The organism is Thalassobacillus sp. B23F22_16 (assembly GCF_043496955.1).
In the GTDB taxonomy this organism is placed as follows: Bacteria; Bacillota; Bacilli; order Bacillales; family Halobacillaceae; genus Thalassobacillus; species Thalassobacillus devorans_A.
Genome location: NZ_JBIEKD010000006.1, coordinates 1 through 57,671 on the forward strand (window position 1 = coordinate 1; position 57,671 = coordinate 57,671).

General features: G+C 42.1%; 58 protein-coding genes, 1 other RNA gene and 3 other annotated features (1 of these 62 running past the window's edge). Of the genes, 5 read left to right on the forward strand and 54 right to left on the reverse strand.

Features of this window, described 5'->3' with window-relative positions; all coding sequences use genetic code 11:
- Window positions 1-136 precede the first annotated feature (136 nt).
- The 16 genes from greA to ACGTNI_RS06615 form a co-directional block, all read right to left on the reverse strand.
- Window positions 137-613, reverse strand: a complete 477-nt coding sequence (gene greA / locus ACGTNI_RS06540; protein WP_085508947.1) for a transcription elongation factor GreA — start codon at window positions 611-613, stop codon at window positions 137-139.
- A 184-nt stretch (window positions 614-797) separates the two neighbouring features.
- A complete protein-coding gene (gene udk / locus ACGTNI_RS06545) occupies window positions 798-1,433 on the reverse strand; it encodes a uridine kinase (RefSeq protein ID WP_394460948.1) in 636 nt (211 codons plus the stop codon).
- An 89-nt stretch (window positions 1,434-1,522) separates the two neighbouring features.
- Entirely contained in the window at window positions 1,523-2,152 is a 630-nt protein-coding gene (locus tag ACGTNI_RS06550) for an O-methyltransferase (RefSeq protein WP_394460950.1), read from the reverse strand.
- Window positions 2,153-2,408: 256 nt separating this feature from the next.
- Entirely contained in the window at window positions 2,409-3,545 is a 1,137-nt protein-coding gene (gene mltG, locus ACGTNI_RS06555) for an endolytic transglycosylase MltG (protein WP_394460952.1), read from the reverse strand.
- 309 nt (window positions 3,546-3,854) lie between these two features.
- Entirely contained in the window at window positions 3,855-4,136 is a 282-nt protein-coding gene (locus ACGTNI_RS06560) for a DUF1292 domain-containing protein (protein ID WP_062446925.1), read from the reverse strand.
- Between the two features lie 14 nt (window positions 4,137-4,150).
- Window positions 4,151-4,567: a Holliday junction resolvase RuvX gene (gene ruvX, locus ACGTNI_RS06565; protein ID WP_394460954.1), complete on the reverse strand. Its 417-nt coding sequence runs from the start codon at window positions 4,565-4,567 to the stop codon at window positions 4,151-4,153.
- Window positions 4,568-4,834: an IreB family regulatory phosphoprotein gene (locus ACGTNI_RS06570; protein ID WP_394460956.1), complete on the reverse strand. Its 267-nt coding sequence runs from the start codon at window positions 4,832-4,834 to the stop codon at window positions 4,568-4,570.
- A gap of 72 nt (window positions 4,835-4,906) precedes the next feature.
- Window positions 4,907-7,534: an alanine--tRNA ligase gene (gene alaS, locus ACGTNI_RS06575; RefSeq protein ID WP_394460958.1), complete on the reverse strand. Its 2,628-nt coding sequence runs from the start codon at window positions 7,532-7,534 to the stop codon at window positions 4,907-4,909.
- Between the two features lie 201 nt (window positions 7,535-7,735).
- Window positions 7,736-7,945, reverse strand: a binding site (T-box leader).
- Between the two features lie 50 nt (window positions 7,946-7,995).
- Window positions 7,996-9,057 (reverse strand): AI-2E family transporter, encoded by a 1,062-nt coding sequence (locus ACGTNI_RS06580; protein ID WP_394460960.1) that lies wholly within the window; start codon window positions 9,055-9,057, stop codon window positions 7,996-7,998.
- A 2-nt stretch (window positions 9,058-9,059) separates the two neighbouring features.
- Window positions 9,060-9,236, reverse strand: coding sequence for a YrzR-like zinc ribbon domain (locus ACGTNI_RS06585; protein ID WP_093045502.1), 177 nt, complete (start codon window positions 9,234-9,236; stop codon window positions 9,060-9,062).
- A 338-nt stretch (window positions 9,237-9,574) separates the two neighbouring features.
- Window positions 9,575-11,890 (reverse strand): SF1B family DNA helicase RecD2, encoded by a 2,316-nt coding sequence (gene recD2, locus ACGTNI_RS06590; protein WP_394460962.1) that lies wholly within the window; start codon window positions 11,888-11,890, stop codon window positions 9,575-9,577.
- Window positions 11,891-11,921: 31 nt separating this feature from the next.
- On the reverse strand, window positions 11,922-12,581 hold the full coding sequence (locus tag ACGTNI_RS06595) for a tetratricopeptide repeat protein (protein ID WP_394460964.1): 660 nt from the start codon (window positions 12,579-12,581) through the stop codon (window positions 11,922-11,924).
- An 84-nt stretch (window positions 12,582-12,665) separates the two neighbouring features.
- Complete coding sequence (gene mnmA / locus ACGTNI_RS06600) at window positions 12,666-13,778, reverse strand: tRNA 2-thiouridine(34) synthase MnmA (RefSeq protein ID WP_394460966.1); 1,113 nt, start codon at window positions 13,776-13,778, stop codon at window positions 12,666-12,668.
- A 28-nt stretch (window positions 13,779-13,806) separates the two neighbouring features.
- A complete protein-coding gene (locus tag ACGTNI_RS06605; RefSeq protein ID WP_394460968.1) occupies window positions 13,807-14,952 on the reverse strand; it encodes a cysteine desulfurase family protein in 1,146 nt (381 codons plus the stop codon).
- Between the two features lie 18 nt (window positions 14,953-14,970).
- Complete coding sequence (gene cymR, locus ACGTNI_RS06610; RefSeq protein WP_028783311.1) at window positions 14,971-15,390, reverse strand: cysteine metabolism transcriptional regulator CymR; 420 nt, start codon at window positions 15,388-15,390, stop codon at window positions 14,971-14,973.
- Window positions 15,323-16,027, reverse strand: coding sequence for a YczE/YyaS/YitT family protein (locus ACGTNI_RS06615; RefSeq protein ID WP_394460970.1), 705 nt, complete (start codon window positions 16,025-16,027; stop codon window positions 15,323-15,325). Before ACGTNI_RS06615 ends, cymR begins: the two co-directional genes overlap by 68 nt.
- A 216-nt stretch (window positions 16,028-16,243) precedes the next feature.
- Here ACGTNI_RS06615 and ACGTNI_RS06620 point away from each other — a divergent pair, with 216 nt between their 5' ends.
- Both ACGTNI_RS06620 and ACGTNI_RS06625 read left to right on the forward strand, forming a co-directional pair.
- Window positions 16,244-17,521 carry a replication-associated recombination protein A gene (locus ACGTNI_RS06620; protein ID WP_394460972.1) on the forward strand — a complete coding sequence of 426 codons (1,278 nt, stop codon included), beginning with the start codon at window positions 16,244-16,246 and terminating at the stop codon, window positions 17,519-17,521.
- Window positions 17,522-17,632: 111 nt separating this feature from the next.
- Window positions 17,633-18,301: an RsfA family transcriptional regulator gene (locus ACGTNI_RS06625; RefSeq protein WP_394460974.1), complete on the forward strand. Its 669-nt coding sequence runs from the start codon at window positions 17,633-17,635 to the stop codon at window positions 18,299-18,301.
- A 61-nt stretch (window positions 18,302-18,362) separates the two neighbouring features.
- Here ACGTNI_RS06625 and ACGTNI_RS06630 read toward each other — a convergent pair whose 3' ends face one another.
- The 4 genes from ACGTNI_RS06630 to hisS form a co-directional block, all read right to left on the reverse strand.
- The gene (locus tag ACGTNI_RS06630; protein WP_394460976.1) at window positions 18,363-19,118 is read right to left on the reverse strand and encodes a tRNA threonylcarbamoyladenosine dehydratase; all 756 of its coding nucleotides are present in this window, start codon (window positions 19,116-19,118) and stop codon (window positions 18,363-18,365) included.
- Window positions 19,119-19,266: 148 nt separating this feature from the next.
- Window positions 19,267-19,450, reverse strand: a non-coding RNA gene (gene ssrS / locus ACGTNI_RS06635) — 6S RNA.
- 99 nt (window positions 19,451-19,549) lie between these two features.
- Complete coding sequence (gene aspS, locus ACGTNI_RS06640; RefSeq protein ID WP_394460978.1) at window positions 19,550-21,328, reverse strand: aspartate--tRNA ligase; 1,779 nt, start codon at window positions 21,326-21,328, stop codon at window positions 19,550-19,552.
- A gap of 2 nt (window positions 21,329-21,330) precedes the next feature.
- Complete coding sequence (gene hisS, locus ACGTNI_RS06645) at window positions 21,331-22,605, reverse strand: histidine--tRNA ligase (protein ID WP_394460980.1); 1,275 nt, start codon at window positions 22,603-22,605, stop codon at window positions 21,331-21,333.
- Window positions 22,606-22,719: 114 nt separating this feature from the next.
- Window positions 22,720-22,946: a binding site (T-box leader), on the reverse strand.
- Between the two features lie 178 nt (window positions 22,947-23,124).
- On the opposite strand from hisS, the gene ACGTNI_RS06650 reads away from it, so the two are divergent.
- A complete protein-coding gene (locus ACGTNI_RS06650; RefSeq protein ID WP_394460982.1) occupies window positions 23,125-24,399 on the forward strand; it encodes an N-acetylmuramoyl-L-alanine amidase family protein in 1,275 nt (424 codons plus the stop codon).
- Window positions 24,400-24,547: 148 nt separating this feature from the next.
- Here ACGTNI_RS06650 and dtd read toward each other — a convergent pair whose 3' ends face one another.
- The 7 genes from dtd to ACGTNI_RS06685 all read right to left on the reverse strand — a co-directional run bounded on the left by dtd (window position 24,548) and on the right by ACGTNI_RS06685 (window position 33,542).
- Window positions 24,548-24,994 carry a D-aminoacyl-tRNA deacylase gene (gene dtd, locus ACGTNI_RS06655; protein WP_394460985.1) on the reverse strand — a complete coding sequence of 149 codons (447 nt, stop codon included), beginning with the start codon at window positions 24,992-24,994 and terminating at the stop codon, window positions 24,548-24,550.
- A gap of 14 nt (window positions 24,995-25,008) precedes the next feature.
- On the reverse strand, window positions 25,009-27,210 hold the full coding sequence (locus tag ACGTNI_RS06660) for a RelA/SpoT family protein (RefSeq protein ID WP_394460987.1): 2,202 nt from the start codon (window positions 27,208-27,210) through the stop codon (window positions 25,009-25,011).
- Window positions 27,211-27,349: 139 nt separating this feature from the next.
- Window positions 27,350-27,862: an adenine phosphoribosyltransferase gene (locus ACGTNI_RS06665; protein ID WP_085508967.1), complete on the reverse strand. Its 513-nt coding sequence runs from the start codon at window positions 27,860-27,862 to the stop codon at window positions 27,350-27,352.
- A complete protein-coding gene (gene recJ / locus ACGTNI_RS06670; protein ID WP_394460989.1) occupies window positions 27,852-30,194 on the reverse strand; it encodes a single-stranded-DNA-specific exonuclease RecJ in 2,343 nt (780 codons plus the stop codon). The genes ACGTNI_RS06665 and recJ overlap by 11 nt, the downstream gene beginning before the upstream one ends.
- Before the next feature lie 69 nt (window positions 30,195-30,263).
- Window positions 30,264-30,599, reverse strand: coding sequence for a LapA family protein (locus ACGTNI_RS06675; RefSeq protein WP_394460991.1), 336 nt, complete (start codon window positions 30,597-30,599; stop codon window positions 30,264-30,266).
- Window positions 30,600-30,728: 129 nt separating this feature from the next.
- Window positions 30,729-33,005 (reverse strand): protein translocase subunit SecDF, encoded by a 2,277-nt coding sequence (secDF, locus tag ACGTNI_RS06680; RefSeq protein WP_394460993.1) that lies wholly within the window; start codon window positions 33,003-33,005, stop codon window positions 30,729-30,731.
- 228 nt (window positions 33,006-33,233) lie between these two features.
- Window positions 33,234-33,542: a post-transcriptional regulator gene (locus ACGTNI_RS06685; protein ID WP_085508971.1), complete on the reverse strand. Its 309-nt coding sequence runs from the start codon at window positions 33,540-33,542 to the stop codon at window positions 33,234-33,236.
- 122 nt (window positions 33,543-33,664) lie between these two features.
- On the opposite strand from ACGTNI_RS06685, the gene spoVB reads away from it, so the two are divergent.
- A complete protein-coding gene (gene spoVB / locus ACGTNI_RS06690; RefSeq protein ID WP_085508972.1) occupies window positions 33,665-35,218 on the forward strand; it encodes a stage V sporulation protein B in 1,554 nt (517 codons plus the stop codon).
- Window positions 35,219-35,276: 58 nt separating this feature from the next.
- Here spoVB and ACGTNI_RS06695 read toward each other — a convergent pair whose 3' ends face one another.
- Window positions 35,277-35,942: a DUF421 domain-containing protein gene (locus tag ACGTNI_RS06695; protein ID WP_254901846.1), complete on the reverse strand. Its 666-nt coding sequence runs from the start codon at window positions 35,940-35,942 to the stop codon at window positions 35,277-35,279.
- Between the two features lie 294 nt (window positions 35,943-36,236).
- Entirely contained in the window at window positions 36,237-37,529 is a 1,293-nt protein-coding gene (locus tag ACGTNI_RS06700) for an ArsB/NhaD family transporter (protein ID WP_085508973.1), read from the reverse strand.
- A 120-nt stretch (window positions 37,530-37,649) separates the two neighbouring features.
- On the opposite strand from ACGTNI_RS06700, the gene ACGTNI_RS06705 reads away from it, so the two are divergent.
- Window positions 37,650-38,042 (forward strand): TIGR04086 family membrane protein, encoded by a 393-nt coding sequence (locus ACGTNI_RS06705; RefSeq protein ID WP_085508974.1) that lies wholly within the window; start codon window positions 37,650-37,652, stop codon window positions 38,040-38,042.
- A 31-nt stretch (window positions 38,043-38,073) separates the two neighbouring features.
- Here the strand turns inward: ACGTNI_RS06705 and yajC are convergent, their stop codons facing one another.
- The 25 genes from yajC to mreD all read right to left on the reverse strand — a co-directional run.
- A complete protein-coding gene (yajC, locus tag ACGTNI_RS06710; protein ID WP_062446981.1) occupies window positions 38,074-38,337 on the reverse strand; it encodes a preprotein translocase subunit YajC in 264 nt (87 codons plus the stop codon).
- A gap of 15 nt (window positions 38,338-38,352) precedes the next feature.
- On the reverse strand, window positions 38,353-39,489 hold the full coding sequence (gene tgt, locus ACGTNI_RS06715; RefSeq protein WP_394460997.1) for a tRNA guanosine(34) transglycosylase Tgt: 1,137 nt from the start codon (window positions 39,487-39,489) through the stop codon (window positions 38,353-38,355).
- Between the two features lie 19 nt (window positions 39,490-39,508).
- Complete coding sequence (gene queA, locus ACGTNI_RS06720) at window positions 39,509-40,534, reverse strand: tRNA preQ1(34) S-adenosylmethionine ribosyltransferase-isomerase QueA (protein WP_394460999.1); 1,026 nt, start codon at window positions 40,532-40,534, stop codon at window positions 39,509-39,511.
- A 19-nt stretch (window positions 40,535-40,553) separates the two neighbouring features.
- Window positions 40,554-40,754: a DUF2905 domain-containing protein gene (locus tag ACGTNI_RS06725; protein ID WP_394461001.1), complete on the reverse strand. Its 201-nt coding sequence runs from the start codon at window positions 40,752-40,754 to the stop codon at window positions 40,554-40,556.
- Window positions 40,751-41,752: a Holliday junction branch migration DNA helicase RuvB gene (ruvB, locus tag ACGTNI_RS06730; RefSeq protein ID WP_394461003.1), complete on the reverse strand. Its 1,002-nt coding sequence runs from the start codon at window positions 41,750-41,752 to the stop codon at window positions 40,751-40,753. Before ruvB ends, ACGTNI_RS06725 begins: the two co-directional genes overlap by 4 nt.
- A gap of 18 nt (window positions 41,753-41,770) precedes the next feature.
- On the reverse strand, window positions 41,771-42,388 hold the full coding sequence (ruvA, locus tag ACGTNI_RS06735; RefSeq protein WP_394461005.1) for a Holliday junction branch migration protein RuvA: 618 nt from the start codon (window positions 42,386-42,388) through the stop codon (window positions 41,771-41,773).
- Between the two features lie 119 nt (window positions 42,389-42,507).
- A complete protein-coding gene (locus tag ACGTNI_RS06740) occupies window positions 42,508-43,068 on the reverse strand; it encodes a BofC C-terminal domain-containing protein (RefSeq protein WP_394461007.1) in 561 nt (186 codons plus the stop codon).
- Window positions 43,069-43,224: 156 nt separating this feature from the next.
- A complete protein-coding gene (locus tag ACGTNI_RS06745; protein ID WP_394461009.1) occupies window positions 43,225-43,977 on the reverse strand; it encodes a YebC/PmpR family DNA-binding transcriptional regulator in 753 nt (250 codons plus the stop codon).
- An 89-nt stretch (window positions 43,978-44,066) separates the two neighbouring features.
- Window positions 44,067-44,645, reverse strand: a complete 579-nt coding sequence (locus ACGTNI_RS06750) for a YhcN/YlaJ family sporulation lipoprotein (RefSeq protein WP_394461011.1) — start codon at window positions 44,643-44,645, stop codon at window positions 44,067-44,069.
- Between the two features lie 68 nt (window positions 44,646-44,713).
- Window positions 44,714-45,460 (reverse strand): NAD(+) synthase, encoded by a 747-nt coding sequence (gene nadE / locus ACGTNI_RS06755; RefSeq protein WP_394461012.1) that lies wholly within the window; start codon window positions 45,458-45,460, stop codon window positions 44,714-44,716.
- 30 nt (window positions 45,461-45,490) lie between these two features.
- On the reverse strand, window positions 45,491-46,444 hold the full coding sequence (locus ACGTNI_RS06760; RefSeq protein ID WP_394461013.1) for a phosphotransferase: 954 nt from the start codon (window positions 46,442-46,444) through the stop codon (window positions 45,491-45,493).
- A complete protein-coding gene (gene safA / locus ACGTNI_RS06765) occupies window positions 46,437-47,438 on the reverse strand; it encodes a SafA/ExsA family spore coat assembly protein (protein WP_394461014.1) in 1,002 nt (333 codons plus the stop codon). Before safA ends, ACGTNI_RS06760 begins: the two co-directional genes overlap by 8 nt.
- A 214-nt stretch (window positions 47,439-47,652) precedes the next feature.
- The gene (gene pheA / locus ACGTNI_RS06770; protein WP_394461016.1) at window positions 47,653-48,552 is read right to left on the reverse strand and encodes a prephenate dehydratase; all 900 of its coding nucleotides are present in this window, start codon (window positions 48,550-48,552) and stop codon (window positions 47,653-47,655) included.
- A gap of 20 nt (window positions 48,553-48,572) precedes the next feature.
- On the reverse strand, window positions 48,573-49,022 hold the full coding sequence (gene thrR / locus ACGTNI_RS06775) for a transcriptional regulator ThrR (RefSeq protein WP_062447012.1): 450 nt from the start codon (window positions 49,020-49,022) through the stop codon (window positions 48,573-48,575).
- Between the two features lie 53 nt (window positions 49,023-49,075).
- A complete protein-coding gene (gene obgE / locus ACGTNI_RS06780) occupies window positions 49,076-50,356 on the reverse strand; it encodes a GTPase ObgE (protein ID WP_394461018.1) in 1,281 nt (426 codons plus the stop codon).
- 5 nt (window positions 50,357-50,361) lie between these two features.
- Window positions 50,362-50,904 (reverse strand): Spo0B domain-containing protein, encoded by a 543-nt coding sequence (locus ACGTNI_RS06785; protein ID WP_394461020.1) that lies wholly within the window; start codon window positions 50,902-50,904, stop codon window positions 50,362-50,364.
- Between the two features lie 731 nt (window positions 50,905-51,635).
- Window positions 51,636-51,926, reverse strand: coding sequence for a 50S ribosomal protein L27 (rpmA, locus tag ACGTNI_RS06790; protein WP_062447020.1), 291 nt, complete (start codon window positions 51,924-51,926; stop codon window positions 51,636-51,638).
- A gap of 13 nt (window positions 51,927-51,939) precedes the next feature.
- Entirely contained in the window at window positions 51,940-52,269 is a 330-nt protein-coding gene (locus tag ACGTNI_RS06795) for a ribosomal-processing cysteine protease Prp (RefSeq protein WP_394461022.1), read from the reverse strand.
- Window positions 52,270-52,281: 12 nt separating this feature from the next.
- A complete protein-coding gene (gene rplU, locus ACGTNI_RS06800; protein ID WP_062447024.1) occupies window positions 52,282-52,593 on the reverse strand; it encodes a 50S ribosomal protein L21 in 312 nt (103 codons plus the stop codon).
- A gap of 13 nt (window positions 52,594-52,606) precedes the next feature.
- Window positions 52,607-52,678: a sequence feature (ribosomal protein L21 leader region), on the reverse strand.
- Window positions 52,679-52,714: 36 nt separating this feature from the next.
- Window positions 52,715-54,148 carry a ribonuclease E/G gene (locus ACGTNI_RS06805; protein WP_394461024.1) on the reverse strand — a complete coding sequence of 478 codons (1,434 nt, stop codon included), beginning with the start codon at window positions 54,146-54,148 and terminating at the stop codon, window positions 52,715-52,717.
- 11 nt (window positions 54,149-54,159) lie between these two features.
- Window positions 54,160-55,020 carry a M50 family metallopeptidase gene (locus tag ACGTNI_RS06810; RefSeq protein ID WP_394461026.1) on the reverse strand — a complete coding sequence of 287 codons (861 nt, stop codon included), beginning with the start codon at window positions 55,018-55,020 and terminating at the stop codon, window positions 54,160-54,162.
- Window positions 55,007-55,777, reverse strand: a complete 771-nt coding sequence (locus ACGTNI_RS06815) for a peptidoglycan DD-metalloendopeptidase family protein (RefSeq protein ID WP_394461028.1) — start codon at window positions 55,775-55,777, stop codon at window positions 55,007-55,009. Before ACGTNI_RS06815 ends, ACGTNI_RS06810 begins: the two co-directional genes overlap by 14 nt.
- A 162-nt stretch (window positions 55,778-55,939) precedes the next feature.
- Complete coding sequence (gene minD / locus ACGTNI_RS06820) at window positions 55,940-56,737, reverse strand: septum site-determining protein MinD (protein ID WP_394461030.1); 798 nt, start codon at window positions 56,735-56,737, stop codon at window positions 55,940-55,942.
- Window positions 56,730-57,416 (reverse strand): septum site-determining protein MinC, encoded by a 687-nt coding sequence (minC, locus tag ACGTNI_RS06825; RefSeq protein ID WP_394461032.1) that lies wholly within the window; start codon window positions 57,414-57,416, stop codon window positions 56,730-56,732. Before minC ends, minD begins: the two co-directional genes overlap by 8 nt.
- A 52-nt stretch (window positions 57,417-57,468) precedes the next feature.
- Window positions 57,469-57,671 carry the final stretch of a rod shape-determining protein MreD gene (mreD, locus tag ACGTNI_RS06830; protein WP_394461034.1) on the reverse strand. The gene runs 328 nt beyond the window's last position, so the window shows 203 of its 531 coding nt (coding positions 329-531); the start codon falls outside the window, past its right edge; the stop codon is at window positions 57,469-57,471.

Below are 57,671 nucleotides of genomic sequence, written 5' to 3' on the forward strand. Positions count from 1 at the left end.
TTTAATTTTATCAGAGGTTGTCCTTATATTCTTATTAAAATAAAAGAAAACCATAAAAAGAGTGGTCCGCATCAAAATGATGCGGACCACTTTCTGTTTAAATTACTGGGTTTTGTCCCAGCCTCTTAATGTTATTCTATTCTACACTAACAATTTTAACTTCAATTTCTCCACCAGGTGTCATGACAGTCACCTGTTCGCCTATTTCATGGCCTATCAGACTCTTTGCCATTGGAGAATCATTAGAAATCTTACCCTCAAAAGGATCAGCTTCCGCACTTCCTACAATCGTATAAGTTTCTTCATCACCTTCAGGAAGCTCCTGGAATGTAACTGATTTACCTAAAGAAACCATGTTAGGATTTTGGTTATCATTTTCGATGATTACCGCATTACGAATCATATTTTCAACTTGAGCGATTCGAGCTTCCACAAAAGCCTGCTCGTCTTTAGCTGAATCATACTCGGAGTTTTCCGACAAGTCACCGAAATCACGAGCAACTTTTATTCGTTCTACTACCTCTTGACGTCGCTCTGTCTTTAAATAATGTAATTCATTCTCTAGTTTTTCTTTACCTTCTTGTGTCATATAGTAGCTTTTTTCTTCAGCCATGTAACAAACACTCCTTTATCCCAACTTAATTGTCTGTCCCCAATATCACTATAAAAATGAGCGGCACATCTAAAATGTGCACGCAGGCTTGATTATACTTCATTTTATCGAGGAGTTTATCTGTCTAGAACTACTAAACAAAACTATGCCAGATTTCATAAGACTTTTCAACTCTTTTTACCAATTATTTCTCGCTGCGTTCTTCCAGGATAGTTTTGATTTTAGTAGCCATTAAGTCAATTGCTACGTGATTTTGCCCGCCTTCAGGTATAATGATGTCCGCATACCTTTTTGTAGGCTCTACAAATTGCAAGTGCATCGGACGTACCACATTGATGTACTGTTCGATTACTGAATCAATGGACCTTCCTCTTTCTTTGATGTCTCTCATTAATCGGCGGATAATGCGGACATCGGCATCGGTATCTACAAATACTTTAATATCCATCAAGTCGCGAAGGCGCTTATCTTCTAATACAAGTATCCCCTCTACAATAATAACTTCCCTCGGTTCTACATGAATGGTTTCATCCGATCTGGTATGCATTTTATAATCATATACCGGCTTTTCAATTGGTTTCTCCTGGATTAACTGCTTCAAATGTTCAATGAGCAAATCATTGTCAAAAGCTAGCGGATGATCATAGTTCGTTTTTAACCGCTCTTCCATTGGCAGGTGGTATTGGTCTTTATAATAATAATCCTGTTCAATCATTAATAATGGTTTATCTGCAAAGCGTTGGATAACAGACCGGGTGACACTGGTTTTACCAGAACCTGTGCCCCCGGCTACGCCTATTACTACTGGCCTTTCTGACATTCTTAGTGGATCTCCCTTCGCATCATGTTATATAAATATACTGCTTGGTCTACTTTTTTACTATTTGAAGGATAATTCGCCTTTTGCTTTCACCTCTTTACAGTAAGTGCTATACCATCACCAATCGGAATAATAGATGTGTGATAGTTCGGATGTTCTATGAGCCATTCATTGTATTTTTTTATTTTATTACCAATTCTCTGCATACGTGGATTGTCATCTCTACCTGCCACATAACCTTTGAATAATACATTGTCTGACACAATGATACCTTTTTCGGTTATCATAGGGGCGTAACTTTCAAAGAAGTTTTTATACTGCCCTTTAGCAGCGTCAATAAATAGCACATCATATGGGCCTTTTTGAGCAATCTGTTCCTGTAGTTCCAGAGCATCGCCGTAAATTAAATCAATATGGTTGTCTTTATCTAATTTTTCAAGGTTGGCTTCGGCCTGACTAAAGCGGTCCGGATCCCTTTCTATGGTGACAATCTCGGTCATTGGGTGGGCTTCAAGCATGCGTAACGCAGAATAACCGATGGCAGCCCCTATTTCTAATATTCGTTTCGGACGGGTTACTCTGACTAATTGCATTAAATATTGAATCCCAAGAGGCTCCATAATAGGGACCTGATTATCATTTGCGAATTCCTCCATTTCTTTCGCCCACGAAGGGGAAGGCGGGAGCAGCGATTCTAAATACTTTTCCGTACGATCCATTCTGCAAACACTCCTTTACCAACCTATAACATTTATCTCGATTTACAACCCTAATATTTTATCATAAACCGATAATTTCTTCACTATCATCATTCACATTTGAAAAAATAGGATGACTGCCAACACAAAAGACTGCGCTACTTTACTACTGTTATATCTTCTTAACGTATAAAAAAGACTGTCTCATGCGGCGTTGTCTGCAACAATGTTTGTGCCTTCCCCCAGACATTCCACCTTTCATGAGACAGCCTTCTGATTAACGTTGGCTATCGATATGTTCTTTTTTTAATTCCAGATGCTCATCATATGTTTCTGCATAATAGACTTTTCCTTCACTATTAGCCACAAAATACATATAATCCGACTCTTCAGGTTGTAATGCAGCTTCCAGTGAGTTCTTATTAAAATTCGAAATTGGTCCTACTGGCAGCCCTTTTACTTGATAGGTGTTGTAGGGGGAATCCACTTCCAAATCTTTGTTAAGCACTCTGTCTTTGTGCTTGCCTAGTGCATACAAAACAGTAGGGTCTGTCTGGAGTGGCATATCAGCATCCAGACGGTTATAAAATACGCCGGCGATTTTTTTTCGGTCCTCTTCTGTAGGAGCCTCATTCTCGATAAGCGATGCCATAGTTATTGCATCATGAACCGTAGAAATACCCAACTCTTCCAACTCAGGCAAGTATGGTAATACATTTTCCTGGGTTCGGGCCAGCATATTCTCTATAATTTCTTCAATGCTCGGGTTTTCTTCATAAAAGTCATAGGTAGAAGCAAACAAGTATCCTTCTAATGGTTTCCGGATATCTTTATTGGTAATGTCTTCTGTCAACAGTTCCGGATATTGTTCAATCAAATCTTCCAAATACTCTGGGTCATCTGCTTTATCCATAAATTCTTCAGCTGTAAAATCGGTATGTTCTGAATCGGCAAACCTCTCTGCTATTTGAGTGATTTGTCTTCCTTCGGGTACGGTCACCCGGAATAGCGGTTCCCTTATTACCTTTCCGGTTTTCAATGATTCAGTCAACTGGTCGATTGACATGGATTGGGCAAATTGATATTCACCTGCCTGAAAATCGGATTCATTTTTAAATTTTGTATAAAAACGAAAAATTATCTCATTCTTAATCAAGTCGTTCTCTTTAAGTATACTAGCTATATGAGAAGTCGAAGAACCAAGGGGAATTTCGACAGTGGTTGTTTCTTCTGCTTCCGGGTCCACGGGCTCTAAAGCTGATTTAATATATAAGTAACCGGCTATTCCAGCGCCAATGAAAACAACTAACAATGTGGTTAAAACGATAGCAACGACTTTACGTACTGTACTTGCTTCTTCTCCTCTTTTTTTCACTTGTTTCTGATGTAAATCTTTAAAGTTCGAATCAGACATTGGCCATCCTCCTTCATCCATCCGGTACATTATACTACAAAAAGCGCCATATTTTCTATGGGTAAATGACAAAAGAGGATGAGTACCTGTGTTGTCTCATGCGCAAATGGTTTTGTCTTTTCTACCCGGAATAAACAAAAAAGTTACCTCTTTGAAGATACGACACCTTAAGCAGAATAAAAGGGAAATGTCCCTATTCCGCGGATAGCTCGCCATTAGTACATAAGGTACAGTCTCAAAGCCATTTAAAATAAAAAAAGCCTGCCCCGGTAAGCCAATGAGACTTATGGGCAGGCTTTATGCTTTCTTTTATTCTTGTTCTTCTGTCAGCGTGTTCAATGTTTCTTCTACCATATTCCACTCTTCATCTGTCTCGATTTGATATAAAGCTAAATCATCGTCATCGCCTTCTTTTTCTTCGTAACGGAAAGCGAACACTTCTACTTCTTCCTCATCTTTTTGTTCCGCTGGGACTACTGCAATATAAGAATGGTTCGTCTCGTCCACATCAAAGGTGAATAACACCTCAAAAAGATGTTCTTCCCCATTCTCATCAGGGATGATAATACGCTCTTGTTCTTCTAGGGCCATGCAAATCCACTCCTTTATTGATTGGCATCCAGATAGCTCTGTAAGATTATGCTGGCTGCCATCTTATCAATTACTTTCTTTCTCTTTTTTCTGCTGACATCTGCATTTAATAAAATACGTTCAGCAGCCATGGTTGTCAAACGTTCATCCCAGTAAACTATCGGTAATTGGAAGGCTTTTTCTAACTGTTGCCCGAATTCCTTACTGGCTTCACCACGTGGCCCAACCGTTCCATTCATATTTTTTGGCAGGCCGATTACTACCTTGGATACTTCATGTTCATCGATGAGTTCCTTTAAAGGGGCAATAGCCGTTTCAAAGTCCGGCTCTGTCCACTTAATTGTTGTAATACCCTGGGCAGTCCAGCCTAAACCGTCGGAGATTGCAACTCCGATCGTTTTTTCTCCGACATCTAATCCCATTGTTTTCATTTATTTACCTTTGTTTCCCTCCAAGTAGTATTTCACCAGCTCTTCAATTAATTCATCCCGTTCCATTTTCCTGATTAAGTTCCTGGCATCTTTATGGCGAGGAATATACGCTGGATCCCCGGAAAGCAGGTAGCCTACTATCTGGTTGATCGGATTATAACCTTTCTCTTTAAGCGATTCGTGTACCGAAAGTAGTACAGAACGCACATCCTGCTCAAACGGCTCCTCTGAAAAATTAAATTTCATTGTCTTGTCCATTGAACTCATCTTAACACCTCGCACTTTTTTATGATTTACTCCATTATATACTTAATTCAGGAGTTTGAAAAACATCGGGGTTTATTGAACATATTCTTTTGCATATTGGAGCGCTTCTTCTATCTTCGATGGATCTTTTCCACCAGCTTGTGCCATGTCCGGACGACCGCCGCCTCCACCGCCGCAACGAGCAGCCGCTTCTTTAATCAATTTCCCTGCATGGTAACCATCTTCGATAAGATCCTTGGAAACTCCTGCAATTAACTGGACTTTTTCCCCATTCGAAGCTGCCAATAGTATGATTCCTGATTCAAGCTTTTGCTTCAGTTCATCCATCATGCTTCTAAGGGCATTTGCATCTTTGACATTCACTTGTTTTGAAAGGACAGGAATACCATTGACTTCTTCTACTTCATTCAAAATGGAACTCGCCTCAAGGTTAGAAAACTTACTGGCTAACGATTCTTTTTCTCTTTGTTCTGCTTTCAATTCCTGATGTAGTACGTCAATTCGCTCAGGTACCTGCTCCGGTTTTGTCTTCAAACGTGCAGCCGCTTCCTTAAGAAGCGTTTCTTTTCCGTTCATATATTGATAAGCATCTTTTGCAGTGACTGCTTCAATCCTTCTTGTACCAGCTCCAATCCCTGTCTCAGAGACAATCTTGAAGAGGCCGATTTCAGCAGTATTAAGCACATGACAACCTCCGCACAGTTCCATGCTATAGTCTCCTACTTGAACCACACGGACCTCATCCCCATACTTCTCACCAAATAAAGCCATCGCGCCCTTTTCCTTCGCTTCCTGCAAAGAATTGTACTCGATCTGTACAGGTATTGACTCCCAGACTTTCTCATTGACCATTTCTTCGATTTGATGCAACTCCTCTTCTGATACAGAACCGAAATGAGAAAAGTCAAAACGGAGACGATCCGGAGCCACCAAAGAACCAGCCTGGTTGACATGATTGCCCAGTACATCTTTTAATGCCTGATGAAGCAGGTGTGTAGCTGTATGATTCTTCACGACAAAAGAACGGGCCGAGGCATCCACTACAGCTGTCACTGTTGCTCCCTTTTCTAATCTCCCTTCCGTTACTACCACTTCATGCATGTGCTGACCATTCGGTGCTTTTTGCACATTTTTCACTTCCAGGCTTACTTGATCGCTTTTTATCCATCCTTTATCAGCGATTTGACCTCCGCTTTCCGCATAAAAAGGAGTATGATCTAAAAAGATATAGGCTGTCTCACCTGAGTCTGCTGTGTCTGCAAATGACTTTTCTTTGATCATTTCCACGACCTTCGCTTCTACTTCCAGGTTATTATAGCCGATAAATTCACTTTCAACTTGAACATCTCCAAGTACACCTTCCTGGATTTGCATGGAGTCCGACTTTTGGCGTGCACTACGAGCGCGCTCCCGCTGCTTTTCCATTTCTTTCTGGAAGCCTTCTTCATCCATGGTAAACCCTGCTTCTTCCACATATTCTTCTGTTAATTCTTTCGGGAAACCATATGTGTCATAGAGACGAAAGACTTCTGTACCTGGGAAGACATTATTACCTTTGTTCGTTTCTTCCTTGATAATATCTGATAATATTGAAAGTCCGTCGTTCAGTGTTTCATGGAAACGTTCTTCTTCAGTTTTAATTACATTTTGAATAAATGGCCGCTTTTCATTTACTTCCGGATAGAAATCTATCATAATATCTGCAACTTGTGGAACGAGCTTGTACATGAATGGCTCATGGATTCCAATTTGCTTTGCATACCTTACTGCACGTCGCAATAAACGTCGCAGCACATATCCGCGTCCTTCATTGGAAGGCAGAGCTCCATCACCTACCGCAAACGCTACAGTACGTATATGATCGGCTATCACTTTGAATGCCACATCATATTCTGTGTCCTGCCCGTATTTCACGTTAGCGAGCCTTTCTGTTTCTTGGATGATCGGCATGAATAAATCCGTTTCAAAGTTAGTAGGTGTATCCTGAATGACACAGACCATCCGCTCTAATCCCATTCCGGTATCAATATTTTTCTTTGGCAATGGGGTATACGTGTCATCAGGGTTATGATTGAACTGAGAAAATACAAGGTTCCATATTTCCAGATACCGTTCATTTTCCCCACCGGGATATAATTCTGGATCACTTGGATCGTTCCCATAATTTTCGCCGCGATCAAAGAAAATCTCTGTATTTGGCCCACTCGGCCCTTCTCCAATATCCCAGAAATTCTCTTCCAATCGGATGATCCGCTCTTCCGGAAGACCAACTATATCCCTCCAGATGTTATAAGCTTCATCATCTTCCGGGTGGACAGTGACCGATAGGAGATCTTTATCGAACCCGATCCATTCCGGACTAGTAAGGAACTCCCATCCCCATTGAATAGCTTCTTCTTTAAAGTAATCTCCAATTGAGAAATTACCGAGCATTTCAAAGAAAGTGTGGTGGCGTGCTGTCTTCCCGACATTTTCAATATCGTTGGTGCGGATAGATTTTTGCGCATTGACGATTCTAGGCTTCTCAGGGACCACTCTTCCATCAAAATACTTCTTCAATGTTGCCACACCGCTATTTATCCATAATAAAGTCGGATCTTCATGCGGGACAAGTGAGGCACTTGGTTCGGTACGGTGTCCTTTTTCATTGAAAAAATCCAGATACATTTGGCGTACTTCTGCTGAAGTCAGTTTTTTCATCTTTTCATTCCTCCTGAATTATTCTTGTAGCAACTAAAGCGTAAACATTGATTAACCATCTGCAAATTCGTGGGAATAACTGGAATACAGCTTGTTCCGCATAAGTTATTTATAGAGAATATGGGATGGTTTTTTAAAATTTCGGGTGATACCTTTTCCTGATGATACAAAAAAATAAAAAAACCGTCCCTGCTCTTATTGAGCAGGGACGGGGTATCATTTCCGCGGTACCACCCTGATTATGGAGTATATCTCCATCACCTTGGACGCTGGTAACGGTGCGTGGCCGGCGGGTTTTAACCGCACTCGGGAATAGCTTCTGCAGCCCTTCATCCAGGATCTCTCTCAGCCAAGGAAATCCCTCTCTTAAAGAATGGTCTGCTGCATACTCAGTTCCGTCAACATATTCCATAACAAATTGATTTTGATATGCGTTATTATAGATAACTATCCAGTAGTTGTCAATGCGGGGCCTTTGCTCTCCATATGTGTTCTGCTATCACCTTGATACAGGTTAGGATCGGGACAGCCAGAATCATGCCCAGAATGCCGGCCGCCTCTTCTCCAACAAGCAAAGCAAGGATGATAAGTATCGGGTGAATATGGATGCTTTTACCTACTATATATGGAGATAACAGGTTTCCTTCAATAACCTGGACAACGATAATTGTAATAAGCACATAGACTACCATTTTCACAGATGTAGTAAGTGCTATAATAACAGCGGGAAAAGCGCCAATCAGGGGCCCAAAGTAAGGAATAATATTGGTAGCCCCTACTACCACGCCCAAAAGCAGTGGATAATTAATTCCAATCAGCCAAAACCCAATAAAAGAAAGGCATCCAACGAACAAACAGACAATAAATTGCCCTCGTATATAGCCGCCTAACGAAATGCTTATATCATGCACCAGCGTCTTCCCTTCGAAATGAAACCGTTTTGGTGTCAATTTCTTACATGCCTCTTTAATCCGTTCGATATCCTTAAGAAAATAAAATGTCAAAACAGGAATGACAGCAGCCACTACTAGTACATCCATGATCCCAGTGAAGCTCGCAATTAGCATTGTCACCCGTTCGTTCGTCCAGGTTTCCAGCTGGTATAAAATCTCGGTCAACTGATCATGAAAGCTTTCCGGCAAATCAGATGTTTGCTGATAGATTTGTGAAATCAAGTTTCGGTAACCTTCGGCAAATTCCGGAATTTGAGCATTCAGGTCTCTTAATTGGTTGATTAATCTCGGTATACCTTTATATAACCCGTAACCCACCCCTGCAAAAAACAGAAAGAAGATTACAAGAATCGCTGCCCAGCGCGGAAGATGGCGTTCGTGCAATTTCTCTACGACCGGATGGAGCAGAAATGCTATAAAACCTGCAATTAGAAAAGGTGTAAGAACCTTCCATACGCCAACCAACATCCCCTTATAATAAGGAAACAACTTTGCCAGCAAAAATAAACTTAATAGAATAAAGATCAGCAGCACAAATCGGTATAATGCGCGTCTGATTTTCTCTTCCATCTTTATTCTGCTTCCTGGAAGAACAAGTCATTCAAAGAACTTAAGCTGCCGTCTTCTTCGATCTGATGGACATTCATTCTGCCATTTTCATAGGATAGTTCAATATAGCAATTCCAACAATAGTACTGATTAGTGCCGACTTTTCCGATATCTTTCCGTTGACAGTTAGGGCAAATCAAGAGAAAAACTCCTTTTTAGCCCCTATCATGTCCCGATAAAGCTTCGTTTATACATGGTAATACTCTATTTAAAACTGTTTTCACTGCTGCATCCCATTATGGAAAATACACACTTTCCCTTTATAAATGAGCTCTGTTAAATCTTCAACAAAAGGGCCGAAAAGTCGAAGACTTGATTTCGAGACATTATTTGAGGAAAAGGGGCGGTGGGGAAGGGCTCGTGTCCCTGCCCATCCTTTTCCTTTCATGGTAACGGACCACACTATCTCGAAACCAGGTCTTAGTTAAAGGGAGTTTATGTGTAAAATTCTTAGTTAAAAATACTAGATGCTGTATTTTTACATAAAGTCATAGGGTGAGATTTCTTCTTCTTCCTCATCGGAAATTGGAGTAGCGCTGTTCTCTGTCAATTTCTCTTTTAAATGCGTATTTCGAAGGTTGGTGTCTTCCGTTTTGACGCCTTCCAGGAATGCTTGCTTATCGCCGCAAATAACCAGCGATCGCTTACTTCTTGTAATCGCCGTATATAAAAGGTTTTTTCGAAGCATACGTCGGTAGCTTCTTACTACTGGCATTATGACAATAGAAAATTCTGACCCTTGCGATTTATGAATAGAAGTACAGTAAGCAAGTGTGATATTAGATAAATCTTTCTTAGGATAGACTACTTCTTTTCCATCAAAATCAATGACTACCTGTTCAACCTGATCAACATTTTCATCTTCCCTGAAAATCGCGACAATTTCGCCAATGTCTCCATTATAAACACCGTCTTCCGGTTGATTGACAAGCTGAATCACTTTATCACCAGTCCGGTAGACGAGCTCTTTGAATTTAATATCCCTTTTTTGTTTACTAGGCGGATTGACTAACCATTGGATTTCTTCATTTAGTTTATTGATCCCTACATGCGTCCGATACATTGGTGCAAGTACCTGGATTTCACGACGTTCAATCCCCTTATCCATTGCCCGTTTGACTATTTGTGTTACAACATCTACTAATTGATTCTCCCCAGCATCGATAAAAGTGAAATCCTGTTCTTTTCGCAATGACTGGAGAGTACAACTGTCATTTTTTATTTCATGAGCCAGCTGAATGATACGTGAGCCTTCCTTTTGCCGGTAAACTTCCTGCAGTTGGACAAATGGGAGCTGCTGCGAAGCTAGTAAATCAGTCAATACCTGGCCGGGCCCAACGGATGGAAGCTGATCCTCATCCCCTACCACTAAAACTTGCATGTCTGAAGGGATAGCACGAAATAATTGGTTGGCAAGCCAAATATCTACCATAGAAAATTCGTCTACAATCAGAAGTTTCCCTTCCAGCTGATTATTTTGATTTTTTTCAAAGGAATTCTTGCCATCCCACCCCAGCAGCCTATGAACCGTCCTGGCAGGCAATCCAGTGGATTCGGTCATTCGTTTAGCAGCTCTTCCGGTGGGTGCAGTCAATACAAACGGGAAAGGCTGATCCTGATCATAATCTTCCGGATTAAGCGATAGTTCATTTAATTCCGCGTAGGCACGAATAATCCCCTTAATGACCGTCGTCTTTCCAGTACCAGGCCCCCCGGTCAAAATCATCACTTTTGATTGCAACGCTTTTTCTATCGCCTGAAATTGGTCCTGGCCATAGCTGAGTGCTTCTTCTTCTTCTACCTTGCCTATGATCTTTAATAATTCCGCTTGTGTGTAATCAGCATCCACATCTTTTGCTATAATTCTTTCTAATTGGTGGCAAAATCCATTTTCTGCATGGAATAAGGAAGGGAGGTAAACACGGTCCATTTCGATACGGACAATGCCCTCTTCTCCCATTTGTATTAACTGATGGGACAGGTTTTCAAAAGAGATCTCCTGCTGACTGCCGTTCAAAAGACGATCGACACTTTCTAATACTTCACGAGTTGGCAAATAAACGTGTCCCGTCTGGTAACTTTGCTGCAAAATATAAAGACACGCCGCCCGTATTCGTGTAGGGTGGTCGAAAGGCACTTCATTCACTCGTGCCACTTCATCTGCCCGATGAAAACCAAATCCCTCTACATGGAATACAAGCTGATAGGGATCTTCCTGTAGAATAGACAAGCTTTCATCTTTGAAGACCTCGTAGATTTTCTGAGCCATTTTCAATCCGAACCCGTATTTTGATACGTGAATTACCACATGTTCAAACCCCTGATGTTCCTTTAATGCATGATAAAGGCGGTCTGCCTGTTCCTTTTTCATGCCAGGGATGTCATCTAATACGGATTTATCATTCAAAATTGCCGTAACAGCCTGATTACCAAGCTGTTGATAAATCTTTTCTGCAGTTTTTTTGCCAATACCCTGGAACAAGTCACTGGATAAATACGCAATCAATCCATCTTTTGATTCTGGAAGCACCCGACGATAAAAGTCTATCTGGTATTGCTTCCCAAACTTAGGATGCTGTTGTATTTTCCCTTGGAAGATGTAGCTTTCTCCTTCTTCTAAGGGAGAAAAATGACCTTTGATGACAACATCCTTTTCTTCGAGTGGCTCATTCGTGTCTTTAATACGGACGGAAGCAATGGAAAAATGCTCGGAATCATTATGAAAGATCATCCGATTCAACTTACCTTTAATATAACCCGCCTCAATCTGCTGTTTCTCTTCACTTGTTTCCATTGCTATCCGTCTTCTCCTTTCCTGCCCAGCTTTAGTTATCTAACAGATTTTCTAACTGTTTTTTTCCATTAGCCGCAAGCATGTGCTCCGGCTGTATCTTTAATGCTTGGTTGAAATGCTTAAGGGCTGTATCAGCATCTTCTTTATATAAGGCTATAACTCCAAGGTTGTAATGAGCATCACTATGATTCGATTCTAATTGTAGCACATGATTCATCTGATTTTCGGCATGTTCAATATCTTCATTTTGAGCGAGACATAGCCCATATTGGAATTGGATATCAATATCATGTTCATCCATTTCAGCCGCTGTCATCAGGTAAGGTAACGCCAGGCGCTGATGGTCCTGATGCACGAAAGTCATCCCCATCATGAAATGCACATCAGCTTCATTTAAGCCTTCTTCAATCGCCCGCAGAAATTGTTCTTGTGCACGCGCAAAGTTCTCCTGGTCATAGAAAGTATTCCCTAACCCATAATACGCAGTAGCGGCATGACTGTCTTTTTCAATTGCTCGTTCAAAAAAACGCTGGGCACGCTCGTAATCTTTCATATGCAGTAATAGATTGCCAAAATTGATATAACCCAATGGTTCCTCAGGATTTTCATCGATCGCCTCCGTAAACCATTTGGCTGCTTGCTCGTAATTATGCTCTTTCATCTCTTCGATACCTTTAGCTAGTTTATCCATGTTTATCCCCTTTCTTTCCATAAGAAAAGACCATGCGCCTAATATTTCGGCCATGCATGGTCTCTTGACCGCTTTTACAGCGTTTCATCCTACATATGTCAACGCCTTGTCTTCTTTTAGGACCTCATCGATGGTCGCTCCGCCTAGACATACTTCTCCTTCATAAAAGACGACAGCCTGGCCCGGAGTAATGGCTCGTTGTGGTTCATGGAAAATCACTTTTACTTTGTCATCATCCAATACCTGGACTGTGACCGGACTGTCATCCTGACGATAACGGAACTTTGCCGTACATTCCATTTCACTTTTTGGTGCTTTTCGGCTGATCCAGTTGATTTGAGTGGCAATCAGCGCGTCTGAATATAACGCATCATGATGGAACCCTTGTCCGACATAAAGAATATTATCCTCTAAGTTCTTACCAACGACAAACCAAGGTTCCCCAGCACCGCCAATGCCTAATCCCTGACGTTGTCCCAGTGTATAATACATTAATCCGTCATGACGTCCTTTTACTTCCCCATCCAGGGTCTGCATTTCTCCAGGCTGGGCAGGGAGATATTCGCTTAAGAACTCCTTGAAATTACGTTCACCTATAAAACAAATCCCGGTACTGTCTTTCTTGGCTGCTGTAGCCAGATCATGCTCTCTGGCGATTTCACGTACTTTTTTCTTATCGAGATGTCCGAGCGGGAACATTACTTTAGCCAATACATCCTGGGAAAGCTGATTAAGGAAATACGTTTGATCTTTATTGTTATCTTTTCCACGTAGCATTTCATAAACGCCATCTTTTTCCCTCACCTGAGCGTAGTGTCCAGTCGCAAGGTAATCAGCGCCAAGAGAAATGGCGTGATCCAGAAATGCTTTGAACTTGATCTCCTTATTGCACATTACGTCCGGATTAGGTGTCCGGCCTGCTTTGTATTCATCTAAAAAGTAACGGAACACTTTGTCCCAATATTGTTTTTCAAAATTGACAGCGTAATAAGGGATATCCAACTGGTTACACACCCTTATAACATCTTCAAAATCTTCAGTAGCTGTACAAACCCCGTTTTCATCGGTATCATCCCAGTTTTTCATAAAAATGCCGACCACATCATATCCCTGCTCTTTCAGAAGCAAAGCTGCTACTGATGAATCGACTCCACCACTCATACCAATGACGACACGGGTATCTTTTGGGTCTTTCACCACATTATTCACCTCTTTTTGTTAAACCTTAAATCTCTTGGAGACGTCTGATTACTTGACTGATTTTTCTAGCTGCTTCTATGACGTTTTCTTTTGAGTTGGCCATTCCAAAACTGAAACGAATGGAATTGACTGTCCGCTCATCCGAAGCTCCGTACATTGCTGATAGAACATGGGAAGGCTCTACCGATCCAGCAGTACATGCACTTCCGCTTGAAGCAGCAATTCCCGCCAGGTCGAAATTCGTCAGCAGCGTTTCCACATTCATTCCCGGAAAGCTTACATTGACGATAGTAGCTACCATTTTTTCCGAATCACCGTTGATAGAGAAGGCTACCCGCTCTTCTAATAAGGTGTCCAAAAAAAGGGATTTATATTGTTTATAAGTTTCCACGCGAGACTTTCGTTCTTCCACCATAAGTTCTACTGCGGTTTGCAGACCTTTTACGGCAGGAAGGTTTTCAGTGCCAGGACGGCGCTTCCGCTCTTGTTCACCGCCATAGTGCAATGTATGCATTAATGTACCTTCCTTGGCATACAAAAAACCGATTCCTTTAGGACCATTGATTTTATGCCCAGAGACGGTCAGCATGTCCACTTTCAGCCTTTCCACCTCGACTTCTAATGTGCCATATGCCTGTACGGCGTCTGTGTGGAAATAGGCTTGATGATTTTCCAACAGCCCACCGATCTCCTCAATAGGCTGGATCATACCTGTTTCATTATTTACGGCCATGACTGACACAACGATCGTATCATCCGTCAGTTTATCTTCAAGTTCTTTAATGCTAATAAGCCCGCTTTCATCTGGGTTGAGGTAAGTCACTTGAAAACCTTCTTGTTCCAGCTGTTCTGCAGCATGAAGCGTAGCATGATGTTCGATAGATGTTGTAATTACATGGTTTCCTTTTTGTTTATTGGCACGTGCTGTTCCAATTAAAGCCAGGTTGTCTGCTTCTGTACCACTGCTTGTGAATATAATTTCTTTCTCATTAGCGCCAATACTTCTGGCAATTGTACGGCGTGCATCATCTAATATCCTTCTTGCCTTCCTTCCAAATTGATGGACGCTGGAAGGGTTTCCGAATACATCCTGAAAGACAGGCACCATATTTTCAATCACTTGCGGATGCACAGGTGTTGTCGCTGCGTGATCCAGATATATTTCTTTCATAAAATCACTTCCGTTTAATTAAATGTAAAACATATAAGCGTCCTGGGTTTGATCCTCGACATGGTCTTTCAAATCTTCCAACGTAGTGGTGTCCAGAACTTCTTTTACTGCGTCTCTGACTCTTTTCCAAAGCGCCTGTTTAGCTGGCTCTTCGTCCTCAATCCCCTCGACCGGAGTAATCGGACCCTCCAGAACGCGTATGACATCTCCAGCTGTAATTTCATGGGGAGCTTTGGTCAACATGTAGCCTCCGTAGGCTCCCCGTACACTTTTAACAAGCCTTGCATTCCTAAGAGGAGCGACCAACTGCTCCAGATAGTGTTCAGACAAATCTTTTTCTCGGGCAATTTGTTTTAGCGATATCGGTCCTTCACCGTACCTCTTCGCCAGTTCGATCATGATTGTCAGGCCGTACCGGCCCTTTGTAGATATTTTCATGCTTTTCACCTTTCTTCAGGAAAAAGTTAAGTAACTGCTTCGCTTGTGGCAGGGAAAACCCGACCATTGTTCCAAGGAATAGTGCAATAATTACTGTCCCGACGCCTACTGGACCGCCGAGCATCCATCCAAGTAATGCAATGATAATTTCATTCCAGTTTCTAACGGTGGATACCTTCCAGCCCGTAGTTTCAGTCAATACTAGCATCAAACTGTCACGCGGGCCAGCTCCCATACCAGGAGCTACATAAATACCGATGCCATAGGCCATTACAAGTGTCCCTACGACAAAAACAACTATCGCAACCCATAATTGTTCAGGTTCCGGTAATACCCAGTTAAAAAAATCAATAAAAACACCAATTAGGACCATATTCAATACTGTGCCTATTTGCGGCCATTGTTTCTTGGCAATCGAAGTAACAGCAACGATGACCAGACCGGCAATGATTGCCCATGTTCCTATGGTTAATCCTAATTGTACAAATAATCCATAATGAAAGACATCCCATGGGCCAATTCCAAGAACTTTTGCTTGTATGGTTAGTGAAATGCCCAAAGCCAATATAATTAAGCCAATCACAAAAAATGACCAGCGTACCATGTAATGATAGAAATCATTCGGATGGCGAGACATATACTCCCCCCTGACTAAAATGCTCAATCGCTTGTTAAAATAAATGAAGTTTGCCTTGAATCGTCAACCTTTACGGCAACACATAAGCTGGACGGATACTGCCAATCTTGTACTTATAACAAACGCTATTATAGCATGAATGTACAGCTCTTGCATTCTATCTGAAATATCACTACGCTTATCAAAAGAAGGATGACGATAAAGGGGACAAAAAGTATGAAGCAAAAACCATTAGCTTTTCGAATGCGGCCGACGAATATAGATGAAATCATCGGGCAGAAACATCTCGTTTCAGAAGGAAAAACAATTAGGAGGATGGTGCAAGCAAACCGGCTGGCATCGATGATATTATTCGGCCCTCCAGGCACCGGAAAGACATCGATGGCAATGGCATTGGCTAAAAGCCTCGGCCTTCCTTTTAAAATTCTTAATGCGGTGACAGATAAAAAGAAAGACATGGAAATTGCTGTCGAAGAAGCAAAAATGCATGGGCAAATGGTGCTGATTCTTGATGAAGTCCACCGATTAGATAAAGGAAAACAAGATTTTCTTCTTCCACACCTGGAAACAAATTTGCTGACACTGATCGGTTGTACAACCAGCAACCCTTATCATTCCATTAATCCAGCAATCCGGAGCCGTTGCCACCTGTTTGAACTTTACCGTCTCGGCAAAGAGGATATAAAAGAAGCTTTGAACCGGGCTATCACCGATGAAAGAGAAGGACTAGGAGAACTGGCCCTGGAAGTATCCAATGATGCCATGGAACACTTTGCCCAAGCGGCGAATGGAGATTTACGTGCAGCTTTAAACGGTCTGGAACTTGCCGCCTATTCCACACCTGCAGAACAGGATGGAACGATTCCTATAACCCTTGCAACTGCTGAAGAGTGCATGCAAAAAAAGAGCTTTTCCCATGATAAAGACGGAGACGCGCATTATGATGTTTTATCGGCATTCCAGAAATCGATTCGGGGAAGTGATATCAATGCTGCTCTACACTATTTAGGCCGTTTAATTGAAGCTGGAGATCTTGACAGTATTGCCAGAAGATTAGTAGTCATCGCGTATGAAGACATAGGACTTGCTAATCCTCAGGCAGGACCACGAGCTATTGCAGCGGTAGAAGCGGCGGAACGCCTTGGCTTCCCAGAAGCCAGGATTCCACTTTCTGTTGCAGTATCGGAATTAGCGTTGTCCCCTAAATCAAACAGTGCTTATAAAGCATTAGACGAAGCTTTAAATGATATAAGAAGCGGAAACAGCGGGGAAGTCCCTTTACACTTGAAAGATTCTCACTATAAGGGGGCTGAAAAACTCGGAAGAGGTGTCGAATATAAATATCCACACAACTATGAGAATGCGTGGGTCAATCAGCAATACCTGCCTGATGCAATCAAACATAAGAAATATTACCACCCCAAACGTACAGGTAAGTTTGAGCAGGCTATGAAACAAGTCTATGAGAAAATAAACCAGCAAAAAAATAAATAATCATTGCTATAGTGGTATAAATCCTTTTCTTAGTGGTCACAATAGGCATAAAAATAACAAACTAGTTTTTAAAAATACTAGATAGATCATTAAGATTAGGAGTGAATGAAAATGACAAAAGTCAGACAGGATGCATGGTCTCATGAAGATGATTTATTGTTAGCGGAAACTGTTTTAAGACATATCCGAGAAGGAAGCACCCAGCTGAAAGCATTTGACGAAGTTGGAGATGCTTTAAATCGCACCTCCGCGGCATGCGGGTTCCGATGGAATGCAGAAGTCAGGCAAAAATATGAACAGGCAATTGAAATTGCAAAAAAACAACGGAAAGAGAAGAAACGGGCAGAAGCTATGGAACAGCCAAAACGACCAGCTAAAGCCCAGCATAAATTCGCGGAAGTGGAGGCTAATCCATCGTTAGTAGAGGAACCAGCTACTGTGAGTCATACTTCTGATGCCCCTGCTGCCCAGTTGAATCTAAGTTCAGTCATTGATTATTTACGTAACCTTCAATCTGATATGGAATACTCTACAAATCATAGAAACAAACTAGAAAAAGTCACTGCTGAAAACAGACAACTTAAAGAGGACAAAGAAAAACTGGAACATCAATATGCACAGCTGCAACGTCAGTTAGTTACGATGCAGGATGATTATCAGGCTTTGATTCAAATCATGGATCGGGCTAGAAAAATGATTGTATTTGATGAAGATGGGGACTTTGCCAAACCACAATTCCGCATGGAACGAAATGGAAACCTGGAACAGGTTGCAAAATAACCCGCAAACCTTCAGTCCGAATAATATGAAAGCAGGAAGCGCATAAACGCCTCCTGCTTTTTTAGTTCCGTTCTATATCGATTGTCTTTACTATCTCATTAACTACATAGCTTGCCATAATCAGCCCCGCAACGGAAGGCACAAAGGCATTGGAAGAGGGAGGCATCTCCGCTTTCCTGGTTTCTGCATTCTCCGGCGCTATCTCTTTTCTTACATCTTCTTTGATTTTTATTGGCTTTTCCTGCGAGTATACAACAGGAACGCCTTTTTTAATCCCTGCTTCCCGTAATTTTTTTCGAATCACCTTAGCAATAGGATCATAGCTGGTCTTGAAAATATCCGCTATTTGGAACTTGGTGGGATCCGTTTTATTCGCAGCACCCATACTAGAGATGATAGGTATATCGCGTGAAATACATTCTTTAATAAGGTGTACTTTATAGATGATCGTATCACTGGCATCTACGATAAAATCAGGCTGATAACTAAATAATGTTTCGTAAGTCTCTTCCGTATAAAACATATTTAGAGTAATTACTTCACATTCTGGATTAATATCACGAATTCGTTCCTTCATTAATTCAGCTTTAGGCTGTCCGATCGTAGAAAGGAGTGCAGGTAATTGTCGGTTAATATTTGTGATATCCACCACGTCTTTATCGATCAATATTAACTTGCCTATACCTGTCCTGGCTAAGGCTTCGACACTAAAGGAGCCGACTCCCCCAATCCCTAATACAGCTACTGTAGAACCCTTCAGTAACTCTAAGCCTTCTTTCCCGATCGCCAACTCATTCCGTGAAAATTGATGCAACATAACGATAAGCCGCCCCTTTCATTGAAAAACCGGCTTCGCACCTAGTCTTTATGGCGGAAGCCTTCTTATATAGATTATCTTTAACCAATTAACCTTCTTTAAAGTAAAAAAACCTTAAGGTTCCCCTTAAGGTCTTTACGTATGTAAGTCCAATCCCAATTGTGCCGTTGTTTCATGAGTTTTGAACCCGCTCCTAGCAGGTGGGTGCCCTGTTCCATGCTTCATGCGTCCTCATCGGAATGAGGCTTGCACTCCACATGGAAACACCAGGCTCCCTGTACATAAATGTTCGGTCAAAACGTACATTCGAACAACGTACACATCAGGATTGGTTCCTTTACTTTGTAATCAAATAATAGCATACGTCAGATCAAATATCAATAAGTTTGCCAGGACGTTTTTGTATTAATAATTACATAATTTTAACAAGCTCACTGTTCTTCTTTTACTTTTTTTGCGGTCGTTTTCAGATGTAATTCTTCTAGTTGTGCTTCACTGACTTCCCCAGGAGCTTCTGTCAATAAGCAGGAGGCAGATGCAGTTTTAGGGAATAGAATGGTATCTCTTAGATTGTTTCGGCCGGCAAGAAGCATCACAATGCGATCAAGACCTAAAGCTATGCCACCATGTGGAGGAGTGCCATATTCTAGTGCTTCCAGCAGGAATCCGAATTGCTCTTCCGCTTCTTCCTTAGAAAACCCTAGAACTTCAAACATTTGATCCTGCAGCTCTTTATTATAAATACGAAGAGATCCTCCACCCAATTCATAGCCATTCAACACTAAGTCATAGGCTTGGGCATGTACTTTTGCCGGATCTGTCTCTAATAGCTCCACTTCCTCAGGTTCCGGCATCGTGAATGGATGATGGGCTGCGAAATAACGTCCAGCGTCCTCATCATACTCTAACAATGGCCAATCGGTTACCCATAAGAAGTTGAATTTACTTTCATCAATTAATTCCAGCTGTTTGCCGAGCATTAAACGTAAAGCACCCAGGCCTTCCTGTACGACTGTTGTCTTATCAGCTAAAAACAGAATCAAGTCTCCCGGTTCAGCGTGGACTGCATTGCCCAGCCCGATCAACTCCTCTTCGCTGAAGAACTTAGCAATCGGACCATTCCATTGAGCTTCGTCAACCTTCATCCATGCTAACCCTTTTGCTCCATACCCTTTGACAAATTCAGTCAGCTTATCAATGTCTTTTCTCGAAAATCCATCGGCCTGTCCTTTGACATTTATGGCGCTTACCTGGCCGCCTGAAGTCACGGCACCACTGAATACCTTAAAACCAGAGTCTTTTACCACTTCGGAGACATTCACCAGCTCCATCCCGAAGCGAGTATCGGGTTTATCGGAGCCGAAGCGTTCCATCGCTTCCTCATAACGCATCCTGGGTAGTGGAGTTTCCAGCTCAATGCCTTTTACCTCAATCATGATTCTCGCCATCATCCGTTCCGTCATATCCATAATTTCTTCTTTGGACATGAAGGAAGTCTCGATGTCAATTTGGGTAAATTCCGGCTGGCGATCTGCCCGCAAATCTTCGTCACGGAAACAACGGGCAATCTGATAGTATTTTTCAAAACCAGACATCATAAGTAATTGCTTGAACAATTGCGGTGACTGTGGCAAGGCATAGAACTCGCCTGGATGAACTCGGCTTGGTACCAGGTAATCCCGTGCTCCCTCCGGGGTACTTTTTGTTAACATTGGTGTTTCCATTTCCAGGTAGTCATCCTCATTCAGGAAATTCCGTACCACTTGAGTTGTTTTATGACGTAAATGGAACGTCTCTTGCATTGGTTTCCTTCTTAAATCCAAGTAACGATATTTTAGACGAAGATCTTCTGCAACATCCGAATCCTCTTCAATCATAAATGGCGGGTTCTTTGCTTTGTTAAGAATTTCGACTTTTTCTGCCTGAATTTCGATAGTACCTGTTTCCAGGTTTTCATTAATGGTACTCTCATTTCTTCCAAGCACTTCACCATGTATCTCTAATACATATTCATTTCTGACGCTTTCCGCGGTCTCCAAAGCCGCTTCGGAAACCTCTGGGTTGAATACAACCTGGACAATCCCGGAACGGTCTCTTAAATCAATAAAAATTAACCCGCCTAAATCCCGGCGTTTCTGTACCCAGCCTTTCAATATGACTTTGCTGCCGATATCTGATTCTCGCAGTCTGCCGCAATGATGTCGTTCCATTCTCAATTCCCTCCTGCTAGTTCGTTCTTTAAATAAGTGACCAATTCAGTCAGCGATACTTCTTTTTGCTCACCAGTTTCCATAAATTTTACGTTCGCCTGGCCAGCTTCCAGTTCGTTTTCGCCTAGGACAATTACATATTTTGCCTTAAGTCGGTCTGCAGACTTGAATTGGCTTTTGATTTTTCGGCCAAGGTAGTCTTTATCTACCTGTACACCTGCTTTTCGAAGCTGATATGTGAGTCGGACAGCTTCTTTTTCTGCCTGGTCGCCCAATGCAACAAAGTAGCAATCAATTCCCTCATTAACTGGTAATTCGATTCCTTCAGCCTCTAATGCCATCAATAGCCGCTCAATACTTAACGCAAAACCGATTCCCGGTGTTTCCGGTCCGCCCATATCTTCCACCAGCCCGTTATATCGGCCACCGCCACTCAATGTTGTAATAGCTCCAAAACCTTCAGCGTCACTCATTATTTCAAAAGCGGTATGGTTATAATAATCCAACCCGCGGACAAGGTTTTTATCGACGACATATGGAATTTCCATGACATCTAAATAGGATTTCACCTGTTCAAAATACTCGCTGGATTCCTCATTCAAATAGTCCAATACAGACGGTGCTGTTTCCATTGCCGGGTGTTCTCTATCTTTTTTACAATCAAGAACCCGAAGCGGATTTTTATCAAGACGTACCTGGCAGTCCTCGCATAATTCTTCCCGATGAGGATCAAAGTGTTTGATTAACGCTTCACGGTGCTGCTTACGGCTTTCCGAGTCACCTAAACTGTTGATAACTAATTTTAACGACTTCAGCCCAAGCTCCTGATAGGCTGCCATTGCCAGCGCCATCACTTCCGCATCGATAGCTGGATCAGCACTTCCCAATGCTTCAATACCAAATTGGTAGAACTGTCGCATTCTTCCTTGCTGTGGTCGTTCATAACGGAACATCGGTCCGATATAGAATAATTTCGTCGGCTGCATTGGGTGTCCGAATACTTTATGTTCCACAAAAGAGCGTACGACAGAAGCAGTCCCTTCTGGACGGAGGGTCAAGCTTCTTCCACCACGATCCTCGAAGGTATACATTTCTTTTTGAACAATATCAGTGGTGTCCCCTACTCCTCGTTGGAATAACTCTGTATGTTCAAATATTGGGGTGCGGATCTCCCGATAATTGTATTTTTTACATAGTTCAATTAAAGCATTTTCTACATACTGCCATTTTTCGGACGTACCAGGAAGAATATCCTGTGTCCCTCTTGGTGCCTTCATCACAACATCCTCCTTTATTTCATTGTCAGGATCCTTTCGTTTTCCATTACGGATAGCAAAAGGCGGTTTTCTTATGTGTTATTAAAAAAATATAAAAAACTCCCGTCCCTTATAAAAAGGGACGGGAGTTTCCCGCGTTGCCACCCTGGTTGAAACATACTGCAGTAGTATGTTTCCTCTCCATACAGTTAACGCCTGTGTACGGCTGAGTCTACTCCTTGTTCGACACAGCACCTAAAGAATGTCTTTCATCAGGGCATTACACAGAAATGCTTCCAGCCACAAGGCATTTCCTCTCTGTCTGCATGTCTCCTGATTACTTTTTCTCTCATCGGTTTTAACGACTCTATTTTAGAATTGATTATAATCATATGATTCCAAAAAGGTAATGTCAAGCTTTTCTTTATATTTTTCTATATTTAGCTAGAAAAAATAATGGAAAAAAAGGTATTTTAAAGAAAATGTCGAAATGGTACTATTAAACTCGAATAATAAACTATTTTAAAGGAGGTATTTTATTTGATAATAAGACCATATAAGGTATTTGGTTTGTTTCTATTACTCTTACTAAGTATCGCTGCCTATACGGCTGTCCCGGCCCATGCCGACAATGCAGTGGTCAATATTGATACGCTCAATGTAAGAGAAGGTCCTGGGTCTTTTACTAAGCAATTAGGGCAGATACATAGAGGCGAAACCTACCCGATACTGGATGAGAAGTCGGGATGGGTACAAATTCAGTATAATGGTAAGAAGGCGTGGGTAGCTAAATATCTTGTCAAAGTACAGAACAATACATCACTTCGCTCCGATGTCAATTACTTACGAGTACGTGCAGAGCCTAACACGAACTCTAAAATTCTCACCCATCTTATGAAGGGAGAGAAGGTAACCCAGGTTGGATCTAAAGGGTCCTGGTATCAAGTGAACAGCAAGAAAGGGAAAGGCTGGATCCATAGTGATTATTCGAGTCCAAGTAATTCTAAACAAAAATCCAGCCAACCATCTCAAACGAGTACCAGTTCTGGCAACTCCCAAAAAGTAACACTACTCTATAATGGCACTAATATCCGAAGCGGCCCTTCTACCAACCACAAAATAGTAGGAAGAGCACACAAAGGCGACGACTTCCAGGTAGTTAGCAAAGAGGGAAAGTGGTATAAGATTAAATATGGATCCACTACAGCCTTTGTAGCCGGGTGGATTGTGACTGCGAATTCAGGAGCCAGTACAGTCAGTAATAGTTCCAGCAAGGGATTAAAAGGGAAAGTGATCGTTGTGGATGCCGGTCACGGAGGACGTGATCCAGGCGCCATTGGCCTCAGCGGTAGCTATGAGAAAACATTAACCCTTTCGACGGCGCTTCGTCTAAAAGAAAAACTGCAGGCTGCAGGAGCTAGGGTAATAATGACACGTAGTAATGATAGTTATGTCTCACTCGCTCATAGGGTGTCCATATCAAATTCATCTGCTGCCGATGCATTTATCAGCCTTCATTATAACAGCTTTCCATCCTATCCTGGCGCAAAAGGGATTGAGACTTTTTACAATCGCAGCCAGGACAGCGGTTTAGCAAAACAGGTTCAGGAAGGATTAATCCAAGCGACAGGCGCAAGAGACCGGGGGGCAAAAGTGAGCGGCTTCCATGTCATCCGTAATAATACAAACCCTTCTTTACTTTTGGAGCTTGGGTATTTATCCAACACCTCAGAAGGGTCACTGGTAAGAACATCCAGCTACCAAAGTAAAATTAGTACAGGAATAGTCAACGGACTTATCAATTATTTTAAATAATACATGAGTTAAAAGTAGGAACCTCCCAATTAAGCGGAGGTTCCTGCTTTTTTTCAGATAGGACGAATTTTTGAGCCCTGTATGAGGATCAATCAGGGATGAAATAAAGCTCAGAGCTTACACTCTGAGCTTTTGATCCTGTAATTTTTTATCTTTCTTTGCTATCCAAAATCAAAGTGACAGGGCCGACATTGTTCAACTGAACATCCATCATTTCACCGAAAGCTCCGGTTTCTACATCAACACCCTCTTTTACTACAAGAGTGTTGAACGCCTCATACAGCTCATTAGCTTTGTCAGGTTTCGCCGCTGCCATAAAATTAGGTCTGCGGCCTTTACGAGTATCGCCATAGAGCGTGAATTGAGAAATAGATAGTACTTTTCCCTCAACATCCTTCAGACTCAAATTCATCTTTTCCTGCTCGTCTTCAAATATGCGAAGGTTGGTAATTTTGTTTGCTAAATATTTTGCGTCCTCTTCCGTATCTTCATGGGTCACACCTAGTAATACGACCAGGCCGGAATCAATCTCTCCAGTAATTTTTCCTTCGACTGTAACGGAAGCGCTTTTTGCACGTTGGATTACTGCTCTCATAATAACGAATCCCCTTATTGCATCATTCTTCTTACTGTATATACTTCAGGAATTTGTTTAATTCGATCGACAATTTTCCTTAAATGATTGATATTTTGAATTAATATCGTGATGTTAATAGTAGCCATTTTATTCCTGTCAGATTTACCAGAAACGGCTGTTATATTTGTTTTCGTTTCGTTGACAGCTTGTAATACTTCGTTCACTAAACCACGACGGTCATAACCTGATATTTCTAAGTCTACATGGTATTGCTTGGAGTCGGAGCCGCTTCCTTCCCACTCGACTGGCAGCAGACGACTTTGCGCATCTTCAGTATGGACGTTGGGGCAGTCCGAACGGTGCACCGATACGCCACGACCTTTCGTAATATAGCCAACGATATCGTCTCCTGGAACAGGATTACAGCATTTAGACAAACGCACCAGCAGATTGTCTACACCCTTTACCCTTACCCCGGAATCCCGTTTATTGGAAGGTTTGGCTTTAACTTCATTTTTCACTTCTTCTAAAGTTTCTTCAAGGTTCTGTTCCTGTTCTTTTTGTTTTCTTAATTTTTCTGTCAGCCTGGTAGCAATCTGGGCAGCAGTTATCCCTTGATAGCCTACCGCCGCAAACATATCATCTTCATTACTGAAATTGAACTTTTCCGACACACGGTCGAGATTCTCCTGGGTCAGTACTTCTTTTGGTACTAAATCCATATTTTTTATTTCTTTTTCTACAAGTTCTTTTCCCTTCAGAATATTCTCTTCACGTCGTTGTTTCTTGAAGAATTGCTTTATCTTACTTTTGGCTTGTGATGTTTGGGCTAGTTTTATCCAATCTTTAGATGGTCCATAAGAATGTTTTGAAGTCATCATTTCTACGATGTCTCCCGTTTTCAATTCATAATCCAGAGGCTCCATCTTCCCATTGATTTTCGCACCGATGGTATGGTTTCCAACTTCCGTATGAATGCGATAAGCAAAATCAACAGGTACAGATCCGGATGGAAGTTCTATAACATCCCCTTTTGGAGTAAACACATAGACCATATCAGAGAATAAATCTACCTTTAAGGATTCCATAAATTCCTCGGCATCATGCGTTTCATTCTGCCATTCCAGAATTTCGCGGAACCACGTTAATTTCTCTTCAAATGATTGTTTTGTTTGATTGAATTGGCCGCCTTCTTTATAGGCCCAGTGAGCTGCGATTCCATATTCAGCGATTTCATGCATTTCCTGCGTCCGAATTTGTACCTCGAGCGGATCTCCTTTCGGGCCGATGACCGTGGTATGAAGGGATTGATACAAGTTTGGTTTCGGCATGGCAATATAGTCCTTGAACCGGCCAGGCATTGGTTTCCAGCATGTATGGATGATACCAAGCACCGCATAACAGTCTTTAATACTATCGACAATTACCCGGACAGCCAGAAGATCATATATTTCATTAAATTGTTTATTTTGCAATACCATTTTCCTATATATACTGTACAGGTGTTTCGGCCGTCCGGAAATGTCCGCTTTGATATTAACCTCTTGCATTCTATCTTCTATTTCTTTCATGACATCTTCTATATAGAATTCGCGTTCATTACGCTTTTGTTTCATTAAATGTACAATACGATAATACTGCTGAGGGTTTAGGTAACGCAAAGCCGTATCTTCAAGCTCCCATTTTATGGTGGATATACCAAGACGGTGAGCTAATGGTGCAAAAATCTCAAGCGTTTCATTGGATATCCGCCGCTGCTTCTCCGGCGGTAAGTGCTTTAAGGTCCTCATATTATGAAGCCGATCCGCCAGTTTAATCAGAATTACCCGGATATCCTTTGCCATCGCGACAAACATTTTCCGATGATTTTCAGCTTGTTGTGCTTCTTTTGACTTATATTTGATTTTTCCAAGCTTTGTCACACCATCAACAAGCATGGCTACTTCTGTGTTGAAGGTTTCTTCTATTTCTTCAATAGACACTTCTGTGTCTTCTACGACATCATGAAGAAAACCTCCAGCAATGGTCTCCGGGTCCATCTCCAAGTTGACAAGAATGCCGGCAACCTGGATAGGGTGAATAATATATGGTTCTCCCGACTTACGAAATTGATCCTTGTGTGCCTGCTCTGCAAATTCATAAGCGCGTCGAATAAAACCGGCATCTTCTTCCGTCAAATACCGGCTTGCTTCCTCAATCACTTCTTCTGCGCTCAAAATTTTGTCTTTCGACATCTAATCACCTTAGTTTCTATACATACTTGTTAAAAATTTAAACTTAGTTTTATCTCATTATCAAAAAAAGAGGGATAAATGTAAAGAAAAAAGTTTAATTATAAACAAAGAGCACCCTTAGGAGGGCACTCCATTATCTTTAGTATTGCATCAATGTTAACACATCATGTCCTTCAAGCTTTTCTCTTCCATGTAAATAGGTTAATTCAATTAGAAAAGCGCAGCCGGCTACAACACCGCCAAGTTCTTCAACGAGTTTGATTGTTGCTTCGATCGTTCCACCAGTAGCTAATAAATCGTCGGTGATAAGCACTCTCTGACCTGGCTTTATTGCATCCTTATGGATAGTAAGGACATTTTCTCCATATTCTAAACCATAATCGACTTTAATTGTTTCCCGCGGGAGTTTCCCTTCTTTTCGCACAGGGGCAAAGCCTACTTCGAGTGCGTAAGAAACCGGACAACCAACGATAAACCCACGAGCTTCTGGTCCTACAATCAAATCGATATCCAATGATTTAGCATATTCCACGATATCATCGATGGCAGACTTAAAGGCCTTTCCATTATCCATCAATGGGGTGATATCCTTAAAACGGACACCCTCTTTTGGCCAATCTTCTACAATAGCAATATGTTGTTTATAATCCATATGTTACTTCCTCCTTAACGGCCAAGTCCATTTGCTCCATATATTGATCGAACCAGGATTTCAGTTCTTGATAATTGGAATAATAAAGTTTCTTTTCGACTTGTAATTTCCGTTGTTTTAACTGATAAGTATCCGAATCATTTAAATCCTTCTTAGACGGGGAAGGATGTAGTGAAATCAGTCCATTCTCTATTCTAACAAAATCCAACTCAAAAAACACCTGGGAGATAAATTCCAATGTATCTTTGCTCCAACCTTTATAGGAAGCAAGCTTGGACGCATCCCTGGACAACTCGAAAGACTTATGTTTCAGAAGCATACCATAAAACCACTTAAAGTCCTCCCGTGTAGGAAGCTTATCAAAAAAGGCACTGTCATCTACCCGGTAACAGGCATATATCTTCTCAGGCTGAACCTTTCTTATGATATCAGCTAAATCGTCTAGTCGAACAGGCAGATCCAATAGAACAAGGCCTGAAAAATTGTTATCCTTCTCATTCATAATCGCCTCTTTATCCAACACATCCATTCCAAACGGCGCAGAACTTTTCCCTTCAAACGTAAGAGCTGCATGGTTATTCAAGCTGCTGCCTGCCAGCTTCTTCTCCAGGTATTTAGATCCCCGGTAGTCAAATAACTGCCATTCAGCAATACGGATATCCTTAATCATAATCTGGAGTTTTTTTCTGCCATTCCACTCATTGATGCCTAACTCACCGATGGCTTCCACCTTGGAAGAAGGAGAGATATCACTATACAATTCTCCCATTCCAAAAGCGATTCCATCCAGCTGCGTCCCTGACTTATTAAACTGAAATTTTAAGTGGTTTTGCTTGCTGCCAATTTGCCTAATCTCTTTGGGAGCATGTTCAATATGGAAAATAGGCTTAGGGTTCCCCATCCCGAAAGGACTCAATTTATCTATTTCTTCCAACTGTTTTAGTGAAAGCATTTCAATATCAATCGTATTTTCAACATCGATACTCTGGGTAAAATCATCTGGTGTCAATTGTTCCGAAGCTAATCGATTTAATTCCCGGCGAAGTTCATTGATATTTTCAATTTTCACTGTCATCCCGGCAGCCTGGGCATGTCCGCCAAAGTGTTTGAAAATGTCCCGTATCTTCATACAATTAACAAAGAGGTCAAAAGCATCGATACTCCTTGCTGAACCCTTTGCTTCACCCGTCTCCTCATCAATCCCCATTACGATAGCCGGACGGTCGAAACGTCCGACCAAACGGGAAGCTACAATCCCAAGTACACCCGGATTCCAGCCAGGTTTAGCTACTACAATGACAGAGTCGTTTTCCCCTGATTCATCTGCTTCGAGAATCTTTTCAGCTTCATCCGCGATATCTGAAACTATTTTCTGACGCTCCTTATTCAATTGATCAATCAGTTTAGCCAATCCTTCTGCTTCTTCAGGGTCTCTGGTCAGTAGTAAATCTACCGCAGGTGAAGCATCCTGAAGACGTCCGACAGCATTAATTCTGGGACCTACCTGAAAACCGATGGTTTCTTCATTACACTCCCCGTCTATACCGCAAATTTTTTTCAATGCCTGGATACCAGGGCGCGGCGATTGGGAAATAGCCTTCAAGCCGAAGGAAGCTAGCACGCGATTTTCGTCTTTTAAGGGTACCAGATCAGCAATAGTGCCAATTACCACAAGATCCAGGAGCTCTTTCGGTAATCTGCCCAGCAACGCCTGCGCAAATTTAAAAGCTACCCCTACCCCCGCTAATTCCTGAAAGGGATAAGAAGCTGATGCCTTTGGATGAATAATGGCATAAGCAGCTGGCAGTTCTTCCTGGACTTCGTGGTGATCGGTGATAATAAGATCCATCCCAAGCTCTTTTGCCACCTCTGCTTCATGGACTGCCGCAATTCCGGTATCCACCGTAATAATGACGTCGATACCATTTTCCTTTGCTTTCCGGAAGGCTTCTTCATTCGGGCCATACCCCTCCGTAAATCGGTTTGGTATATAGAAGTCACAGTAAGCGCCAGCTTCACGCAAAGCTTCCACCATAACAGAAGTAGCACTCACCCCATCCGCATCATAATCTCCAAATACTAGAATATTTTCCTCTTTTTTAATCGCCTGTCTTACACGTTCCACACTTTCTTTCATACCCTCCATTAGAAAAGGATCATGCAAGTGATCCAGAGAAGGAAACAAAAACCGCTCAGCGCTCTCCCTATCCGTAATATTTCTTTTCCATAATAACTTGCTGGTTAATGGTGATAAATCGATATCATCAAAAAAGAAATCATGCTTCATTTCATCGTTATATGTAAAGTTCCATTTCAGTTTACTTTTAAGCATACGTTCACCCCTGACCCACTCATTATACTAGAGGGATTCAGGGGTAGCAAATAGATGAAAGTACTATTTTTATGACTTATGTTTTGTATCGTCAGCAGCAGGCGAACGTTGCTTATCATGCTTTCTGTTATGGGATTGGTGTTCAGACCTCCCGGCAGGTGTCTTCCCTTTAGTGCCGCTCCGCAATTTTTTAACCTCTCGCTGCAGTTGATAAAATCGTACCGAACCAGCTGCCGCTGTAACAATGCCCCCTAATAGTGCAGAAATAAGAATAACCAGTATCAAGGGCCACTCTCCTGTGCCAAAAATAAAATTAACTTCCACAGGATCCACATTGATTACAGCAAATATAGCAATCAATAATGCAAATATAAGTGCTAATATCCAATAATATTGACCTTTCATTCTATTCCTCCTTCCTCATTTACTGACTTTTTTATTATAGTCTATTTATTACCTTTATCCTTATCTAACAAACGTTCCCAAAAGAAAAACCTGCTTCCTGGAAAGAAGCAGGCTTATGAGCGGGCCTTATTATACTTGTGGCCCTCCCGTATTTTTCTTTTTCACAAAGCTTAGTGGCTTTTCTTTGATATTTCTTCCTCTAAGCACCAGCCATAATTGGGCAGCGATGAATAGAGAAGAGTAAGTTCCGGCAAGCAAGCCTATCACCAGCGCGAAAGAAAAATTGGTAATCGAAGATGCACCGAATAAAAGAAGCATCAAGGCCGCGAAAACAACAGTCAGAACTGTGTTGATACTTCTGGCCATGGTTTGCATCAAACTCTTATTAACGATTTTAGCCAACTGTGCGAATGATTTGACTCGTTTTTCCCGTTTCGCATTTTCTCGAATCCGGTCAAAGGTGACAATCGTGTCATTGACCGAATAACCGACAATGGTTAATATGGCCGCAATGATGGTTATATCGAATTCCAATCTTGTCAGACTAAATAGTGCCAAGATGAAAAACGCGTCATGAAGCAGCGCAATGATAGCAGTCAAGGCAAAGTAGATTTCAAACCGGATCGTGACATAGATGATTATCCCTATGGAAGCATACAGCACGGCAAGGGCAGCGTTTTTCGCAAGCTCTTGCCCGATAATTGGGGAAACCGTGCTTACGTTCGGTTCATTTCCATATTGGTCATCATAATAAGCCTTGATTTCGGCAATTTTTTCCTGTCCTAGAACACTGTCAAAGCGAACATCGGCTATCTCACTATCATCTCCGGATAGGACCACCTTTTTCGGCGAGACATTGAATTCCTGTTCAAAAGTTTCTTCCAGTTGCTCTGTTGTAATATTACCATCAGATAAGATGGATACACGGGACCCACTTGTAAAGTCGATTCCGAGATTCAGTCTCATAATCGCCAGCGCTAGAATCCCGGCAACCACCAAAATTAGCGAAAGGGTGAAGAAACGCTTCCTCAAGCCCACAAAATCAATTTTACGGTTAAAAAATGTGGCTTCTACTTCTTCCCCATCTTCAATATTTACAATCTCTTCTCTTTTAACTCCAAACCAGCCCGGCCGTTTATTCAGGAACCGGCTCTTCACCCAAAGTCCTAAGAATAGACGGCTGCCGTAGACAGCTGTAATGAAGCTAACAAGAATACTGACGATCAGCATGGTTGCAAAACCTTTAACCGAGCTTGTCCCAAATGTAAACAAGACGATTGCTGCAATCATTGTTGTTATATTCGCATCAAATATGGTTGATAAAGAATGTTGGTTTCCAGAACGGAAAGCAGCGAGTACCGACTTTCCTGATTTTATTTCTTCTTTAATACGTTCATAGGTAATAATGTTGGCATCAACTGCCATACCAACACCTAAAATCAAGGCAGCAATACCTGGGAGGGTCAATACGCCATTCATCCATTCAAAGATAAGTAAAATCAGATAAATATAGACACTAAGCGTCAATGTTGCAATGACACCTGGAAAACGATAATAGAACATCATGTACAAAAAGATGATTCCGATACCAATGAAGCCAGCATAAATCGTTTTGCTCATCGCCTGCTCCCCAAATTGAGCGCCGACGGAAGTGGAATACATTTCCTCAAGGTCAGCAGGAAGGGAACCCGCATTAAGAATATCTGCCAGACGTTTAGCTTCCTCCACGGTAAAATCTCCGGTTATTTGAATATTCTTACTGCGAATTGGTCCGTTTGAAAAACCGGGAGCAGATATATATTTTGGATCTTCTTTTCCATACTCTTCACCAAAAGAAGTATCTTCGTCAAAGTCCATCCATATGACCATAACATCATCCGGATATGGAGTATTTGGATCTTCCGGTATGCTGCTTATTTCTTTAGAAACTTCGTAAAATTTACTCGGGTCCTTCACTTGCAATGTAACAATCGGTGAATTCGTTTCTGAATAGGATTGGGAAGCACTGCCTTCCACTAAATCTGAACCATTCATATATTCATTGTCTTCAGCATCACGGAAAGATAAGTGGGCAGTAGTGGACAGTAGTTCACGTGCCTGCGTCTGATCTTCTACTCCAGCCAGCTGTACCCGGATACGATTGGGCTCTTCAATATCAATATTCGTTTCACTGATTCCCAGTACATTGACACGTTCTTCCAAGGAACGAGCCGTAACTTCAAGCACTTTTTCATTTACTTCCTGATTTTCATCCAAGGGTTTTACTTCATACAGTATTTCAAATCCGCCTTGCAAATCCAACCCAAGCTTAATGTCTTTTGTAATTCCAGTAATAGTGGTGCCAATTGTTCCTGCCAATATCAATACAACAAGAAAAAAGGCTATGATTCTGCCCCTTTTAACCATTTAAGTTGTTCCTCCTTTAATGACTGCACGCACGATACGCCGATACATAGCATCTTTATGTATATAAAACGTAAATAGGGTACCAGGACAGGCTGCTATTGTTCATAAGCTGTCGAGTTGGTTGTCAAGCCTATCCTCGTACCATACACAATCCGTATGATTTACTGAATTTTTCCAATAAAACTATTATAGAAACCTTTTTAACTAACTGTCAATATAAGCTCAAGCTTATTCTACAGAAGATGCAGATTCTTTTTCTCCGGAAATTTCGGCAATTGAATTTACCAGATCTTTTCCGCGATGAGCTTCAACTGTCAGGAAACTTATGTAAAGAGCAGTATTTAAATGAAAAATATCCTGCACCATCTCATATAAATGCTTATCCGGATTCCCTTTCCATACTTTGGATATTAAACAATTCCATATATCATCCGGGATAGAGTCGGGATAGCCCATCAATCGAAATTCTTCAGCCTTACTCCTCAAAGCAGGATATACCTCCAGTTTCCACTGGTCGGCTGATTTTATGGTTTTCATCCTTTCGCCTCCTCCACGAGAAAGCCTGTCAGCCATATAAATAATGTCATGCTTGGCCACCTCTTTCGCATATACATTCATTGTATATGAATTTTATCACTTTGAGAAGGCAGGTCGTTATTATGACCAAGCAAACATTTCTGCAGGGGACCCTGATTTTAATAGCAGCCGGGATGATCACCCGATTTTTAGGTTTTATCAACCGTATAGTCGTCGCCAGGGTGATGGGTGAGGAGGGGGTAGGTCTCTATATGATGGCCCTCCCCACTTTGTTCCTTGCGATCACTCTTACGCAGTTCGGTTTGCCGGTAGCTATTTCTAAGCGTGTAGCTGAGGCGGAAGCTGCTGGTGATCTGAATCGTATTAAACGTATTTTAGTAGTTTCCCTTTCCATCACCGGAATTCTCAGCATCCTATTTACGACATTAATGTTTCTCTTGGCTCCCTGGGTCGCCAATCATTTGCTAACAGACTCGAGAACAGTGGTGCCATTACTTGTCATCAGTCCGATTGTCCCTATCATAGCAATATCATCTGTATTGCGAGGCTATTTTCAAGGCCGTCAGAATATGAAGCCGCAAGCATTTTCCATGGTGATTGAGCAAGTGGTTCGAATTTTATCGGTAGCTTTCTTAACCAAGCTCCTCCTCCCTTACGGTATCGAATATGCAGCGGCTGGGGCAATGGCTTCTGTAATTTTAGGTGAATTCGCCTCGTTACTATTTATGTTGCGTATGTTTTCTGTCAAAAAAAGATTCAGAGTACGCCGGCAATTCTTTACTTATTTACAATCCGGCCGGAAAACAGTAAACGAATTACTTTCGATTGCTATCCCGACAACTGGGAGCAGATTGATTGGCTCATTTTCTTTTTTTCTCGAACCAATCTTAGTCGCCCAGAGCCTGGCTCTAGCAGGCCTTCAGACAGCGGCAGCTACGAAACAGTATGGTGAGCTGGCAGGGTATATTCTCCCACTTTTAATGCTGCCAACCTTTATCACTCATTCTTTGTCCGTAGCTTTAGTACCATCGATCAGTGAGGCTGGTGCTAAAAATGAAACGAAATTAATTCATTATCGTATTCATCAATCCATCCGGCTTTCTTTTGCCTCCGGCGGCCTTGCCACAATACTGCTGACAAGTTTTGCTGCTACGATTCTACAGTTAATGTATGGGACGAGCAATGCTGCCTATATGCTGGCATTAATGGCTCCCTTCTTTCTTTTGTTGTATATTCAGGCGCCCCTGCAAGCCGCTTTACAGGCATTGGATTTAGCAAAACCCGCTATGTGGAACAGTTTAATTGGTGCAGTAGTAAAATTCGGGGTTTTAGTAGGATTAGCGTCTCAGCCCGCTTTTGGAATTCGCGGTGTAGCAATTGCAATTGTCGTAGGAGTATTAGTGGTAACCTTCCTGCACCTGGGTGCACTCATGCAAGCTATTAATTTCAAAATACCTTTCCTTGATTTGACAAAAATGGTTATACTAATAAGTGTTACCTGGGTGATTGGCTCTCAGTTGAAATCTTTTTTAACCTATACTGTTGGAGAACTATCTCAGTTCATCATTATCTGTTGTACCTTAACCATCTTATATATCTTCCTGTTATTCGTCCTGCGTTTCATAACAAAGGATGAACTGAAACAGCTCCCTTACCTGAATAAACTGATCAAATAACTGACAAGCCCCCTCTAACGGCAAGAAGGGGCTTTTTTATTTGCAGTCTTCATATTTGTTATTCATACTCATTCTTTTCGTCGATGAATAATTCTCCTTGCTCGTCGATTGAACATATAGATATGGATTCTTCTGATTCATATCCTCTCTTCTTCAGTTCATTTATGAGCCAGCTCTTATTCTTTTTCACTCGCTTCAAGGAATCATATTGGAACTTGCCATCAGCAATCAATACAGCAGAGTATCCAGTTGTATGCTCTGGAGAATTTTCATCTTTTTGTAATACGGACAGCTTACCATTTGGTTCGAGTATCGCATACTCTACATCCTGGATACTATAAATTTCTTTCTCCCTAAGCTGAACAAGTAAATCATTGAAATTATAGCGTTGCTTTTTCATTTCATGTTCATCCACTTTACCATGCTTAATTATAATACAAGGAGTCCCATCAAACCATTCACGAAATCTCTGGCTTTTTAAAGATATGAAAGCGGTCAACCGCTGGATAGCTAATAGTACAGCCATAGGGAGAATAGCGTGGTACAAAGATTTATCGGGCTCTTCAATCGAGAAGACGGCTATTTCTGCCAGCATGACAAATACTACTAGATCCAATACGCTCAATTCACCAATTTCCCTCTTCCCCATCAGCCTGAGAATGACTAAAATCAGCAAATAAGTAAGCAGCGTGCGAAATAATATCGTCCCTATTTGTATATCCACTTTTATTCCACCCCTGGCGTCCGTCTAGATGTCACTTGTTACTTTTTCCAAATTAACAGTTTTTATCCTAATAAATATTAAGCTTATAATTATAATCCACTGACTCCAATTAAAAGGAAATACATGAAGGTAATAATATCTTTTATGGATTAATGGATTGTTACGCAGATTTCAGATATCAGGTAACAATAAAAAAGCACCTAAGCCTTTAACTTAGGTGTCAGCAATGCTGTAATGTCCACTCCAAACTTTTTTAGGACGGGGATATTTAATGTTTTTTTGGGGTGACAGTTTCTACGACAAGAAGGGAACAAGGAAGCGGAAGTAAACGTATATGGTTGCTACCAACAGGGAGAAAAGCAAAACCGGAATTCCATAGACTAGAAATTTAAGGAACGGAATTTGATGGTTGGCACTCGCAGCCAGTCCAGCCACTACTACATTGGCAGAAGCTCCAAGCAATGTACCATTTCCTCCAAGACAAGCGCCAAGTGCCAATGACCACCAAATCGGGTCGATATTCATCATCCCGTAACCTTGAAGTTCCTGTACCACTGGAATCATAGCTGCTACAAACGGGATATTATCTACGATTCCAGATAGTAGACCAGCACTCCATAATACAATCAAGGAGGTCATCGGCAAGTCCCCGCCAGATAACCACATCATTCCTCTGGCTATTTCATCAATTACCCCTACTTTCTCCAGACCTCCAACTAACATGAATAGCCCGATAAAAAAGAACAAAGTGACCCATTCCACTTCCTGAAATATTTTCTCACTGGACGCTTCAGCATCCGTCAATAACAACAATAAAACAGCAGCACATACTGCAACCGTCGTTAATTCGACATGGATGATCGGGTGCATTAGAAATCCGACCATTGTCAATCCCATAACAGACAGAGATTGATATAACATTGGTGTTTTCTTTAAATAACTGGATGGGTTCAGTTGCATCAGAGCTTTCGCCTTGTCTTTCTCATATTTCAATTGTTTGCGAAACAGCATAACCATACCGCCAAGGGTAAACACAAAAATAATTACTACTACTGGCCCAAGGTTGACTAAAAATGAAACGAATGTAAAATGCTTTACCGCCTGTCCGATCATTATATTCGGCGGATCTCCAATTAACGTTGCCGTCCCGCCAATATTTGCACTAAAAATAGTAGTAAGAAGAAAAGGAAACGCAGGGAGATTCAGCTGGCTGGTCAAAGTCAACAAGATAGGGACAAATAATAGAACGGTCGTAACATTATCAAGAAAAGCAGAGCCCACTGCGGTTAATATTGCTGTACCAATCAAAAGCGGGACTGGTCTGCCTTTCACCATTTGCGCAAAACTGATGGCGACATATTCAAAAACACCTGTCTTTTTTGTAATGGCTACCAGAACCATCATAGAGAATAAAAGGGCGATCGTCTCCCAATCGATATAATGAGTAAAAGCATCCTTCCATTCGTATACATTCGTAAGTAGTAGTAATACTCCCCCCGCAATAGCTACCAGGGCTCTATTTATCTTTTCAGACATAATTAATCCGTAACTGATGATAAAAATTAATATGGCCATCCATGTTAACATAACCTGTCCCCTTTTCAGCCTTTTCTATGATGTCTATTCATAAGCGGCTAAAAATATATACTTCTATTTATAATTTTAAAGTCATATAGTGTAGGGACAAAGTAGACAAGGAGGGAGACAATGAAGAAAGAAGTTTGGACAGCTTTGGGATATGGTTTGGCCATTATCCTGATTCTTATGTTGACGAGCAGTTTCATATTGGCATTATTATTGCGGTTTACCACCATTGATACGAATCTCATAAACTTATTCACCATGATTTTGGCCATGCTCATTCTGTTTACCGGCGGAGCAACAGCAGGACATCGGGGGCAGGAAAAAGGCTGGATGTATGGACTGATAACGGGCGGGGCCTTTTTGTTATTCATAATCCTTTATCAATATCTCGGCCTTCAACAGGGGGTCCAATTAAGTCAGGTGCCTTATCTTGCGGGAATGGTGGGCTCAGCGTTAATCGGAGGAATGTTAGGAGTTAATATCCGCTCCAACAGAGCTGCAGGAAATAAAAAATGACTCCGCGATATAAATCGCCGGAGTCATTTTTTTAGTCCTGGTTAAGTACCTCTCGTACAGCTGAACGATCAAAAGTCATCTTTGTTCCATCATTGACAGTCAATACGACGGTCCCTTCATCAAGGGCATGGATGGTCCCATGAAGACCCCCGATAGTAATGATTCTATTTCCTTTTTGTAAATCCGCTTGCATTTGCTGTACTTTCTTCTGTTTCTTTTGCTGTGGGCGGATTAACAAGAAATAGAAAATAACGAACATAAGGATGATAGGTAATAATCCTAATATTCCTTCCATTTTCATTCCCCCTTTCTAGAAATTCTTCGCATTTGGTTTATTGAAACCATATTGTTCAAAGAATTCTTCTCTGAAGTCGCCAAGACGGTCTTCTCTAATAGCCTGGCGGACATGCTCCATTAATTTTAACAGAAAATATAAGTTATGGTAAGTAGTTAATCGAAAGCCAAATGTTTCATTATTTTTCACCAAATGTCTGATATAAGCGCGGGAATAATTCCTGCAGGTATAGCAGTCACACTTTTCATCAATTGGACGGAAATCCCTGGCAAACTTAGCATTTCTCACGACCAGTCTTCCGTTTGATGTCATGCAGGTGCCGTTTCGGGCAATCCTGGTCGGTAGTACGCAATCAAACATGTCTACTCCTCGAATGGATCCATCAATCAAGGAATCCGGTGAACCGACACCCATTAGATACCTTGGTTTGTTTTCAGGGAGCATCGGTGTGGTAAACTCCAGCACCCGATTCATCACATCTTTTGGTTCTCCGACAGATAAACCGCCAATCGCATAGCCTGGAAAATCGAGTGACGTTAAATCTTCTGCACTTTGGCGCCGAAGCTCTTCGTATTCTCCACCTTGGACAATGCCGAACAGCCCTTGTTTATCTGGTTTCTTATGGGCAGTTAAACAGCGTTCAGCCCAACGGCTTGTCCGTTCTACCGATTTCTTCATATAGTCATATTCCGCTGGATATGGAGGACATTCGTCGAATGCCATCATAATATCTGATCCTAGCGCATTCTGGATGTGCATGGCTTTTTCAGGGGAAAGAAATAATTTCTCCCCGCTGATATGGTTACGAAAATGTACGCCCTCTTCTTCAATTTGCCGTAAATCGCTCAAACTGAACACCTGGAATCCGCCTGAGTCCGTCAGAATTGCCCCATCCCAGTTCATGAACTTGTGGAGTCCACCTGCTTCTTCGATGATATCTTCCCCTGGGCGCAGCCATAGGTGGTAGGTATTAGAAAGAATGATATTCGCATTCATTTCCTGCAACTCTTCCGGGCTCATCGTTTTAACGGTAGCAAGAGTCCCTACGGGCATAAAGGCAGGTGTATCGAAAGAACCGTGCGGTGTATGCACCTTCCCAAGACGAGCACCTGTCTGTTTACATGTCTTTATAAATTCATAGGTGATTGCCATTAGTAATTAAACCCTTTCCTTATAAAATCAACATTGCATCACCAAAGCTGAAAAAGCGATATCGCTCTTCTACAGCCTGCTGGTACGCATGTAAAATGAATTCTCGTCCTGCCAGGGCACTGACAAGCATGATTAATGTGGACTGTGGTAAATGGAAGTTCGTAATCAAACCATCAATCGCTTTCAGTTCATAAGGCGGATAGATAAAAATATCAGTCCAGCCTGAGGCTTCTGTAAAAGTCCCATGATCCCGCATGATTGTTTCTAACGTTCGTGTAGAAGTAGTCCCCACAGAAATGATCCTCCCACCGTTCTCACGGACACGATTCAACTTTTCTGCTGTAGCTTGTGATACTTGATAAAACTCGGCATGCATATCGTGGTCTTCAATGTTATCTACACTCACTGGTCTGAATGTGCCCAGACCTACATGTAAGGTAATATACGCCAGTTCGACACCAGCCTGTTCAATCTCCTGCAACAGCTCTTTTGTGAAATGCAGTCCCGCTGTCGGTGCTGCGGCAGAACCTTCTTCTTTCGCATATACAGTCTGATACCTTTCACTATCAGAAAGCTGCTCCTTGATATAGGGTGGCAATGGCATTTCGCCCAACGCTTCCAGGACTTCAAGAAATATTCCCTCATACTCGAAACGCAGCTGACGTCCACCATGATCTTCGGTAGCTGTACATTCCGCCGCCAATTTCCCTTCACCAAAAATTATCCTTGTTCCAACCTTGATTTTCTTTGCTGGTTTTACAAGTACTTCCCATTCATCCGACTCTGTCTGATGAAGCAGAAGAACTTCTACTTTCGCACCTGTATCTTCTTTTACCCCATACAGCCTTGCAGGCAATACTCTAGTATCATTTAAAACCAGGCAGTCTCCTGGCTTTAAAAATTCTTTAATATCAGAGAATCTTCTGTGGTTTATGGTGTTTTCCTTTTTATCCAACACCATAAGCCGGGATGAAGATCGATCCAGCAACGGGGTTTGCGCGATCAACTCTTCAGGCAGGTCAAAGTCATATTGCTTGATATCCATAATTATCTCCTATCTCTATTCATTTTATTTTACCAACGAAGTAAAAAATCAATGAAAGTATGATGCTTACCACAATGGATGTAACAATAGGAAAATAAAACGTTACATTTCCCTTTTTAAAGCTGATGTCACCTGGCAGCTTGCCAATAAAGCTCCAAAGCAAGCCGATAATGATGAACACAACCCCTATTACAATAAATATTTTTCCAAATCCGGTCAAGCTTCAGGCACCTCCCGTTGAAAGTGGAGATAAGCCTTCGGTGTTACTACCCTTCCCCGCGGTGTGCGTTGAATAAAGCCGGTTTGAAGCAAATATGGTTCATATACATCTTCAATCGTCTGTGATTCTTCCCCTATGGTAGCGGCGATGGTATCCAAGCCTACTGGACCGCCTTGAAAGCTATCCATAATGCCTAATAGCAGTTTGTGATCGATATGATCCAGTCCTACCGGGTCTACCTGGAGCATTTCTAACGCTTCTTGCGTTATTTCCAAGTCTATCTCTTCTTTCCCCTTGACTTGTGCAATATCACGTACACGCTTCAACAACCGATTGGCGATTCTCGGCGTTCCCCGTGATCTTCTTGCGATTTCTATTGCAGCATCTCGAGTAATTCCCACCTGAAAAATATCAGCGGTGCGCTCTACGATATCACATAAATCCTTTGTATCGTAATACTCCAGCCGGCTTAGTACTCCAAACCGGTCCCGAAGCGGAGCCGATAACAACCCTGCCCTCGTGGTCGCTCCTACTAGTGTAAAAGGTGGAAGATCAAGACGGACGGACCTTGCACTGGGACCATTCCCAATGACAATATCGAGACAGAAATCTTCCATAGCAGGATAGAGCACTTCTTCCACAGATCTTGGCAGTCGATGGATTTCATCGATGAATAGTACATCCCCTGCCTCTAATGAAGATAAAATAGCTGCTAAATCACCGGCACGCTCGATAGCAGGTCCTGCCGTGGTCCGGAACTGAACCCCCATTTCATTGGCAATAATTGAAGCTAATGTAGTTTTCCCGAGCCCTGGAGGACCATATAATAAAGCATGATCCAATGGTTCATTTCTCATTTTTGCTGCTTCAATGAAAATTTCCAAATTCCGTTTTGTTTTCGCCTGGCCAATATACTGACTTAATCGACTAGGCCGCAAACTCAACTCAATGGAAGCATCTTCTTCTTGCAAATCACTGGATATCATCCGTTCTTCCAAGCCAATTCACCTCCGTTCTCAGTTTTTCATCATTAATTGCAATCCGTGGCGTACATAATCATCCACATTAGCATGATCACTGTTCGCCAGCTTCGGACGAAGTGCTTTCAGCTCACGTTCTGAATATCCCAGCGCTTTCATTGCTTCCAAAGCTTCCTCAACCGCCTGGCTGCGATCCTGTGAAGTATGGTCTTTCGTATAAAAGATCGACGTTTCGTTATCTTCATCAGGAAGCCACGCCACCAGTTTCCCTTTCAGGTCAAGTATCATTTGCCGTGCTGTTTTCTTGCCGACTCCTGGAAAACGGGTCAAGAACTTTTCATCTTCCTGTTCAATTGCTGTTACAAAATCACGCACACTGGTAGAAGCAAGTACAGCCAGCGCTCCTTTTGGCCCAATTCCCGATACATTCAACAATTTAGAGAAAAGTGCTTTATCCTCCCTTTTTTTAAAACCATATAAAGCCTGCAAATCTTCTCTGACATAATGATAGGTATGTATTTTGATCTCTTTTTCTAGATATTCTTGAAATGAAAACGGGTTAGCACAAATCAATTCATAGCCAACTCCATTTGCTTCTACTATGACACTCTCATCATCTATGACCGTTAATTGTCCCCGAACATATGCTATCATGTTTATTTTCCCTTCTCACAATCAAATTTCTCCACTTATTGTAACATACAAGCACATGTTCGCCTATCCTCACCCTTAAAAGAAAAGCCCTCCATCTGAACGATTGGAGAGCGTAAATGTTAATGTTTATCAATAGGATCTCGATCAGCATATGTTTCGATTACTTCGTTAAAGTGGTTTTTATCTTGGATCTTTATTCCCTGCTCCAATTCTTTCCTTCGACTGCTTTCCAACGTATCCACTGGAATAGGAAAAAATGATTCTATCACTTTTCCTTCTGTAGGCTTTCCAAGAAAAATCGTTAACTGATCATTTAAATCAATACCAAAATAACCATTTGCTTTTACTTCCGGGGAAAGGTCGTCTATTTGCTTATAAAACTCCACAAAACCTTCTCCCTGGTTCATTAATGTCCAACCATCATAATTAGCCCAAAAATCTTCCATCGCCCAAATGGTTTCTATTTTTTTTTCTACCTCTGTAACTCCATCAAGATATTGCTTTTCCATGGTCACTTTTAATTCTAACGGCTGACTTGCCACCAAGGATACAGGCTCCTCCAAGGTATTTTCTTTTGCTCCATCTGCCTCCCCGCTTGAAGGCCGATCATCCAATACTGTAATAAAAAATAAGAGTATCAATAAACTAATTGTGAGCGATTTCCATATTGTCGTTTTCATCGAATCCCCCCTTAGTAAAACTTGGCCGTATGAATAGGATAAGGAAAGCCTATGTTTTTTATCCTCTTACATACGAAACCTTGTTAAAAGGATATAAAAAATAGCTCCTATTTCCAGTTTGCCCAGAAATAGAAGCTATTATAATCAAGGATTACTTCAAGTTAGTTTTTCTAATACCTCTTCATCCGCTTCAAGGTTATGATAAATGTCCTGCACATCATCATTGTCTTCCAGCGTATCAATAAGATTCAACATTTTTTCGGTCTCTTTTTCACCAAGGGGTGTATAGGTTTGTGGGAACATGGAAATCTCGGCAGTTTCAAAGGTATAACCACTTTGTTCAAGCTTTTTCTTAACTTCTGAAAAGCTTTCCGGTTCCGTATAAATCTCGAAGGTTTCTTCATTCGTTTCCAGCTCTTCTGCACCAGCTTCGATAACCTCCAGCATTAAATCGTCTTCTTCGACATCATAGTCAGAACGTTCAATGACGAGATAGCCTTTACGATCGAACATATAAGAAACACAGCCATTCTCACCAAGATTGCCATCATTCTTGTTAAATGCATGACGTACTTCGGCGGCTGTCCTGTTTTTATTATCTGTCAATACTTTAACCATGACAGCTGCCCCCCCAGGACCATAGCCTTCATAAGTCATCTCTTCATAGCTGACACCGTCAAGGTCGCCGGTAGCTTTTTTAATTGCCCGGTCAATGTTTTCATTCGGCATATTGCTCGCTTTGGCTTTATCTACAGCCAGTCGGAGCGAGGGATTCATTTCCGGATCCCCACCACCCTCTTTAGCTGCCACGAATATTTCCCGAGCCATTTTCATGAATACTTTTCCGCGTTTAGCATCTTGCGCATTTTTACGTCTCTGTATATTTTTCCATTTAGAATGACCAGCCATTGGACATTCTCCTCTCCAACACGATAGTATCTAATTTCTTTAATTACTATATCATATTGGCAAGAATCATTGAAGAATGAGAAATGTCATCATCTGTCATTATTCAGCTGGAAGCGATCAATAAATTTATTTATTTCCTCCCTCACTTTTTCCGGTGCTTTTTCTGCTCTCACTCTGGCATCAAGATCTTTCATTTCATCCCAATCACTATGATTCACATGAATAACTACATCTTTTTCATCTGATACCTCTGCCACTTTATTTCTGACCTTATTCTTCAAGTCATGGTCATCTTTGGCATGAGGAGTAGGCACAACACCAACAAGTATACGACCATCGGTAGCTATCGCCCTTGCCACCGATACTTCTGATAATTCACTTACCGCACGAGTGACTTCCATTGATTTTTCGTTATAGAAGTCATTATCATGGGCACGATTACTAATATTATAAGTGGTATCCCTCATATCCTCTTCCGCCTCCCGTTTAATTTTATTAGGAGCGCCACGTCGCAATTCTTCCTTATTTGTTTCTGAATTTCCCTGTTCTGTCGTTTCTAAAGGATCGTAGGTGTTGGTGTCCTGGTCATTCTGACGAGTTTCCTGTGTGTTGCATCCGGCCAGAACAAAAGCTATAACAAAGGTACCTGCCGCTAACTGTTTCCACATAAAAAAACCTCCTTTTCCTTTATGTTGGATTAAGGAGGTTTTTTTAATCTGTCAAATAAACCCACTTTTCACACCTCAAACACAGGCGGTGCTGCCGCAAGCTGGCGCTTATGAGCCGAGCGTTGATGTAAGGACTCAATAATTTCACGGTCTTTATCAGGGATTGGTTCTCCTTTTAAATGTTTGTCAATCATATCATAAGTGGTGCCCATTTCATTCTCGTCTGTTTGCCCTTCCCATAATCCGGCACTGGGCTTTTTATCAATAATTTCAGCAGGCACATTTAGTTGACGCGCCATTTCGCGAACCTCACCTTTGGTGTAATTCACTAACGGTACAAGATCTACTCCTCCGTCCCCATATTTGGTGAAATAACCAGTATACCATTCCGCTGCATTATCTGTTCCTACTACCAAATAACGATAGTTAGTCGCTAAGGTATATAGCGTACTCATTCTTAGGCGAGCACGAAGGTTAGCATCGGCGAGCTGTTCCTGTTCATGATTGAATGTTTGTTTATTCTGTAATTGTTTTTTTATTGTTGAGAACGTCATTTCATGGGTTTCCGTTAAATCAACGGTAATATGATCGATCTCACAAGCATCAATTACACGTTGAGCATAATTCTGATCACTTGGATTACTTTTACACGGCATAATAACCCCAAGTGAATGTTCCGGGCAGGCAAGTTTAATCAAGTTTGCCACAACCGCTGAATCAATACCGCCACTGACACCTACCAGAAGACCATCTACATTTGCTTCCTTTACTTTTTTCTGAAGCCATTCAACAATGGCGTCTACATGTGCTTGCATCATTCTTTTCTCCTTTACAGCTATGATTATTTATCTTAGCACATGCTGAACTTTTTCAACAAATTCCTTCCTGTCTTTCCAGGCGGCATGCAGCCAGTCAAGATGGCCTGCCAATTTCTGGTCTTGCCTCTTATATTTACGGTAGACATACAGCCACTCACGCATTAAATCACTTGGGACGAGAATCCCTTTCAACCACGCTTCTTTCCACTTGGTAGCATGAAAATAAACAGTAAGCTCCTTTAATGAATGATGGGTATGGGGTAAAAACCTTTGACCTAACTGAATTTCGTCGTACAGTTCCGGTCCCATTTGTAAAAGGTCGAAATCAATCAGCTTCACTGCGCCATCCCGTGTTCGGATGAAATTATGATGAGCGACATCACCATGCAGCCAAGTTTTCCGTTCCCAAGCATCTTCTTCAATGGCAGCCCAGTCCAAACGCTCGAAGTCATCCAGGGTTTTGCTCGCAAATTGGTGAAGTTCCTGAAATAAAGTCCTATTCCCCCCATAGGAGAATGCCGGAAATGTTTTTTCGAACTGTTCCAGTCTTCGCTGGTATTTAATATAGAGTGGATTTTGAAGTAACAGTGGCGTTTCTATTCCCTCTGTGCTGGCATGAAATTCTTGCACTACTTTACTTGCGGCTGATCGGTCACTTTTATAGGAAAAAAGCAGATGATCCCCTTTTAACCAGTTAAACAATCCCCATTCGCCATCTGCATTAGAAATGACCCTACTGCCATCAGGGTAAGAAAGAGGTTCTGCAGCATAAAGGCTTGCTTCTTTCCATTGTTCGAAAAAAGTATGTTGTTTTTCTAGTTTTTCAAGACTTTCATAACATTTCAGCGCATACTCATTTCCTTGGGATTTCACCCAATAGACATCCTGTTTTATCTTCTTGACATCTTCCACAGTCATTTCTTTTCTGCTTAAAAAAGGAAGAAGGCGATTCCATTTAGAATCGCCCTGGTACTTATTCATCATCATCGTCGTCAAAGTCGTAAGAATACGGCATCTGATTTCCCATACCTCCAGGGAGTGGCTGGCCAGGTTGACCATAACCCATCTGTCCCATTTGCTGACCGCCCCAAGGCATCATTTGCTGATAGGGAGCCATTCCATGCTGCATCGGAGGCATTCCCTGCATCTGAGGCATCATCTGGCCTTGCTGCTGATACGGCATCGGCTGATGCATACCATAGCCTGGCATCATATGCGGAGGCATCTGGTGTCCCCACATCGGCATAGCTCCCGTTTTCCCTCCGCCACAACCACAGTCATCAGCCATTGGCATTTGCGGCGGCATGGCTGCAGATTCTTCATCATCCTGCATCCACATGCCCTGCACTTGAGGCATTGGGCCATGGTGATAAGCTCCTTTATAAGCACTTTCCATGTCATCCTCACAATGAAAATCACTTTGAACCAAGTGACCTTGCGGCATTGGGGGACATGGCATCGGCGGGCAGAACACCGGGTAGTATCCAGGCGGACACAATGGCATTGGATGATGCATTGCCGGCTGAACCTGCGGCATTTCTTTTACTGACTCCGGTAATTCCTCTTTGACTTCTTCTTTCGGTGGTGCAGGAGGCTGGTAAGGCATCTGCGGCAAGTGGAAGGTCGTGTAGTAGTTTTGCAGCTGTTGTTCCATCATTGGCATTTGGATTGGCATCATTTGCTGCATCGGAGGCATCATCGGTTTTTCTTTCTCATCTTCTTTAACTTTTGGGATTGGTTTAGGGGCTTCCTTCTTATAAGGAACCTTTGGTGCTGCTTTTGGTTGTTCTTTTTGTATCGGTGCTTCTTTCTTCACTTGCTTTGTTCCCTGCGGTACTTTGATTTTCATCCCTGGCATGATCATATCGGGGTTGGATAACTGGGTATTCATTTGTTTCAGTTGTTCAAAATCAACTCCATACTTTTGAGCGATTTTCCACAACGTATCACCTTTCTGAACGATATGAATTCTCACTTTAGTAGCTCCTTTCTTTATACAAATCAAACGATTTGAACAAGAAATCTTCATAACAACTTATGCACAGGATGGGAAAAGTTGATGAAAAAGCCTAAACTTTTTTAAACAAGTTTCACTCATATCTATTCAGCCGGGCGTTTATCCGTTACCAAATCATTAAATTTAGGCATACAAAAAACCGGATCACGGCTATTCGTGATCCGGTTAATTTTTATTCCGCTGCCTGAAGGTCTGGCGTAGAAACATTTAACTCAAAGCTTGGATAGGTTCCTAACAGTTTCAAAGAACATCCTAAGGCCTCAAGTTCTGCCTCGACTCCCGGAAACAGCACTTGGTCATAGGGCTGATCGATATCAATCAAGAAAAAATAATTTCCCAGACCCGTTTTCATTGGTCTGGATTCTATTTTGGATAAGTTCATTTTTCTCCAGGCAAATGCAGCGAGTACTTGATGAAGCGCACCAGCATAATCTTTTGGCAACGTCACCATTACCATCGTTTTTTGTTTGGTCGGTACATGATCGCGAATCTTTAGTGTCTTCGGCTGCTTTTGAACCACAACAAAACGGGTATGGTTATTAGCATAGTCATGGATATCATGCTCTAAGATAGTCAATCCATTTTGTTCGGCAGCCAAATGATTACCTATAGCTGCAATCGGTTTATCAGATTCAGCGACTATTTCTGCTGCTCTCCCTGTCGAAGACGTATAGCAGAGTTCTGCCTCTGGATAGTGTTTATGCAAATATTGATGACACTGGGCAATTGCATGACTGTGCGAATACACCTCGATGATCCTGTCCTTCTCCGGGTTATAATCACCCCGGACGAGGAGGTGCTGTTTTATTGGGACAGTCATCTCAGCAACAATCGGCAAGTCGACATGGTGCGTCAAATAATCAATCGTTAAATGAACAGACCCTTCAATTGCATTTTCTATTGGAACTACTCCGGTATCTATTTCTCCTGCCTCCACGGCATCCAGGCATGCCGGAATCGTCTCATAGCTTGTGAATTCCCCTTCCTCGAACAAGGCATCCACCGCCATTTTTGTAAAAGTTCCTCTTGGCCCTAAATATCCAATCTTTTGGTTATGTTCAGATTCTGGCATGTCTTTTGTCCTCCTTGCTGTTACGCTCCTGTACTTAATAGATCAACACGATTGATAAAATCCACCTTTTTTAACCTTTGAATCAGTTCATCGATCGAGATTGTCATCCCTGCTGTATTCAGCGATAATGTGACATTCGCTTTTCCTTGTAATGGGATGGTCTGATGGATGGTAAGCACATTACACCCTGCCTTCGCTACCGCTGCCAACAGCTTGGATAAAGAACCTTTCCTGTCTTCCAAGTGAAAAAAAAGGGTGATCATTTGTTCTTTCACCATTTCCTGAAATGGGTAGACAGCATCACGGTATTTATAAAAGGCGCTTCTCGATAGATCGACCTTCTGAACGGCTTCAAAAATGGACTCGACACTGCCTTTTTCCAGCAATGACTTGGCTTCAATCGTTTTTTTCATAGCCTCTGGCAAAACGTCACTTCTGACAAGGTAAAAGTGTTCTTTTTTCTCCCCCATTTACATCCCCCTTTTCTACAGCGTCTCTTGCGCTTCTCAGGGTACGACCTCATCTATTCAACAAATTCAAACTCATAATCAAGCAGCCTGACCGTGTCCCCGTCCTTGGCGCCACGTTTTCTTAAGGCATCATCCACACCCATCCCACGCATTTGCCGTGCAAAGCGGCGGATCGACTCATCCCGGTTAAAGTCAGTCATCTTGAATAATTTTTCAATTTGCGCACCATAAAGCACATAAGCTCCATCGGGATCACGAGTAATTTTGAAAGGAACGTCTTCCCGCTCGTATTTATAGAGCACCCGTTCCTCTTTCTCCTCAATTGGTGTGTTATCTTTCGGTATTTGATCAAGCGTGTCTGCTACAGCAAATAGTAAATCCGGCAGCCCTTCTTTTGTCAAAGTAGAGATGGGATAGACAGGATATTCGCCGTCCAGTTTCCGCTTGAATTCCTGCAATTGTTCATCAGCACCAGGCATATCCATTTTGTTGGCTGCAATAATTTGAGGTCTATCCTTTAATCTTTCATCATATTCAAACAGTTCCTGGTTGATTGTCAGGTAGTCTTCATAAGGGTCGCGCCCTTCCGTAGCAGCCATATCTATTACATGGAGAATGACTCTTGTCCGTTCTACATGACGGAGAAACTGATGACCGAGTCCCACTCCTTCATGGGCACCTTCAATCAGACCGGGTAAGTCGGCCATGACGAAGCTTCGTTGGTCACCTGATTCAACAACGCCTAAGTTTGGTGCCAGTGTAGTAAAATGGTAATCAGCGATCTTCGGTTTTGCCGCCGAAACAACCGATAATAAAGTTGATTTTCCTACACTAGGAAAACCGACCAGCCCTACATCAGCAATCAATTTCAATTCAACTTGTATATCCCTTTCTTCTGCCGGTTCACCATTTTCCGCAAGTTCCGGTGCAGGATTCCGTGCTGTAGCGAACCGGATGTTACCACGTCCACCACGGCCTCCTTTAGCTATTACGGCACGCTGCTTATGTTCTACAAGGTCAGCAATCACTTCTCCTGTATCCGCATCTTTCACAGTGGTACCAGGAGGAACCGGAATAACCAAAGGGTCAGCATTTTTTCCATGCTGTCCTTTACTCATGCCATTTTCCCCTTTTTTTGCTTTAAAATGCCGTTGGTAACGAAAATCCATTAATGTATTAAGCCCTTCATCTACTTCAAAGACGACGTCTCCACCGTTACCACCGTCTCCACCAGCCGGGCCACCATTTGGGACATATTTTTCTCGGCGGAAAGCAACTAAACCATTACCGCCGTCTCCACCTTTAACATAAACTTTGACTTGATCGACGAACATGCCGGTCACCTCTTTACTTCTACATTCATTTTAGCTGTTACTTGATGATACTGTTCTATATCGTCAATTTCAACTGCTGTGATAAATTCTTTTTCTTGTATCGTTGATTGTAAATGCGGCATATCCTCAAATTCACCGGATAACACCACACTGATTTCTACTCGATCGCTTGTATGCAATTCGATTCTTACCTTCCCTTGGTAGAGGGTGGAAGAATCGCTGAAACGTTCAAAAACACGGATAATTTCTTCACAGTGGGCATATAAAGTGATGTCCTTGTGACGTAAATCGACAGTTTCACCCTTAACCTCATATGTAAGGCGAAAAAATGGATGGTGCCAGTTGAAAGACATGAGCCACAAGCTTAAATACGGGGTGTTCAAATTCATCAACCGCCGTTCTTCTTCAGCTTTCTGCATTACATCGTTGGTTTTCTCTTTTACTTTATCCATTTTCCCCATGGAAGCATAACCTTGAATCAGCTGCAGCTCGTTCATCCAATCATGCCGGGCATGACGCAGTAGTTCCATCACTTCATCCGCTCGCATGAAAGCCCCTCCCGTTCCTGATAACGTAATAAAAGAATTATAGCAAAAATCAACAGCAAAGGCGACCGCTCCGAGCCGTATGCATTTGAAATAATTCTGCGAAATCTGGTTATTCAATTACAGTACCGAAAAGTCGAAGACTTGATTTCGAGATATTTAGGGTTCTTTACCCTAAAAGTAACAGGGGCAGCTGGGAAACTACTCGCTTTCCTGTGGGGGAACTGGCGAGCTTCCTCGGGCTTTCGCCCTGTGGGATCTCGCCTAGATCCTTCTCCCACGGGAGTCTCGCAGTTTCCCAACCACCCCATCCGAAGGATGGGAGAAAAGAACCCTGCTATACATGCAGATGTATCCTACTAACTCTGGTTACAAGCACGCTTTTTAAGTAGCTCTCCCCTCTAATTGAAGTACTCATATCAATGTTTCCGTATCTCTCATAAACACAAGGAGGGCCGGGAAATTGCGAGACTCTAATGGGAGAATAGTACATGGTGAGATCCCGCAGGGCTTTAGCCCGAGGAAGCTCACCGTACGCCCATGGAAAGCGAGTAATTTCCCGGACCTCCAAACGCTCAACACCATAACGGAAACAGTTTCTCTCGAAACTGAGTCTTCCATTAAAGGGAGCTTTACTTGAATAGTGAGATTTATTAAAGCCTAATAGAAAAAAGCCGCGCTGATGCAGTGCATAGCGCGGCTTTTCGCTTTGGTTTTCTATAAATGCCAGCGGTTTACGCTTCTTGTGCAGCTGGGTAAACACTGACTTTTTTGCGGTTACGTCCGTAGCGTTCGAACTTCACAACACCATCAACTTTCGCGAATAGTGTATCGTCGCCGCCACGACCTACGTTCGTACCTGGATAGATCTTGGTACCACGTTGACGGTAAAGAATAGATCCACCAGAAACAAATTGTCCATCAGCACGCTTGGCTCCAAGGCGTTTGGACTCAGAGTCACGGCCGTTCTTTGTACTACCTACACCCTTCTTTTGGGCAAAGAATTGCAAATCTAGACGTAGCATGGGATGCACCTCCTTATCGTTCTGTTATCGATATATATTGATTATAATCTCGTTCAATAGTCTGTAGCGACACCAGCATTCCTTCAAGCAGCAACTTGGCTTTGCTTTCTGTTTCTGCTTCCAAATCCTCCGGAAGCATGACTTTGAGAAAGCCTCCTTCACCACCTTGATCGATTGCCGGCTCTACTCCGCATAACTCCATGACGGCATTAACTGCTCCAAACGAAACAGCTGAGACGGCTGCACATACGAGGTCATGTCCATATGGACCGCTTTCTGCATGGCCGGATATCTCAAAACCATTCATTTCATTGTCTCTGCGGTATATCAGTACTTTAATCATGATACACAAGCCTTACGCATTGATTTTATCAATCGTTAGCTTCGTGTACGGCTGACGGTGACCTTGTTTACGCTTGTAGTTTTTCTTTGGCTTGTATTTGAAGACAGTGATCTTCTTCTGACGGCCTTGTTTTTCAACTTTAGCTGTAACAGAAGCACCATCTACGAATGGAGCGCCGACTTTCACGTCATCTCCTCCGCCAATGAAAAGTACGTTGTCAAAAGTGACTGAGTCACCGTTTTCTCCGCTGACTTTCTCAACGTAGATCGTTTGACCTTCTTCTACTTTGAATTGCTTACCACCAGTTTCAATAATTGCGTACATTGCTGCACCTCCTCATAGAACTAAGACTCGCCATCCCAGGTACCACTTTGGTTTCAAAACCTGTTCTGAGCGGTTGTAGCAGTCGGGTGCTACTAGAATAACATAACGATGTTATCATGATTCAAAAGCTTTTGTCAACATGATAGCCGCGACTTGCCACAAATTCTCTGACCGTATCCAGGGAGCCTGCCATCTCTATCGTATAATCATGCAGGACAGGATCGACACGGAAAAAGACTTCCTGAGGAATTTTACTAGAAACAGAAGTAGAAAGCAATTGTTTTTTCAATTGATCAAGTTCAGGTGAAACAGCTACTAGTATTGCTTCATGAGAAGAATCTTCCAATGCCAGTATGTCCCTTTCCATTTGGAACAATACGGTGCTCCGTTTTTTGTGACTAGTCACATTTTCTACCAATTTGCTGGACCAGGAAGCGTAATCCCTTTTTCTTGTTATTTCATACAGGCCGAGTTTAGTAAACCCGTGACACACTATTGGAACCGGATCGTCTTTCATGGCTTGTTTCAAAGCGCGCTCGATATCGGCATTATTTTTCCTGGAGCCGGTATTGATGAAATCAATCATAACGATGCCCGACAAGTTCCTTAACCTGATTTGTCTTGCGATTTCATTGACCGATGCCACGTTTGCCTGATAAGCAGTCTGTTCTTTGTCAGAACGCCCTGTAAACCCATGGCTGTTAACATCAATCACATTCATTGCTTCCGTTTCATCTATTGTTAAATTGACCCCTTTAGCAGCTCCGACAGTGCGCTGTACCAATTTTTCCTGACATTCATTAATCGAATAGCCTTTATTTTTATTCCAATGTTTTACCCATTTAATCCGGTCACTAAATAATGGATACATGCTTTTTATCTGCTTAGATAAACTAGCGTCATCAACAACACATTCATCAATGAGATGTATGGGATATTTTTTAAAAACGCCATCAGGTACCAGCCTGGATTCCATAATCATGCCTGGCTTCTTTCTGTCTATTCTTCCCTCCGCCTGGCGCCACTTTTCTCTTAAAAAGGACAGTTCATTCCTGATAGAGGACAAGTCCAGGTGTTTTGCGGCAGTGCGAACAATAACACCATCCTCTTTTTCGAGCATGGGTGTAATTGTTTCCTTCAAATTTACCTGCTCGTCTTTCGGAATTTTATGAGAAACCGAAACCCGGCCTCTTTTCGGCAAATAAACGGAGTAAGAACCAGCAATGGTAATGTCTGCCGTGAGTAATGGCCCCTTTTCACCGATTCCATCCTTTTTAACCTGCACAATGATATATTGGCCAATGGTAAGTAATGATTCGATCCGCTCGTTCCGGTTTCCAATATCCTGCTGCCTCAAGAAGCCGTTTCTCCCTGTACCGATATCAATAAAAGCCGCCTGCAGTCCCTTTTCAATATTGACGACTTTTCCTAAATAAATATGATCGACTTGCGACCGGTCCAACTCACGATCGAAAAAAACCTCGACTAATTTATTATCTTCATAAAGTAAGGCAGCCTTCTCGCTTGAACGGCATGCTATATATAAGTTCCTCATCTAATCCCTCTTTATTTATAAATCTGTGCGAGGTCACGGATTGGAAGGTGTGGGTTCCCATGAGTAAAAAAATACTCCAGACAATCCTCTTCTCTTATCAATTCGCTTCCTTTCCGCCCCTTCAAAAAGTACCTTTGTTGTCTATCATTACGAATTCGGCTCAAAACATTCCATATAGTTTCCTCAGGCTCAATCGGACACGTTACCACTTTCACAGGTGGTTCATTATTACTATGGCGATGCATTAAATAACGTATAAATGAATAATAGCGTCGTTTCCATTCTAGTCTATTTTCTAATAATAGGAAAGCTGCTAATAAGCAGCCGTGGAGTGTAAAGTAAGAAACGAAGGCGAGGAGTATGATGGACGCTATTAATAAGCCGGCTGAAAATATGATAGTTAAATGATGCGAGACACGGTAAGGGAAAAAACGATTTAAGAGGTGAAAAAGTATTTTCCCTCCATCTAAAGGCCATATTGGAAGTAGATTGAATGCAAGAATCAGCCAGTTATAAGAGATAGCTGTGCTAATCCATGACGAGGGATCAGGCAATAGTATAACCAGAGAATATAAAAGGGTTAACATCCATATGTGCTGGAACGGCCCTGCTAACGTGACATAAAGCTGTTCTTGCATCGGACGACTTCCATGCTCTTCCGATTCCATCGTCCCACCAAACAGCCATAAGGTCACCTTTTTAATTCGCCAGTTAAAAAATTTTGCCATTCGGAAATGCCCCCATTCATGTATGGTGACGATGGCAAATAAAATCAGGAGCTCGACGAAAGCCCCTGTGAGAATAGCGGTAAATACGAAGAGAATCAATATCGGATGCAAGTGAACATGCGTTAAAAAGTCACGGAGTTTCATCGACTTTTATCGCCTCAACAGGATCAATAAATTGATTATCCTTTTCGATAGCAAAGTAGAAGTCGCTTACTTGTCCAGGTTCCGGTTTGACACTGCCGATAATGTCGTTTGGTTTCACATGTTCATATAAATGGACATCAATAGAAGAAAGGTAGCCGTAAACGCTTTTACTTCCATCCACATGCTGAATGATAATCGTCTGATCAGTTTGGCCGTTTTTTCCCGCAAACACCACTGTCCCCTCATCCATGGCAACGACCTCCGACGGCTGCTCAGAAGTCATGACAATTCCTTCTCCATGGGTCTGGAATGTTTCACTCACTACTCCGCTAACGGGAAGGGCAGCCTGATTAGGTACCACGTCCCCTGGTGGTTCGACTAATTTCAAAGGACTCCCGAACTTTTCGTGATACCAGGAGGTAACTGCTGCAAATGGAAAATCTTCAGTCATGTTGTGTACTACCCAGGCTTTAGGCTTTTGAACCCACCCCGCCTCCATTTGCACCAAACTTGCCACCCCAAAAAACAAACAGGCAGCAACGATAGCTTTCAGCAAAAAATACCCTGGTTTCTGATCCCTCTTTTCACCCGACGAACCAGGAGATGATTGGGCAAAGGGTAAATATCCATGTTTTTCTTCCTCTTGTACCGGATAATACATGGTCTTGTCCTGGGCATGTTTGTACTTTTTAGGAAGCGTTTTTTCTCGTTTGCGTGATGCGATACTTTTACGTACTTTTTCAATATCTTTCCCCATAATAGCTACCATCCCTTACATGAGATTTGTACAAGTCTATGTAAAGAATTCGAAAACTATGAGAAAAATCGTTTTATATAAAACCCACCCATCCTTATCCTCATCACTCTATTGCAAAAAAATCCTAAACAAAAAACCGTCTCAAAAGAGACAGTTTTCTTATTAAGGACGCATGCCGAAGAATTTCTTTACTTTTGTCATGAGACCTTTCTTTTCTTCAAATGAAAGTAACGGTACCGATTCTCCTAAAATACGGCGTGCAATATTTCGATAAGCAAGTGAGGATTTTGTTTTAGGGTGAAGGGCGACTGGCTCACCACTATTAGATGCTTTGATCACTTCATCATCATCCGCTACCACACCAAGCAAATCGATGGAGAGGACAGATACAATCTCGTCTACATCCAGCATATCCCCACTTTCTACCATATGATGACGGATACGATTGACAATTAATTTAGGAGGTTCGATGTCTTCTTGTTCCAATAAACCAATTATCCGGTCAGCATCACGAACACTGGACTTTTCCGGGTTAGTAACCACGATCGCTTTATCTGCACCGGCAACTGCATTTTTATACCCTTGTTCAATCCCGGCTGGACAATCGATCAATATGTAGTCGAATTCCTGTTTCAATTCCGCTACAATTCTTTTCATAGCTTCTGGTGTAACTTCTGATTTGTCGCTGGTTTGTGCTGCTGGCAGCAGTTGGAGACAATCAAACCGTTTATCTGGAACAAGAGCCTGCCTGGTTTTCACTCTCTCTTGCACGACATCAACCAAGTCAAAGATTATACGATTTTCAAGTCCCATCACTACATCTAAATTACGCAGCCCGATATCTGTGTCGATCAGACATACTTTTTTTCCAAGTAATGCGAGTGCTGTCCCTATATTGGCAGTAGTAGTCGTTTTACCGACTCCTCCTTTACCAGAGGTTACAACAATGGCCTCACCCATTAAACATTCTCCTTTCAAAACTGCTGATATCCGGACGCTTTTTAATTACCTCTTGAAGACGGTCGATTAATATTTTATCATTGCCTTCCTCCAGATAGCCGCACTCCATATAGACACCCTCAGCATCTTGATCCGGTGCTCTGCTAATTGCATCTGCAATCCGCAGTTGCGTAGGCTGCATGAAAGAAGCGGCAATAACAGCATGACTATCACCGTCCACACCAGCATGCGCAATCCCGCGCAGGCTCCCCATTACAAAAATATTACCTGAAGCCATAATTTTTCCTCCGGGGTTGACATCGCCAATGAGTAACAGGTCGCCTTCCACATTAATCACCTGACCAGATCGGACTACTTTGACCAATGGTTTCACCTGCGCATGTTTTTTCCATTCAGCAGCTTCTTCCTTCGTAATAACATTGGATTCTACCTTACCTACCACCAGGTTTTGGCTTTTCCGGACTTCTTCTTTCAGTTCATCCTTTTGCTCACGGGTAACATAACGGTTCCCGAGCTGGAGGTTGACGGTAATCAGCCGGTCATCCTCTATCAGATCGTTCACAGAGAGTTTTTCTTTCAGTTCATTTAAAACATCCTGATAGGCACAATGGTCATCAATCTTTAAAATTAACCCATCTCTGGTTCCTTTAACTGTTATTAATTGTTTATTCGCTATCAACTATATTCCCCCTAATCTGCAAGAATCCGCTTCCCGCGTTTATCACGGAAGATCAGCTGCTTAGAATGTTTGCTGCCCACTTTTCCAGTCTTCCTTTTAATAAGGGGTATACGAGGAGAAAGAAAATCATGTTCGCAATTATGGTAGGCACCAATCTAATTGACAAAAATGACTCCCATGGTATGTCAGTTACCTGCACGAAGGAATATATGGTAAACAACAATAACTCGGTCAACACTATTCCAAGTGCGGCTA

Coding starts and splice junctions, on each gene's coding strand:
- greA (WP_085508947.1), bottom strand. CDS start 613: ATGGCTGAAGAAAAAAGCTACTATATGACACAAGAAGGTAAAGAAAAA.
- udk (WP_394460948.1), bottom strand. CDS start 1,433: ATGTCAGAAAGGCCAGTAGTAATAGGCGTAGCCGGGGGCACAGGTTCT.
- ACGTNI_RS06550 (WP_394460950.1), bottom strand. CDS start 2,152: ATGGATCGTACGGAAAAGTATTTAGAATCGCTGCTCCCGCCTTCCCCT.
- mltG (WP_394460952.1), bottom strand. CDS start 3,545: ATGTCTGATTCGAACTTTAAAGATTTACATCAGAAACAAGTGAAAAAA.
- ACGTNI_RS06560 (WP_062446925.1), bottom strand. CDS start 4,136: ATGGCCCTAGAAGAACAAGAGCGTATTATCATCCCTGATGAGAATGGG.
- ruvX (WP_394460954.1), bottom strand. CDS start 4,567: ATGAAAACAATGGGATTAGATGTCGGAGAAAAAACGATCGGAGTTGCA.
- ACGTNI_RS06570 (WP_394460956.1), bottom strand. CDS start 4,834: ATGAGTTCAATGGACAAGACAATGAAATTTAATTTTTCAGAGGAGCCG.
- alaS (WP_394460958.1), bottom strand. CDS start 7,534: ATGAAAAAACTGACTTCAGCAGAAGTACGCCAAATGTATCTGGATTTT.
- ACGTNI_RS06580 (WP_394460960.1), bottom strand. CDS start 9,057: ATGGAAGAGAAAATCAGACGCGCATTATACCGATTTGTGCTGCTGATC.
- recD2 (WP_394460962.1), bottom strand. CDS start 11,890: ATGGAAACAAGTGAAGAGAAACAGCAGATTGAGGCGGGTTATATTAAA.
- ACGTNI_RS06595 (WP_394460964.1), bottom strand. CDS start 12,581: ATGGATAAACTAGCTAAAGGTATCGAAGAGATGAAAGAGCATAATTAC.
- ACGTNI_RS06605 (WP_394460968.1), bottom strand. CDS start 14,952: ATGAAAGAAATATATCTGGATCACGCAGCGACAACACCTGTGCATCCG.
- cymR (WP_028783311.1), bottom strand. CDS start 15,390: ATGAAAATATCTACAAAGGGCCGGTACGGCCTGACAATCATGATCGAA.
- ACGTNI_RS06615 (WP_394460970.1), bottom strand. CDS start 16,027: ATGTCTCGCCATCCGAATGATTTCTATCATTACATGGTACGCTGGTCA.
- ACGTNI_RS06620 (WP_394460972.1), top strand. CDS start 16,244: ATGAAGCAAAAACCATTAGCTTTTCGAATGCGGCCGACGAATATAGAT.
- ACGTNI_RS06625 (WP_394460974.1), top strand. CDS start 17,633: ATGACAAAAGTCAGACAGGATGCATGGTCTCATGAAGATGATTTATTG.
- ACGTNI_RS06630 (WP_394460976.1), bottom strand. CDS start 19,118: ATGTTGCATCAATTTTCACGGAATGAGTTGGCGATCGGGAAAGAAGGC.
- aspS (WP_394460978.1), bottom strand. CDS start 21,328: ATGGAACGACATCATTGCGGCAGACTGCGAGAATCAGATATCGGCAGC.
- hisS (WP_394460980.1), bottom strand. CDS start 22,605: ATGAAGGCACCAAGAGGGACACAGGATATTCTTCCTGGTACGTCCGAA.
- dtd (WP_394460985.1), bottom strand. CDS start 24,994: ATGAGAGCAGTAATCCAACGTGCAAAAAGCGCTTCCGTTACAGTCGAA.
- ACGTNI_RS06660 (WP_394460987.1), bottom strand. CDS start 27,210: ATGTCGAAAGACAAAATTTTGAGCGCAGAAGAAGTGATTGAGGAAGCA.
- ACGTNI_RS06665 (WP_085508967.1), bottom strand. CDS start 27,862: ATGGATTATAAACAACATATTGCTATTGTAGAAGATTGGCCAAAAGAG.
- recJ (WP_394460989.1), bottom strand. CDS start 30,194: ATGCTTAAAAGTAAACTGAAATGGAACTTTACATATAACGATGAAATG.
- ACGTNI_RS06675 (WP_394460991.1), bottom strand. CDS start 30,599: ATGAAAGGTCAATATTATTGGATATTAGCACTTATATTTGCATTATTG.
- secDF (WP_394460993.1), bottom strand. CDS start 33,005: ATGGTTAAAAGGGGCAGAATCATAGCCTTTTTTCTTGTTGTATTGATA.
- ACGTNI_RS06685 (WP_085508971.1), bottom strand. CDS start 33,542: ATGAAAACCATAAAATCAGCCGACCAGTGGAAACTGGAGGTATATCCT.
- spoVB (WP_085508972.1), top strand. CDS start 33,665: ATGACCAAGCAAACATTTCTGCAGGGGACCCTGATTTTAATAGCAGCC.
- ACGTNI_RS06700 (WP_085508973.1), bottom strand. CDS start 37,529: ATGTTAACATGGATGGCCATATTAATTTTTATCATCAGTTACGGATTA.
- ACGTNI_RS06705 (WP_085508974.1), top strand. CDS start 37,650: ATGAAGAAAGAAGTTTGGACAGCTTTGGGATATGGTTTGGCCATTATC.
- yajC (WP_062446981.1), bottom strand. CDS start 38,337: ATGGAAGGAATATTAGGATTATTACCTATCATCCTTATGTTCGTTATT.
- tgt (WP_394460997.1), bottom strand. CDS start 39,489: ATGGCAATCACCTATGAATTTATAAAGACATGTAAACAGACAGGTGCT.
- queA (WP_394460999.1), bottom strand. CDS start 40,534: ATGGATATCAAGCAATATGACTTTGACCTGCCTGAAGAGTTGATCGCG.
- ruvA (WP_394461005.1), bottom strand. CDS start 42,388: ATGATAGCATATGTTCGGGGACAATTAACGGTCATAGATGATGAGAGT.
- ACGTNI_RS06740 (WP_394461007.1), bottom strand. CDS start 43,068: ATGAAAACGACAATATGGAAATCGCTCACAATTAGTTTATTGATACTC.
- ACGTNI_RS06745 (WP_394461009.1), bottom strand. CDS start 43,977: ATGGCTGGTCATTCTAAATGGAAAAATATACAGAGACGTAAAAATGCG.
- ACGTNI_RS06750 (WP_394461011.1), bottom strand. CDS start 44,645: ATGTGGAAACAGTTAGCGGCAGGTACCTTTGTTATAGCTTTTGTTCTG.
- nadE (WP_394461012.1), bottom strand. CDS start 45,460: ATGCAAGCACATGTAGACGCCATTGTTGAATGGCTTCAGAAAAAAGTA.
- ACGTNI_RS06760 (WP_394461013.1), bottom strand. CDS start 46,444: ATGAATAAGTACCAGGGCGATTCTAAATGGAATCGCCTTCTTCCTTTT.
- pheA (WP_394461016.1), bottom strand. CDS start 48,552: ATGCCAGAATCTGAACATAACCAAAAGATTGGATATTTAGGGCCAAGA.
- thrR (WP_062447012.1), bottom strand. CDS start 49,022: ATGGGGGAGAAAAAAGAACACTTTTACCTTGTCAGAAGTGACGTTTTG.
- obgE (WP_394461018.1), bottom strand. CDS start 50,356: ATGTTCGTCGATCAAGTCAAAGTTTATGTTAAAGGTGGAGACGGCGGT.
- ACGTNI_RS06785 (WP_394461020.1), bottom strand. CDS start 50,904: ATGCGAGCGGATGAAGTGATGGAACTACTGCGTCATGCCCGGCATGAT.
- rpmA (WP_062447020.1), bottom strand. CDS start 51,926: ATGCTACGTCTAGATTTGCAATTCTTTGCCCAAAAGAAGGGTGTAGGT.
- ACGTNI_RS06795 (WP_394461022.1), bottom strand. CDS start 52,269: ATGATTAAAGTACTGATATACCGCAGAGACAATGAAATGAATGGTTTT.
- rplU (WP_062447024.1), bottom strand. CDS start 52,593: ATGTACGCAATTATTGAAACTGGTGGTAAGCAATTCAAAGTAGAAGAA.
- ACGTNI_RS06805 (WP_394461024.1), bottom strand. CDS start 54,148: ATGAGGAACTTATATATAGCATGCCGTTCAAGCGAGAAGGCTGCCTTA.
- ACGTNI_RS06810 (WP_394461026.1), bottom strand. CDS start 55,020: ATGAAACTCCGTGACTTTTTAACGCATGTTCACTTGCATCCGATATTG.
- ACGTNI_RS06815 (WP_394461028.1), bottom strand. CDS start 55,777: ATGGGGAAAGATATTGAAAAAGTACGTAAAAGTATCGCATCACGCAAA.
- minD (WP_394461030.1), bottom strand. CDS start 56,737: ATGGGTGAGGCCATTGTTGTAACCTCTGGTAAAGGAGGAGTCGGTAAA.